Origin of the sequence: Rhodovarius sp. (genome assembly GCF_040399605.1) — a bacterium.
GTDB lineage: Bacteria > Pseudomonadota > Alphaproteobacteria > Acetobacterales > Acetobacteraceae > Rhodovarius > Rhodovarius crocodyli_A.
Window position 1 is genome coordinate 1 of the sequence record NZ_JBBARU010000011.1, and the last position, 54742, is coordinate 54742.

General features: G+C 66.8%; 56 protein-coding genes (1 of these 56 cut by a window edge). 37 read left to right on the plus strand and 19 right to left on the minus strand.

All coding sequences use genetic code 11. From position 1 onward, the window contains the following. The first annotated feature begins 260 nt into the window (after positions 1-260). The 11 genes from uppS to gloA all read left to right on the plus strand — a co-directional run bounded on the left by uppS (position 261) and on the right by gloA (position 11063). Positions 261-1010: a polyprenyl diphosphate synthase gene (gene uppS / locus ABWP84_RS05365; RefSeq protein WP_353210972.1), complete on the plus strand. Its 750-nt coding sequence runs from the start codon at positions 261-263 to the stop codon at positions 1008-1010. A gap of 41 nt (positions 1011-1051) precedes the next feature. Further along, positions 1052-1840, plus strand: coding sequence for a phosphatidate cytidylyltransferase (locus ABWP84_RS05370; RefSeq protein ID WP_353210973.1), 789 nt, complete (start codon positions 1052-1054; stop codon positions 1838-1840). Beyond that, the gene (dxr, locus tag ABWP84_RS05375; protein ID WP_353210974.1) at positions 1831-3003 is read left to right on the plus strand and encodes a 1-deoxy-D-xylulose-5-phosphate reductoisomerase; all 1173 of its coding nucleotides are present in this window, start codon (positions 1831-1833) and stop codon (positions 3001-3003) included. The genes ABWP84_RS05370 and dxr overlap by 10 nt, the downstream gene beginning before the upstream one ends. Positions 3004-3012: 9 nt before the next feature. Next, positions 3013-4128 carry an RIP metalloprotease RseP gene (rseP, locus tag ABWP84_RS05380; protein ID WP_353210975.1) on the plus strand — a complete coding sequence of 372 codons (1116 nt, stop codon included), beginning with the start codon at positions 3013-3015 and terminating at the stop codon, positions 4126-4128. A 116-nt stretch (positions 4129-4244) separates the two neighbouring features. Continuing rightward, a complete protein-coding gene (bamA, locus tag ABWP84_RS05385; protein WP_353210976.1) occupies positions 4245-6599 on the plus strand; it encodes an outer membrane protein assembly factor BamA in 2355 nt (784 codons plus the stop codon). 18 nt (positions 6600-6617) lie between these two features. Continuing rightward, positions 6618-7502: an OmpH family outer membrane protein gene (locus ABWP84_RS05390; protein WP_353210977.1), complete on the plus strand. Its 885-nt coding sequence runs from the start codon at positions 6618-6620 to the stop codon at positions 7500-7502. Between the two features lie 6 nt (positions 7503-7508). Then, entirely contained in the window at positions 7509-8552 is a 1044-nt protein-coding gene (gene lpxD, locus ABWP84_RS05395; RefSeq protein WP_353210978.1) for a UDP-3-O-(3-hydroxymyristoyl)glucosamine N-acyltransferase, read from the plus strand. Between the two features lie 10 nt (positions 8553-8562). Beyond that, positions 8563-9009, plus strand: coding sequence for a 3-hydroxyacyl-ACP dehydratase FabZ (gene fabZ / locus ABWP84_RS05400; RefSeq protein WP_353210979.1), 447 nt, complete (start codon positions 8563-8565; stop codon positions 9007-9009). Continuing rightward, entirely contained in the window at positions 9006-9821 is an 816-nt protein-coding gene (lpxA, locus tag ABWP84_RS05405) for an acyl-ACP--UDP-N-acetylglucosamine O-acyltransferase (protein ID WP_353210980.1), read from the plus strand. The genes fabZ and lpxA overlap by 4 nt, the downstream gene beginning before the upstream one ends. Continuing rightward, a complete protein-coding gene (locus tag ABWP84_RS05410) occupies positions 9802-10668 on the plus strand; it encodes a UDP-2,3-diacylglucosamine diphosphatase LpxI domain-containing protein (protein WP_353210981.1) in 867 nt (288 codons plus the stop codon). The genes lpxA and ABWP84_RS05410 overlap by 20 nt, the downstream gene beginning before the upstream one ends. After that, on the plus strand, positions 10665-11063 hold the full coding sequence (gloA, locus tag ABWP84_RS05415) for a lactoylglutathione lyase (protein ID WP_353210982.1): 399 nt from the start codon (positions 10665-10667) through the stop codon (positions 11061-11063). The genes ABWP84_RS05410 and gloA overlap by 4 nt, the downstream gene beginning before the upstream one ends. Here the strand turns inward: gloA and ABWP84_RS05420 are convergent, their stop codons facing one another. From ABWP84_RS05420 to ABWP84_RS05435, 4 genes are all read right to left on the minus strand, one after another. Next, positions 11064-12035: a tripartite tricarboxylate transporter substrate binding protein gene (locus ABWP84_RS05420; RefSeq protein ID WP_353210983.1), complete on the minus strand. Its 972-nt coding sequence runs from the start codon at positions 12033-12035 to the stop codon at positions 11064-11066. It lies immediately after the preceding gene. A 195-nt stretch (positions 12036-12230) separates the two neighbouring features. After that, the gene (locus ABWP84_RS05425; RefSeq protein ID WP_353210984.1) at positions 12231-12725 is read right to left on the minus strand and encodes a nicotinamide-nucleotide amidohydrolase family protein; all 495 of its coding nucleotides are present in this window, start codon (positions 12723-12725) and stop codon (positions 12231-12233) included. 9 nt (positions 12726-12734) lie between these two features. Next, positions 12735-13163, minus strand: a complete 429-nt coding sequence (locus tag ABWP84_RS05430; RefSeq protein ID WP_353210985.1) for a phosphatidylglycerophosphatase A — start codon at positions 13161-13163, stop codon at positions 12735-12737. After that, positions 13160-15097 carry a lytic transglycosylase domain-containing protein gene (locus tag ABWP84_RS05435; RefSeq protein ID WP_353210986.1) on the minus strand — a complete coding sequence of 646 codons (1938 nt, stop codon included), beginning with the start codon at positions 15095-15097 and terminating at the stop codon, positions 13160-13162. Before ABWP84_RS05435 ends, ABWP84_RS05430 begins: the two co-directional genes overlap by 4 nt. An 84-nt stretch (positions 15098-15181) precedes the next feature. Between ABWP84_RS05435 and dapA the strand changes: the two genes are divergently transcribed. The 5 genes from dapA (at position 15182) to folK (ending at position 18454) form a co-directional block, all read left to right on the plus strand. After that, positions 15182-16060 carry a 4-hydroxy-tetrahydrodipicolinate synthase gene (dapA, locus tag ABWP84_RS05440; protein WP_353210987.1) on the plus strand — a complete coding sequence of 293 codons (879 nt, stop codon included), beginning with the start codon at positions 15182-15184 and terminating at the stop codon, positions 16058-16060. Further along, a complete protein-coding gene (smpB, locus tag ABWP84_RS05445) occupies positions 16057-16554 on the plus strand; it encodes an SsrA-binding protein SmpB (RefSeq protein WP_353210988.1) in 498 nt (165 codons plus the stop codon). Before dapA ends, smpB begins: the two co-directional genes overlap by 4 nt. 197 nt (positions 16555-16751) lie before the next feature. Next, positions 16752-17432 carry a sulfite oxidase-like oxidoreductase gene (locus tag ABWP84_RS05450; RefSeq protein WP_353210989.1) on the plus strand — a complete coding sequence of 227 codons (681 nt, stop codon included), beginning with the start codon at positions 16752-16754 and terminating at the stop codon, positions 17430-17432. Next, entirely contained in the window at positions 17425-17967 is a 543-nt protein-coding gene (locus ABWP84_RS05455) for a glutathione peroxidase (protein ID WP_353210990.1), read from the plus strand. The genes ABWP84_RS05450 and ABWP84_RS05455 overlap by 8 nt, the downstream gene beginning before the upstream one ends. After that, positions 17936-18454: a 2-amino-4-hydroxy-6-hydroxymethyldihydropteridine diphosphokinase gene (gene folK, locus ABWP84_RS05460; RefSeq protein WP_353210991.1), complete on the plus strand. Its 519-nt coding sequence runs from the start codon at positions 17936-17938 to the stop codon at positions 18452-18454. Before ABWP84_RS05455 ends, folK begins: the two co-directional genes overlap by 32 nt. A 15-nt stretch (positions 18455-18469) precedes the next feature. On the opposite strand, the gene ABWP84_RS05465 is transcribed toward folK, so the two are convergent. Then, positions 18470-19705: a class I SAM-dependent methyltransferase gene (locus ABWP84_RS05465; protein WP_353210992.1), complete on the minus strand. Its 1236-nt coding sequence runs from the start codon at positions 19703-19705 to the stop codon at positions 18470-18472. 147 nt (positions 19706-19852) lie between these two features. Here ABWP84_RS05465 and rpoZ point away from each other — a divergent pair, with 147 nt between their 5' ends. Further along, positions 19853-20230 (plus strand): DNA-directed RNA polymerase subunit omega, encoded by a 378-nt coding sequence (gene rpoZ, locus ABWP84_RS05470; protein WP_353210993.1) that lies wholly within the window; start codon positions 19853-19855, stop codon positions 20228-20230. 9 nt (positions 20231-20239) lie between these two features. Further along, entirely contained in the window at positions 20240-22507 is a 2268-nt protein-coding gene (locus tag ABWP84_RS05475; RefSeq protein WP_353210994.1) for a bifunctional (p)ppGpp synthetase/guanosine-3',5'-bis(diphosphate) 3'-pyrophosphohydrolase, read from the plus strand. Positions 22508-22698: 191 nt separating this feature from the next. Here the strand turns inward: ABWP84_RS05475 and ABWP84_RS05480 are convergent, their stop codons facing one another. Both ABWP84_RS05480 and ABWP84_RS05485 read right to left on the minus strand, forming a co-directional pair. Further along, the gene (locus ABWP84_RS05480) at positions 22699-23025 is read right to left on the minus strand and encodes a hypothetical protein (RefSeq protein ID WP_353210995.1); all 327 of its coding nucleotides are present in this window, start codon (positions 23023-23025) and stop codon (positions 22699-22701) included. Then, positions 23025-24320, minus strand: a complete 1296-nt coding sequence (locus tag ABWP84_RS05485; RefSeq protein WP_353210996.1) for a sulfite oxidase — start codon at positions 24318-24320, stop codon at positions 23025-23027. The genes ABWP84_RS05480 and ABWP84_RS05485 overlap by 1 nt, the downstream gene beginning before the upstream one ends. Positions 24321-24440: 120 nt before the next feature. Between ABWP84_RS05485 and ABWP84_RS05490 the strand changes: the two genes are divergently transcribed. Further along, positions 24441-25841: a malonyl-CoA decarboxylase gene (locus ABWP84_RS05490; RefSeq protein WP_353210997.1), complete on the plus strand. Its 1401-nt coding sequence runs from the start codon at positions 24441-24443 to the stop codon at positions 25839-25841. A 23-nt stretch (positions 25842-25864) separates the two neighbouring features. Here ABWP84_RS05490 and modC read toward each other — a convergent pair whose 3' ends face one another. From modC to ABWP84_RS05520, 6 genes are all read right to left on the minus strand, one after another. Beyond that, positions 25865-26968, minus strand: a complete 1104-nt coding sequence (gene modC / locus ABWP84_RS05495; RefSeq protein WP_353210998.1) for a molybdenum ABC transporter ATP-binding protein — start codon at positions 26966-26968, stop codon at positions 25865-25867. Continuing rightward, positions 26968-27660: a molybdate ABC transporter permease subunit gene (gene modB, locus ABWP84_RS05500; RefSeq protein ID WP_353210999.1), complete on the minus strand. Its 693-nt coding sequence runs from the start codon at positions 27658-27660 to the stop codon at positions 26968-26970. Before modB ends, modC begins: the two co-directional genes overlap by 1 nt. Then, the gene (gene modA, locus ABWP84_RS05505) at positions 27657-28430 is read right to left on the minus strand and encodes a molybdate ABC transporter substrate-binding protein (RefSeq protein ID WP_353211000.1); all 774 of its coding nucleotides are present in this window, start codon (positions 28428-28430) and stop codon (positions 27657-27659) included. The genes modB and modA overlap by 4 nt, the downstream gene beginning before the upstream one ends. Positions 28431-28604: 174 nt before the next feature. Next, the gene (locus ABWP84_RS05510; RefSeq protein WP_353211001.1) at positions 28605-29159 is read right to left on the minus strand and encodes a cytochrome b; all 555 of its coding nucleotides are present in this window, start codon (positions 29157-29159) and stop codon (positions 28605-28607) included. A 9-nt stretch (positions 29160-29168) separates the two neighbouring features. Further along, positions 29169-29861 carry a CBS domain-containing protein gene (locus ABWP84_RS05515; RefSeq protein WP_353211002.1) on the minus strand — a complete coding sequence of 231 codons (693 nt, stop codon included), beginning with the start codon at positions 29859-29861 and terminating at the stop codon, positions 29169-29171. 131 nt (positions 29862-29992) lie between these two features. Continuing rightward, positions 29993-31393 carry an MmgE/PrpD family protein gene (locus ABWP84_RS05520; protein ID WP_353211003.1) on the minus strand — a complete coding sequence of 467 codons (1401 nt, stop codon included), beginning with the start codon at positions 31391-31393 and terminating at the stop codon, positions 29993-29995. Between the two features lie 117 nt (positions 31394-31510). Between ABWP84_RS05520 and ABWP84_RS05525 the strand changes: the two genes are divergently transcribed. From ABWP84_RS05525 to mazG, 9 genes are all read left to right on the plus strand, one after another. Beyond that, complete coding sequence (locus tag ABWP84_RS05525; protein ID WP_353211004.1) at positions 31511-32497, plus strand: lytic murein transglycosylase; 987 nt, start codon at positions 31511-31513, stop codon at positions 32495-32497. Further along, a complete protein-coding gene (locus ABWP84_RS05530) occupies positions 32494-33384 on the plus strand; it encodes an SPOR domain-containing protein (RefSeq protein ID WP_353211005.1) in 891 nt (296 codons plus the stop codon). The genes ABWP84_RS05525 and ABWP84_RS05530 overlap by 4 nt, the downstream gene beginning before the upstream one ends. Before the next feature lie 454 nt (positions 33385-33838). Next, positions 33839-35065 (plus strand): D-alanyl-D-alanine carboxypeptidase family protein, encoded by a 1227-nt coding sequence (locus tag ABWP84_RS05535; RefSeq protein ID WP_353211006.1) that lies wholly within the window; start codon positions 33839-33841, stop codon positions 35063-35065. Between the two features lie 3 nt (positions 35066-35068). Next, the gene (gene tmk, locus ABWP84_RS05540; protein ID WP_353211007.1) at positions 35069-35662 is read left to right on the plus strand and encodes a dTMP kinase; all 594 of its coding nucleotides are present in this window, start codon (positions 35069-35071) and stop codon (positions 35660-35662) included. Next, positions 35659-36642, plus strand: coding sequence for a DNA polymerase III subunit delta' (locus tag ABWP84_RS05545; RefSeq protein ID WP_353211008.1), 984 nt, complete (start codon positions 35659-35661; stop codon positions 36640-36642). The genes tmk and ABWP84_RS05545 overlap by 4 nt, the downstream gene beginning before the upstream one ends. Before the next feature lie 49 nt (positions 36643-36691). After that, entirely contained in the window at positions 36692-38197 is a 1506-nt protein-coding gene (gene metG, locus ABWP84_RS05550; protein WP_353211009.1) for a methionine--tRNA ligase, read from the plus strand. Next, positions 38194-38967, plus strand: coding sequence for a TatD family hydrolase (locus ABWP84_RS05555; RefSeq protein ID WP_353211010.1), 774 nt, complete (start codon positions 38194-38196; stop codon positions 38965-38967). Before metG ends, ABWP84_RS05555 begins: the two co-directional genes overlap by 4 nt. Continuing rightward, the gene (locus tag ABWP84_RS05560) at positions 38964-39755 is read left to right on the plus strand and encodes an MBL fold metallo-hydrolase (RefSeq protein WP_353211011.1); all 792 of its coding nucleotides are present in this window, start codon (positions 38964-38966) and stop codon (positions 39753-39755) included. The genes ABWP84_RS05555 and ABWP84_RS05560 overlap by 4 nt, the downstream gene beginning before the upstream one ends. 237 nt (positions 39756-39992) lie before the next feature. Continuing rightward, positions 39993-40781: a nucleoside triphosphate pyrophosphohydrolase gene (mazG, locus tag ABWP84_RS05565; RefSeq protein WP_353211012.1), complete on the plus strand. Its 789-nt coding sequence runs from the start codon at positions 39993-39995 to the stop codon at positions 40779-40781. Between the two features lie 101 nt (positions 40782-40882). On the opposite strand, the gene ABWP84_RS05570 is transcribed toward mazG, so the two are convergent. Both ABWP84_RS05570 and ABWP84_RS05575 read right to left on the minus strand, forming a co-directional pair. Continuing rightward, positions 40883-41302: a hypothetical protein gene (locus tag ABWP84_RS05570; RefSeq protein WP_353211013.1), complete on the minus strand. Its 420-nt coding sequence runs from the start codon at positions 41300-41302 to the stop codon at positions 40883-40885. A gap of 56 nt (positions 41303-41358) precedes the next feature. Beyond that, a complete protein-coding gene (locus tag ABWP84_RS05575; RefSeq protein ID WP_353211014.1) occupies positions 41359-42150 on the minus strand; it encodes an enoyl-CoA hydratase-related protein in 792 nt (263 codons plus the stop codon). A 60-nt stretch (positions 42151-42210) separates the two neighbouring features. Between ABWP84_RS05575 and ABWP84_RS05580 the strand changes: the two genes are divergently transcribed. Continuing rightward, the gene (locus ABWP84_RS05580; RefSeq protein ID WP_353211015.1) at positions 42211-42963 is read left to right on the plus strand and encodes an arginyltransferase; all 753 of its coding nucleotides are present in this window, start codon (positions 42211-42213) and stop codon (positions 42961-42963) included. Positions 42964-42988: 25 nt separating this feature from the next. On the opposite strand, the gene ABWP84_RS05585 is transcribed toward ABWP84_RS05580, so the two are convergent. Genes ABWP84_RS05585 through ABWP84_RS05595 form a run of 3 tightly spaced genes read right to left on the minus strand, consistent with a single transcriptional unit; the run spans position 42989 to position 45908 of the window. Next, a complete protein-coding gene (locus ABWP84_RS05585; RefSeq protein ID WP_353211016.1) occupies positions 42989-44515 on the minus strand; it encodes a cryptochrome/photolyase family protein in 1527 nt (508 codons plus the stop codon). After that, a complete protein-coding gene (locus tag ABWP84_RS05590; protein WP_353211017.1) occupies positions 44512-45189 on the minus strand; it encodes a DUF6134 family protein in 678 nt (225 codons plus the stop codon). Before ABWP84_RS05590 ends, ABWP84_RS05585 begins: the two co-directional genes overlap by 4 nt. Next, positions 45189-45908, minus strand: a complete 720-nt coding sequence (locus tag ABWP84_RS05595; RefSeq protein ID WP_353211018.1) for an SDR family oxidoreductase — start codon at positions 45906-45908, stop codon at positions 45189-45191. The genes ABWP84_RS05590 and ABWP84_RS05595 overlap by 1 nt, the downstream gene beginning before the upstream one ends. Positions 45909-45994: 86 nt before the next feature. On the opposite strand from ABWP84_RS05595, the gene ABWP84_RS05600 reads away from it, so the two are divergent. The 7 genes from ABWP84_RS05600 (at position 45995) to ABWP84_RS05630 (ending at position 53007) form a co-directional block, all read left to right on the plus strand. Continuing rightward, complete coding sequence (locus ABWP84_RS05600; RefSeq protein ID WP_353211019.1) at positions 45995-46549, plus strand: histidine phosphatase family protein; 555 nt, start codon at positions 45995-45997, stop codon at positions 46547-46549. A gap of 19 nt (positions 46550-46568) precedes the next feature. Further along, positions 46569-47795, plus strand: coding sequence for a CHAD domain-containing protein (locus ABWP84_RS05605; protein WP_353211020.1), 1227 nt, complete (start codon positions 46569-46571; stop codon positions 47793-47795). Positions 47796-47936: 141 nt separating this feature from the next. Continuing rightward, positions 47937-48416: a thermonuclease family protein gene (locus ABWP84_RS05610; RefSeq protein WP_353211021.1), complete on the plus strand. Its 480-nt coding sequence runs from the start codon at positions 47937-47939 to the stop codon at positions 48414-48416. A 239-nt stretch (positions 48417-48655) separates the two neighbouring features. Then, positions 48656-49966 carry a citrate synthase gene (gene gltA, locus ABWP84_RS05615; protein ID WP_353211022.1) on the plus strand — a complete coding sequence of 437 codons (1311 nt, stop codon included), beginning with the start codon at positions 48656-48658 and terminating at the stop codon, positions 49964-49966. Between the two features lie 269 nt (positions 49967-50235). After that, positions 50236-50922 (plus strand): hypothetical protein, encoded by a 687-nt coding sequence (locus ABWP84_RS05620; RefSeq protein WP_353211023.1) that lies wholly within the window; start codon positions 50236-50238, stop codon positions 50920-50922. Positions 50923-50980: 58 nt separating this feature from the next. Further along, positions 50981-52084: a glycosyltransferase family 4 protein gene (locus ABWP84_RS05625; protein ID WP_353211024.1), complete on the plus strand. Its 1104-nt coding sequence runs from the start codon at positions 50981-50983 to the stop codon at positions 52082-52084. Continuing rightward, positions 52081-53007, plus strand: a complete 927-nt coding sequence (locus ABWP84_RS05630; RefSeq protein WP_353211025.1) for a glycosyltransferase family 9 protein — start codon at positions 52081-52083, stop codon at positions 53005-53007. Before ABWP84_RS05625 ends, ABWP84_RS05630 begins: the two co-directional genes overlap by 4 nt. Here the strand turns inward: ABWP84_RS05630 and ABWP84_RS05635 are convergent. Then, the gene (locus tag ABWP84_RS05635) at positions 52962-53792 is read right to left on the minus strand and encodes an NYN domain-containing protein (RefSeq protein ID WP_353211026.1); all 831 of its coding nucleotides are present in this window, start codon (positions 53790-53792) and stop codon (positions 52962-52964) included. The genes ABWP84_RS05630 and ABWP84_RS05635 overlap by 46 nt on opposite strands. Before the next feature lie 110 nt (positions 53793-53902). On the opposite strand from ABWP84_RS05635, the gene thrS reads away from it, so the two are divergent. Further along, positions 53903-54742, plus strand: the beginning of a protein-coding gene (gene thrS / locus ABWP84_RS05640) for a threonine--tRNA ligase (RefSeq protein WP_353211027.1). The gene runs 1116 nt beyond the window's last position; only the first 840 of its 1956 coding nucleotides appear in the window; the start codon lies at positions 53903-53905; the stop codon falls past the right edge of the window.

A 54742-nucleotide genomic window follows, 5' to 3' on the forward strand; every position in this document is an offset into this window, starting at 1 on the left:
ATATGTGAAGGAGATCGATGTGGCCTTCGCCGAGAAGGACAAGGATATCCGCACCGTCTGAACGGCTCATCTCCCGCTCTCCAAGCCCGCAGGCTTGGCAAGCGGGACAGTACCGGAATTTCGCCGCATTCGTCGGCAAGCTTGCGTCACATGGGCGGGCTTTGGTTTAGCGGGGCAAGAGGGGTTGCTATGGCGTTTGGTCTTGCCCGGGTCGAGCCCGGAGCCTCTGCTGCAATCCCATCCGGCGATGGGCGGCGCTGATGCCTGACACCACCCATGCCCTCGGCGGGGTTACGAACATCGCCCCGCCGCCACCGGTGCATGTCGCCATCATCATGGATGGCAATCGTCGCTGGGCGCAGGCGCGCGGTCAGCCCGTGGCCTTTGGCCATAAGGCGGGGGCGGATGCCGCACGCCGCGCCATCGAGGCGGCCGGCCATGCCGGGGTGCGCTGGCTCACCCTCTTCGCCTTCTCTTCAGAGAATTGGCAGCGCCCCTCGGATGAGGTGCAGGAATTGACCACGCTGCTGCGCTTCTACCTCAACCACGAGGTCAAATCCCTCGCGCGTGAGGGGGTGCGGCTGCGGGTAATCGGCGACAGGATGCGCTTTGGCGAGGATATGCGCCGGCTGATCGACCGGGCCGAGGAGGCAACGGCGCATAACACCGCCCTCAACCTCAATGTGGCGCTGAGCTATGGCGCGCGGGCGGAAATCATGGCCGCGGCCCGCGCACTCGCCGCCTCCGTCGCCCGGGGCGAAATAGCCCCCGAAGCGATCGACGAAGCCGCCTTCACCCGCAACCTCACCACTGCGGGCATGCCCGACCCTGATCTGATCATCCGCACCTCGGGCGAGCAGCGCCTGTCCAATTTCCTGCTCTGGCAGGCCGCCTTTGCCGAGTTCATTTTCCTCCCCGTGCTCTGGCCGGATTTTGATGCAGCGCAGTTCCAGGCCGCGCTGCACAGCTTCGCCAGCCGTGAACGTCGCTATGGGGCCCGTTTTCCTTGATGGCGGCGGTGGCGCCTGCTGGTACCGGGCCATGGCGAGATTTGCGCACCAGGCTGCTCTCGGTGCTGGTGCTAGGGCCGGTGGTTCTGGCCTGCCTCTGGTGGGGCGGGGCGTGGTTTGTGGGGCTCATGGCGGTGACCTTGGCGGGGCTTGCCTGGGAATGGGTGCGCCTTTGCGGTGGCTCGGCCTTGGGGCCGGCGGGTCTGGGCTTGCCGGTGGTCATTCTGCTGGCGGGGGGGCTGGCTGGGCTGGGCCTGCCCTGGCTGGGGGCGGTGGTGCTGCTGCCGGGGGCTTTTCTGCTCTGGCGCCTCGCCGGGGGATTGCCACGGGGATTTTTGGCGCTCGGCGTGGTCTATCTGGGGCTGTTCGGCGTGGCCTTCATCACGCTGCGGCAGGACCCTGAGGCGGGGCGGGCCAATGTGTTTTTCCTGATGCTGCTGGTCTGGGCCAGTGACAGCGCCGCCTATGTTGCCGGCCGCGCCCTGGGTGGGCCAAAGCTGTGGCCTGCCATCTCGCCCGGCAAGACCTGGTCGGGCGCGCTGGGCGGGCTTTTGGGCGCGATGGCGGTGGGGGCGGGGGCGGCGGTACTGGTAGCGCCGGTCGCCTCACCGCTCTGGGCGGCCCTGGTGGCGGGGGCGCTTGGGGTGGTATCGCAAGCCGGTGATCTGCTGGAAAGCGGCATCAAGCGCCGATTCGGGGTGAAGGATTCCTCTCACCTCATTCCTGGCCATGGTGGCCTGCTGGATAGGCTGGATGGATTTTTGGCTGCCGCCCCCCTGGCGCTGGCTTTGGGCATGATCTTGGGTTCAGGAGCATATTTGTGGCGTTAGGCAGGCGAATCACGGTCCTCGGCGCCACTGGCAGCATTGGCCGCAGCACGGCTGCGCTGCTGGAGGCGGCCCCGGAGGGCAGTTTTGTGGTGGAGGCCCTGGTGGCCGGGCGGGATGCCACGGCCCTGGCCGCCCAGGCCCGCCTATTGGGTGCGAAGCTCGCCGTGGTGGCCGATGAGGCCGCACTTCCCGCCCTGCGCGAGGCGCTGGCCGGCTCAGGCATTGAGGCCGCGGGTGGCGAGGCGGCGGTGCTGGAAGCCGCCTCCCGCCCGGTGGACTGGACAATGGCGGCGATTGTGGGGGCGGCTGGACTGGCCTCCACCCTCGCCGCGCTGCGCCATGGCGGCACGCTCGCTCTGGCCAATAAGGAAAGCCTGGTCTGCGCCGGGCCTATTGTGCTGGAGGCGGCGGCCGCGGGGGGCGCCACCCTGCTGCCGGTCGATTCTGAGCACAATGCCATTTTCCAGGCGCTGGTGGGCGCCGCCCCGGAGAGCATCGAGAAGATCATTCTCACCGCCTCGGGTGGGCCCTTCCGCAATGCCTCCCTGGCCGAGATGCGCGCCGCCACGCCCGAGCAGGCGGTGAAGCACCCGGTTTGGTCCATGGGCGCGAAAATCTCGGTCGATAGCGCCTCGATGTTCAATAAGGGGCTGGAACTGATCGAGGCGGCGCGGCTTTTCCCCGTCCGCCCCGAGCAATTGGATGTGCTGGTGCATCCGCAATCGGCGGTGCATGGGCTGGTGCAGTATCGTGATGGTTCGCTGCTGGCCCAACTCGGCAGCCCGGATATGCGCACCCCCATCGCCCATGCCCTGGCCTGGCCGGAGCGCATGCATGTGGATGTGCCCAGGCTCGACCTCGCCGCGCTGGCAAAGTTGGAATTTGCAGCACCCGACCCGGTGCGATTCCCCGCCCTGCGGCTGTGCCGGGAGGCGCTGATGGCCGGCGGGGCCGCGCCTTGCGTGCTCAATGCCGCCAATGAGGTGGCGGTGGCGCTCTTTCTCGCCCGCAAGCTGGGTTTTCTCGACATCGCCGTGGTGGTGGAGGAAACCCTGGCGGCGCTGGGCCATGAGAGCTTGCCCGACCTCGCGGCGGTGCTGGCGATGGATGCACGGGCACGCGAATGCGCCACGCGCATTGCGGCGGGCCGGGTGGCGGCCTAGGTAAGCGCCATGTTGGATTTCATCCCGGATTTTCCCCGAACGATTCTTGCCTTCCTGGTGGTGTTGGGCGTGCTCGTGTTCATTCACGAACTCGGCCATTACCTGGCCGCACGCTGGCGTGGAGTGCATGTCGATGCCTTCGCCATCGGCTTTGGCCGGGCCATCACGAGCTGGACAGATAGGCGCGGCACCGAATGGCGCCTCGCCTGGATACCGCTGGGCGGCTACGTCAAGCTGCATGGTCAGGCGGATCTCGGCGAGTTGTCGGCCGAGGACAAGGCAAAGCTGCGCCCTGGCCAAACCTTTCACGACAAGCCGGTGCGCGACCGCGCCATTGTCGTCGTCGCCGGGCCGGTGGCCAATTTTCTCCTCGCCATCCTGCTCTTTGCCGGGCTCTTCGCTTTCCACGGCCAGCCGGTGGGCCAGACGGCCATTGGTGCCGTGGCGCCGGGTTCGGCGGCCGAGCGCGCCGGGCTGCTGGCGGGCGATGAGATTATCAGCCTCGATGGCAACCGCGTGACCCGCTTTGACCAGCTGCAGCGCTACATCCAACCGCGCGCCGGCCAGGAGGTGGCGGTGGCCTTGACCCGTGAGGGCCGTGAGATGGTGCTGCGCGCCACCCCCGGCATTCGTCCGGGCAGTGAGGCAGCACCTTTGGGCGTGCTGGGCGTACAGGGCAGTGCCGTGCGCTTCGAGCCGATGGACCCGCTCAGCGCCTTGGCTGCCGGCGCCGCCCAGACCCTTGATGTCAGCAGCCAGACCATGGTGGGCATCTGGGAGATGCTCACCGGCCAGCGCAGCGCGCGGGATCTGGGCGGGCCGATCAAGATCGCCGAGGTGAGCGGCGAGGCGGCCTCGCTGGGCATCGTGCCCCTGGTCAATCTGATGGCCTTGCTATCGGTCTCGCTGGGGCTTTTGAACCTCTTTCCGGTGCCATTGCTCGATGGCGGGCATTTGCTGTTCTACGCCATCGAAGCGGTCCGCGGCCGCCCACTGCCAGCGCGCGCGCAGGAATATGGCTTCCGGGCCGGCTTTGCCCTGCTCATCGGCTTGTTTGTCTTTGCCACCTGGAATGATATTGCCCATGGCGCGATTGGTCGCTGGGTTGCGGGACTGGTGAGCTGAAGATGCAGCCTCTATGGTCCGCCACGGCCGGGGCCTCTGCCGCGCCGATTGATCTGCACACAGCCTTGCCTCATCGCGATGGAACTGCCCCAAGTCGGGACAAGCGGAATTTGAACATGACACTTCGCACCCTCCTGCTGGCCTCCGCCTGCCTCATCCCGCTTTTGCCGGTGGCCGCACAGGCGCAGCAGCGCCGGCCCCAGCCGAACCCCACCGCGCGTGAGGTTGCCGGCGTGGTCTCGGCCGTGGAAGTCCGCGGCAATCAGCGCATCGATGCCGATACGGTGCGCAGCTACATGCTGCTGCAGCCCGGCGATGCCTATGATAGCGACCGCTCGGACCGCAGCCTACGCAGCCTCTTCGCCACCGGCCTCTTCGGCGATGTCGCCATCGCCCGTGATGGCTCCCGCCTGGTGGTCAGCGTGGTTGAGAACCCCCTGGTCAACCGCGTGGCCTATGAAGGCAATCGCCGGCTGACCGACGACACCATCCGCCCCCAGGTGCAAATGCGCGCCCGCGGCGTCTTCACCAGCCAGCTCGCCCAGGCCGACCGGCAGCGCATTCTTGACCTTTACGCCCGCCGCGGCCGCTTCGCCGCCCGCGTGGAGCCCAAGATCATCCAACTCGATCAGAACCGGGTGGATGTGATCTATGAGATCACCGAGGGCGATGCCGCCCTGGTCAGCCGGATCAATTTCGTCGGCAATGCCAGCTATTCCGACGGCAAGCTGCGTGACGTGGTGGCAACCCGCGAGCAGGCCTTCTATCGCCCCTTCTCGAGTGCCGACACCTTCGACCCTGACCGCCTCAGCTTCGACCGTGAGTTGCTGCGCCGCTACTACCTGCGCAATGGCTTTGCCGATGTGGAGCCCGGTGCGGCCAGCGCCGAATTGACGCCCGACCGTTCGAGCTTCTTCATCACCTACAATATCAATGAGGGCCCGCGTTACCGCTTCGGCGAGATCAGCGTCACCTCGGCCTTCCCCACCCTCGACATCGCAGCACTGCGCAGCCGCCTCGAGATTCGCACCGGTGACTGGTATGATGGCGATGCAGTCGAGCGCATGGCGCAAAGCCTGGCCGATGCCGCCAATCTGCGCGGCTTTCCCTTCGTCGATGTGCAGCCGCAGGTCGAGCGCAACCGCGAGAACAACACCATCGCCATCACCTTCCAGGTGGCCGAGGCACCGCGGGTCTATGTTGAGCGCATCGATATCAACGGCAATGTCCGCACCCAGGATAGGGTGATCCGGCGCGAATTCCGCCTCGCCGAGGGCGATGCCTTCAACGCAGCGCAGTTGCGCCGCTCGCGCGACCGTATCCGCAATCTGGGCTATTTCAGCGATGTGCAGCTCACCTCCCAGCCGGGCTCGGCGCCTGACCGGGCGGTGGTCAACACCAATATCCAGGAGCGCGCCACCGGCGAGGTGAGCGTGGGTGGCGGTTATTCCACCGATGCAGGCTTCCTGGCCGATTTCGGCCTGCGGGAGCGCAACCTGTTGGGCACGGGCGTGGATGCGAGGCTGAACGGCACCGCGGCCCAGCGCCGCAGCCAGGTGGATTTTTCGGTCACCGACCCATCCTTCATGGACCGTAACCTCGCCGTCGGCGCCGATCTCTTCCTGGTGCAGCGCAACCTCACCAATATCGCCAGTTACCAGGAGCGGCGCTATGGCTTCGCCCTGCGCGCCGGCTATGAGTATAATGAGCGGCTGCGCCAAAGCGTCTCCTATACCCTGGTCAATCGTAACGTCTTCGATGTGCAGGCGGGGGCATCGCCCTATATCTTGGAGCAGGCCGGGGAGACCCTGCTCAGCCAGGTGTCGCAAACCCTGACCTATGACGCGCGCGACACAATCATTCAGCCCTCGCGCGGCTATTTCCTGCGCTGGGGCGCGGATCTCGCGGGTCTAGGCGGTGATGTCGCCTATTTGCGCAATCGCTTCGACGGCGCACTGTACCTGCCGCTTGAACGGCTGTTGGGCGACCCGGATTACGTGCTGACGTTGAGCAGCGGCTTTGGCCACCTCGCCCCCTTCAATAGCCGCTCGCCCTATAACACCAGCACCGGCGCGGGCGGCGAGCGTGATCGCATTGTTGACCGCTTCTTCCTGGGCGGTGAAAACCTGCGCGGCTTCGCCATCGCCGGCGTCGGCCCGCGTGACACCAGCACGAGCGACAGCTTGGGCGGCAGGATGCTCTGGACCGCTGGCGCCGAGATGCGCTACCCGCTGCCGGTGCCAAGCGAACTCGGCCTGCTCGGCCGCGCCTTTGTCGATGCAGGCGCGCTGACCCAGGGCCCGTCGGGGCCCAATATCAGCAATAGCGGCGCCGCGCGCGTGGGCGTGGGTGTGGGCATTTCCTGGCGCAGCCCCTTTGGTCTGATCAATATCGACCTCGCCAAGGCCGTGGCCAAGCAATCCTATGACGTCACACAGATTTTTCGCTTTGGCTTTGGTACGCGGTTCTGAATTCGGGATATGAAGACAATGACCAAGACGCATTTTCTCGGCCGCGTGAGCCTCGCTTTGGCCGTGGCCGCACCGATTTTGGCCGCGCCCATGGCTATGGCGCAGCAGGATCCAGGGTTTTTCGTCCCCGGTGGCCAGCGCCCCCAGGGACAGCAGACGCAGGGCCAGCAGCAGCAGCGCCCGCCGCAGGGCCAGCCTTCAACGCAGCGCCCGCCCCAGGGCCAGCCCCAGCCGGGCCAACGCCCCGCCGGCCGCACGGAGGCACCAGCACCGCTGCCCCCCGGCCAGCCGCCGCCGGCCGCGGTGATCGGCATCGTCGATATTCCCGAGGTGCAGCGCGTCTCCGCCGCCTTCAATCAGGTGCGCGAGGAAATCGAGCGCCGCCGCACCCGCCTGAATGACGAATTGCAGCGCGAGCAGAATGGCTGGCGCGATGCCCAGCAATCCCTGGCCGGCGAGCGCGCCGGGCTGCAGGCCGAGGTGCTGCGCCTGCGCGAGCGTGAATTGCAGGACCGCATCACCGATAGCCAGCGGATCTTCCGCAACCGCAGCCAGGCCATCGAACAGGCAGCCCAGGCCGCGCTGGTCGAGATCGAGCAGGCGCTGGGCAATGTCATCCGCCAGGTGGCCCAGTCGCGCAGCGTGAATATCATGCTCCCCCGCCCGCTGGTGATCATGAATGAGCCGGCCTTCGACCTGACGGAGGAGATCGCCCAGCAATTCAACCGCTCCCTGCCGCGGGTGGCCATCCAGGCCGAGAGCGATGGGCGCAACCCGCCAGCGCCCGCTGCCGCCGCTGGGGGCCGCCCCGCTGGTGCCCCCGCTGGTGCCCCCGCTGGCGCCCCCGCTGGCGCACCCGCTGGCGCACCCCCCGCCGTCACCCCCCGCACCCCCGCGCGCTGAGGCCAAATGGCGGCCCATCCCCGCTTCTTTCCCGGCCAGGGGCCGCAGCCTCTTGCGGCGCTTCTGGCGGCGGCCGAGGCCCAGGCCGAGGGTGATGCTGAGCGCCGCTTCAGCGGCGTCGCCGCCCTGGCGGAGGCTGGGCCGGATGAGATCGCCTATCTGGAGACCGCCAAGCACCGCGAAGCCCTCAGCGCCACCCGCGCAGGCGCTGTGGTGCTGCGTGAGGGCGAGGCGGCGCTGCTGCCGCCAGGCTGCCTTGGCATTATCAGCGCCATGCCGGCCCTGGCCTTTGCCCGGATCGCGGCGGTGTTTCACCCCAGCCCGCGCGGGATGGGCCAGCGCCATGCCGCCGCCGCCATCGACCCCTCGGCCCAGATCGACCCCAGCGCCGATATAGGCCCCTTCGCGGTGATCGGTGCCGCCGCCGAGATCGGGGCGGGCTGCATCATCCATGCTCATGCCGTGGTGGGCCCGGGCGTGGTGCTGGGCGAAAATTGTACGATCCATCCCCATGCCAGCATCTCCAATGCCATATGTGGCCGTGGCGTGGTGCTGCATGCCGGTGCCAGGGTGGGCAATGAGGGTTTCGGTTTTACCCCCACGCCCCAGGGCCGCTTCGTCACCATGCCGCAACTCGGCGCGGTGCTGCTGGGTGATGAGGTCGAGGTCGGCGCCAATGCCTGCATCGATCGCGGTGCGCTGGGCGATACCGTGGTGGGCCGGGCCACGCGCATCGATAATCTGGCCCAGCTGGGCCATAATGTGCGGCTGGGGCAGGGCTGTGTGGTGGTCGCCCAGGTCGGAATATCGGGCTCCGCCGTGCTGGGCGATTGGGTCCAGGTTGCGGGCCAGGTCGGCATTGCGGGGCATCTGCATATCGGCGACCGGGCACGCATCGGCGCACAATCGGGCGTGATTCGTGATGTCGAGCCGGGGGCTGATATGCTGGGTTCGCCGGCGCTCCCCGTGCGGGTCAAAATGCGTGAGATCGCCACCGTCCAACGCCTCGCCGCCGCCGGGCTCAAGACCATGTCAAAGAAGGATAATTGAGGGTCGCTTGATGACTGAAACCACCTTGGACATCGCCGCCATCATGCGGGCCATCCCGCATCGTTATCCCTTCCTGCTGGTCGACCGTGTGGTGGAGATGAACCACGATAATTATTGCGTCGGCATTAAAAATGTCACCATTAATGACCAGTTCTTCCAGGGCCATTTCCCGGCCGAGCCGGTGATGCCCGGCGTGCTGATCGTCGAGGCCATGGCCCAGACCTCGGCGGTGCTGGTGGTGGAGACGCTGGGGCCTGAGAGCCAGGGCAAGCTGGTTTACTTCATGTCTATCGACAGCGCGAAATTCCGCCGGCCGGTGGTGCCGGGGGACCAGCTGCGCATCAAGGTCACAAAGGTGCAGCGGCGCATGAGCGTATGGAAATTCATTGGTGAGGCGACCGTCGATGGCCGGGTCGTGGCAGAGGCGACCTTCGCCGCCATGATCCGCGACCGATGAACCAGATCCACCCCTCGGCCATCATAGCCCCCGGCGCGCGCATCGCAGCCGGTGTGACGATCGGGCCCTTCTGCACCGTGGGTGCCGATGTCGAACTGCGCGAGGGGGTCACCCTCATCAGCCATGTCGCCATTGAGGGCCACACCATCCTCCATGAGGGCGTGCAGGTCTCGCCCTATGCCTCGGTGGGCCTGCCGCCGCAGGACCTCAAATACAAGGGAGAACCCACACGATGCGAGATCGGCCCACGCAGCCTGCTGCGTGAGCATGTCACCGTCCATCGCGGCAGCCTCGGGCGCGGCCACACCATGGTCGGCGCTGATTGCATGCTCATGGCCTGCTCCCATGTCGGCCATGATTGTCAGGTGGGCGATCGGGTCATCATGGCCAATAACGTCATGCTCGGCGGCCATGTGCAGGTGGGTGATCAGGTCTTCATCGGCGGTGGTGCGGCCATCCATCAGATGGTGCGCATCGGCCGCCACGCGATGGTGGGCGGCATGTCGGGCGTGACCAATGACATCCCCCCCTTCGGCAATGTCTTCGGGCTGCCGGCGCGGCTGGTGGGCCTCAATGTCATCGGCCTACGCCGGCGCGGCTTCTCCAAGGAAAATCTGGCGGCGCTGCGCCTGGCCTTTCGGCTGCTGTTCCGCGATTCCGGCATCTTTGCCGAGAAGCTGGAATTGGCCCGCCAACGCTATGTCGATGATGTGCTGGTCCAGGAGGTGCTGGCCTTCATCGCCTCGCCCGAGCGCCGCCGCGAAATGTGCCGCCCGGGCCGCATGACGGCCGATGACGACGACGACGCCTGAGGCCACACCGCTCGGCATCATCGCCGCTGGCGGGGTAATGCCGCGCCGGCTGGCGGATGATGTGCTGGCCAGCGGCCGGCCGGTCTATGTGGTGGCAATCCGCGAATTCGCCGAAAGCCAGCTTTATGCCGGCTTGCCGCATCGGGTGGTGCGCCTGGGGGCGGCGGGCCAGGTGATCGCGGCTTTTCGGGCCGCTGGTGTGCGCGATCTGGTGATGCTCGGCCATGCGAGGCGCCCCTCATTGCTCTCACTCTTTCCCGATGCCTGGACGGCTTCCGCCATTGCCCGGGTGGGCCGTGGCTATTTCGCCGGCGGCGATGACACGCTGCTGCGCGGCGTCACCCGCGTCCTTGAGGATGAGGGTTTTGTCGTGCGCGGCGTGCATGAACTGCGCGCGGGGCTCACCCAGGCGCCGGGGCTGCTGGCCGGCCCCGCCCCGGATCCCGCCCAGGCCGCCGATATCCGCCGTGGCATTGCCGTGCTGCGCGCCATGGGGCCGGTGGATGTCGGCCAGGCCGTGGTGGTGCAGCAGGGGCTGGTCCTCGCGGTGGAGGCCATTGAGGGCACCGATGCCATGCTGGCCCGCGCGGGCAGCCTGCGGCGCGAGGGGCCGGGCGGTGTTCTGGTCAAGCTGGCCAAGCCGGGGCAGGATTTGCGCCTGGACATGCCCACCATCGGCCCCGTCACCGTTGAGAATGCCAAGGCTGCGGGGCTTAGCGGCATTGCCATTGATGCCGGCCGCAGCCTGGTGACCGAAAGCGAGGCCACCATCGCCCTCGCCGCCCGATACGGGCTATTCATCCTCAGCCTCGACCCTGAAGCCTTCAACAAGGACATTCCATCATGACCGCACCCGCCTTTCGCCTGCTGCACACCATGCTCCGCGTCACCGATCTGGAGCGCAGCGTGGATTTCTACACCCGCCTGCTGGGCATGAAGGAAACCCGCCGGCGCGATGTACCCGAGGGCAAATACACCATCGTCTTCGTGGGCTATGGCGATGAGGCGCAGGATTGCATGCTCGAACTCACCTATAATTACGGCGTGGACAGCTATGAAATCGGCACCGCCTTTGGCCACCTCGCCATTGGCGTGCCCGATCTCTACGGCACCTGCGATGCGCTGCGCGCGGCGGGGGCGAAGATCACCCGCGAGCCGGGGCCGTTGAAATTCGGCACCACGCTGATCGCCTTCGTGGAAGACCCCGATGGCTACAAGATCGAGTTGATCGAGAAGAAGTGATCAACCCTCGAGCCTGACCCCCGCCAGCCGCGCCACCTCACCCCATTTGGTGATTTCGGACCGGATGAAGGCTGCGAATTCTTCCGGCGTGGTGGGGTCCGGGATCGAGGCGAGGGCGGTGATGCGTTGCACCACCGCCGGCTCGCGCAGGATGGCCACAACATCGCGGTTGATCCGGGCGATGATGGCCGCGGGCGTGCCGCTGGGTGCGACGATACCGCTCCACCCCGCGGCGGCGAAGCCTGGCAGTACAGTCTCGGCCAAAGTGGGAATATCGGGCAGGGCGGCCATGCGATAGGCGGTGGTGATGCCCAGCGCCCGCACCCGGCCAGACTGGATATGCGGCATGGCACTGGCCGTGCTGTCGAACATCAATTGGACATTGCCGGCGATGAGGTCGGCGATGGCCGGGCCCGAGCCGCGATAGGGTACATGGCTCATGGTCAGGCCCGCCTGATGGGCGAACATCTCGCCCGTCATATGCTGCGCCGTGGCCGGGCCGGCCGAGGCGAAGGGCTGGCCGGGATTGGCCCGGATATGGGCGACCAATTCCGCCATGCTGCGCGGTGCAAAGCTGGGATGGGTGATGACCACCAGCGGCACCAGGAAAATATTGGTGATCGCCATGAAATCCCGCGCCGCATCATAGGGCAGCCGGGCCATGACACCGGGATTGACCCCCAGCGTGCCCGAGGTGCCAATACCCAGCGTATAGCCATCGGGCGTGGCACGCGCGGCCGCCTCCATGCCGATGGAGCCTGCACCACCGGCGCGGTTCTCCACCACCACACGCTGCGGCCAGCGCTGCGACAATTGGTCCGCCACCAGCCGGGCGAAGACATCCGCCGCCTGGCCGGGCGGGAAGGGCACGATCATCCGCACCGGCCGTGACGGATAGCCAGAGCCCTCCGCGGCGAGGCCCAGGGTGCTCAGGGCAGGCATGGCCAGCAGGGCGCGACGGGTCGCTTGCATATAGGTTTCCTCCGAGGGGCATTCTGCCGGCAAGTGGGCGGGATGGGAATGCTCGCCGAGGTAAATCGGCCGGGTGGAAAAAGCTGTGGTTTTTCAAAACCGCACTATTCGGACAAATTCGGTGTCAGGCCCGGCCTTGGCAGGTGAAGGTTAGCGCTGAGGGGCTATTGTGTCAAGGAATTATAGCCTAAATCCTTATCCCGCCACCATGGCTTGCCGCGCCAGCCCAAGCACCGCATCCACCGTGGCGGCCCGCACCTCAGCCCTGTCGCCCGCAAAAACCCGTGCGAGATGGATGGTCTGGCCACCGCGCCGGGCGGCCGCCATATGCACGAGGCCCACGGGCTTGCCCGGCGTGGCGCCACCTGGCCCGGCAATGCCGGTGCAGGAGAGGGCGATATCGGCGCCGCTGCGTGCCAGCGCGCCTTCGGCCATCAGCCGCGCCACCGGCTCGCTGACGGCGCCGACGGCGGCCAGCACGGCCTCGGGCACGCCCAATTGCGCCGTCTTCATCGCATTGGAATAGACCACAAAGCCACCCAGCACGGAGGAGGAACTGCCGGCAATGGCGGTCAGCGCCGCGGCGATCAGCCCGCCGGTGCAGCTCTCGGCGGTGGCGATGGTGAGGTTTTGCGCCCGCAGGGCTTCGAGCAGGGCGGCGCAATCATTTTGGGTATGGGGGTGCAGCATCGGGCGATCCTACAGCGAAACGCCCAGGGCTTGCAGCAGCAGAAGCACCATCCCGGCCATGGCGCCGGCCATGATGTCATCACCCATCACCCCGGCTGGAGTTTTCTGCCGATCCAGCATCCGCACCGGGCCGGGTTTCCAGATGTCGAAGAGGCGGAACAGGGCGAAGGCCAGCGCCACCCCCAGCCAACCAAAGCCGGGCAGGGCGGCCAGGGCCAGGGCCTGGCCGGCGCCCTCATCAATCACCACCCAGCCGGGGTCCTGACCGGCCTCGGGCAGGCGCTTCAACGCCCATAGCCCCAGCATCAGCAGCAAAAGCGCCAGCAATGCCGCCGCCGCCGGCCCCAGCAAGATCACCGGCAGCACCATGAGGCTGCCCCATGTGCCGGGAGCGGGGCGGAGAAACCCCACCCCGCCGAGGGATACCACCCATTTCATCGCAGCCATGCCGCCATGGGGTGCGGCGTGTTCACACCGGCCAGGGCGCGATAGACCGCGACATTCTCCATCACCCGCTGGACGTAGTTGCGTGTTTCGCCAAATGGGATTTGTTCCATCCAATCCAGCATGGCGGGGCGGCCCTGGCGCGGGTCGCCATAGGTTTGCAGCCATTCATCCACCCGGCCCGGCCCGGCATTATAGGCGGCGATGGCAAAGGGCCAGGTGCCGCCAAAGCGGCCAATCATCTGGTCGAGATAGGCCGAGCCGAGGCGCATATTATGCGCCGGATTGGCCTGCAGCCAGGGCAATTGATGCGGGATGTTCAGCCGCCGGGCAACCTGCTGGGCGGTGGCGGGCAGCAATTGCATCAGGCCACGGGCATTGGCCGAGGAAATGGCCTCGGTATCAAAATTGCTCTCCTGTCGGGTGATCGCCTTGGTGAGCGCCGGCTCAATCGCCAGCCTCTCGCTGGGGTAGGGGCTGGGCCAGCCATCGGGCACCAGCATGGCCCCCGAGGCGCCGGCCCGGCGCGCCACCCAGACCGGGTTTTCCGGCCGGCCGCTGCGGTTGGCGAGTTGGATGAGAAGGGTGCGTTCCCAGGGCTGGGTGGAGAGGTCCTCAATCCGCAGCAAGAAGATTCGCGCGCGCCGGCCTTCGCCCATTTCGGCCAGCAGGGGAATGATGCGCGCCACCTCGCGGTTCATGAAGGCGGCATTCTGGGCCGGGGTGGCGCTGGGCTGGTTGATGGCGCGAATGCGCTGGGCCAGCCGCTCCGGCCCCTCACCCAGCGCCAGCCCGCCGAGTTGGCCGTAAAACGCCACGGGATAGGAAGCGGCCATGCCCCAGGCTTCCCGGGCGGCTGGGGCCTGGCCGGCGGCGGCGAGCGCCATGCCACGCCAGTAATGGCTGCGGGCGAGGGTGATGGCGCTGCGGCTGCCCTCGGCCACGGCGGCAAAATGCCGCGCCGCGCCGCTGGGGTTGTTGAGAAAACGCAGGGCGATGAAGCCGGCAAGGAATTCGCCCTCCTGCCGGGGCTCGCCGGGGCCGGGCTGGCCGTGCTGGGCGGCGAGTTGATAGGCGCCGGCCGCATCCCCCAGGCGCAGCGAGCGGCGCGATTGCAATTGCCGCTCGGTCCAGATCGCCCTTCCCGCCTCGGCGGTGAGGTTGGTTTGCGCGGCGGCACCGGCGGCAAAGGCGGCCGCCGCCTCGCTGTCGCGCCCGGCCACGCGCAGCGCGCGGGCGCGCTCCAGCGTGGCACCGGCATCGCGCGCGGCCAGGGAGGCCCAGGCATTGGCATCGCCGCCGCTGGCATAGCTCAGGCGCAGTTGGGCGATCTGGGCGCGGGGGGCATCAAGATAGGGCAGGAGGCGGCCGGCGGCGGCAAAATCCCGGGCGAAGCTCAGGCGATTGAAGCGGGCCCAATGCTGGTCGGTGGTCAGCCGCGCGGCGTGGCGTTGCAGGAAGAGGCTTTCATCGGTGGCATCGGCCGGGGTCTCGGCCCAGCCACGGCGGGCGGCCTCGGTGGCCTCACGGTCGCGCCCGGCGCGGGCCAGGGCATCGGCATGGCGCATGGCGCCGCCCACCGTGCGGGCCGGGCGGGTGGTGAACCAGCGCAGCGCCAGCCCATCATCGGGGTTATTCTCCAGCACCGCCTCGGCATTGCGGGCGATGACGTCCATGGCAGGCCAATCGCCGCTGGTTTCGGCGAAGGCGAGGAATTCCTGCGCTGTGGAACTCGCCTGGCGCGATTGCAGGCGCAGCCACAGCACCATCTTGCGCAAGAGCGGATCGGCGCGCTCGGCGGCGACATCCGCCTCGGCCCAGCGATTCTGCGAGGCGGCGACAAGGGCGAGCCGGCCGGCCTCGCGCGGGGCCTGGGCGGCGGCGAGGTGGGGAAGGAGCAGGAGGAGGCAAAGCAGGCTTCGGCGCATGGTTCAGGGTGTAGCGCGCGCCGCCGCCTTGTTGCAGGGGGGCGCGCGCGTTACTTATGCTCGCTCGAAAGGGAGTTAAACGCGATGTTCCAGGGTTCAATGGTGGCGTTGATCACGCCGATGCAGGCCAATGGGACGCTCGATGAGAAAGCGTTTTGCGAGTTGGTGGAATGGCAGATCGCCGAGGGCACCGAGGGTTTGGTCCCGGTGGGCACCACGGGCGAGTCGCCCACACTGAGCCATGACGAGCATCGCCGGGTGGTGGAGCTTTGCGTGCAGGTGGCGCGCGGGCGGGTGCCGGTGATGGCCGGGGCCGGCAGCAATAGCACCGCCGAAGCCATTGGCTTTGCCGAACACGCCCTGAGCGTGGGCGCCGATGGGCTGCTGGTGGTGACGCCCTATTACAACAAGCCGACGCAGGAGGGGATGTTCCTGCATTTCTCCGCCATTGCCGATGCGGTGGCGCTGCCGCTTTTCATTTACAATATCCCCCCGCGCAGCGTGGTGGATATGACGCCGGAGACCATGGGGCGGCTGGCGAAGCACCCCAATATCAAGGGTGTGAAGGATGCGACGGCGAATTTGACCCGGCCCTTGCACCAGCGGCGCGAATGCGGGGCGGATTTCATTCAGCTTTCGGGCGAGGATCACACGGCGCTGGCCTTCATGGCAGCCGGCGGGCATGGCTGCATTTCGGTCACCGCCAATATTGCGCCGCGCGCCTGCGCCGAGATGCATCGGGCCTGGCGCGAGGGCCGTCTGGCCGATGCCATGGCGATTCAGGAGCGGCTGACCCCGGTGCATGATGCGATGTTCTGCGAGACCTCGCCCGCGCCGGTGAAATACGCCGCCTCGCTGCTTGGCAAGTCCAATGCCCTCTGCCGCCTGCCCATGGCGCCTTGCAGCGACAGCGCGCAGGCGCGGGTGCGGGCGGCGATGTCGGCGGCGGGGCTGTTGAATTGAGCCGCGACAAAAAGAAAAAATCGAGCCTGATCAGCCACGGCATTGCGGCGCAGAACCGCAAGGCGCGTTTCGACTATAAGGTGATGGAGGAGATCGAGGCCGGGATTCAATTGATCGGCCCCGAGGTGAAGTCGTTGCGCTCGGGCCGTGCGGCGCTGGCCGAGGCCTGGGCGGGTGAGCGCGATGGCGAGATGTGGCTGTTCAACTGCTATATTCCGGAATGGCAGGCCGGCAGCTTCATGGCCAAATTCGAGCCCAGGCGGCCGCGCAAATTGCTGCTGCACAAGAAGCAGGTGAGCACGCTGGCGGGCTCTATCGCGCGCGAGGGCATCACGCTGGTGCCGCTGGATATTCATTTCAATGATCGCGGGATGGCCAAGGTCACGCTGGGCCTGGCCGAGGGCAAGCAGGCGCATGATAAGCGCGCCTCCATTGCCGCGCGGGACTGGCAGCGGGATAAGGCGCGGATCATGCGCAACAAGGGCGGCGAATGAGGGCGCTGCTGGCCGGTTTTGCCTGCTGAAGGAAGCGGCGGCTGTGGCACCATCCTGCCGCTCGTGCTGATCGATCAAGGCTCGCCACCGCGCGCCGAGCGGCGCCCGGTGATACTCCCCCTTGCATCCGGCGCGGCGCATGGCACCTAGTGGGCGGGACGCCGCGGATCAGCAGGCCCCTGCCAATCAAGGCCAGCATGTCGGAGCAAGCCATGGATGACACCGCAGCAAACCCTATCGCCCCCGGAAGAGAGAAGCTGGTGGCGAAAAAGCAGGAATGGGCCCGCGAGGGCCGGCTGCTAACGGGTGAACATGCTGACCCTGCCACCCGCCTGCCGCCCGGGCAGCGGCTGGTGACCGATTTTCCGGTGCTGGATTTGGGCGTGCAGCCCGCCATTGGCCGTGACAAGTGGCGGTTGCGGGTGGATGGGCTGGTGGCGAACCGGCTGATCCTCGATTGGTCGGCGTTTCAGGCGCTGCCGCAGGCGGAATGGCTGAATGATATTCACTGCGTCACCGCTTGGTCGCGCTATGATAATCGCTGGTCGGGGGTGGGGGCGCTCACGCTGCTGAACCTGGTGCAGCCCATGGCCGAGGCCAGCCATGTGGTGTTCCATTCCTATGATGGCTACACCACCAACCTGCCGCTGGAGGCCTGGGCCCGGCCGGAGAATTTGGTGGCCACGCATTGGAATGGCGCGTCGCTCGACCGGGTGCATGGCGGCCCGGCGCGGATTGTGGTGCCGCATTTATATTTCTGGAAATCGGCGAAATGGATCACCCGCATCGAATTGCTGGCCGAGGATCGCCCCGGTTTTTGGGAGGTGCGCGGCTACCACAACAATGCCGACCCATGGACGGAGGAGCGTTATGGTTGAGCGCCGTCTTTTGCTGGCCGGCGCGGCCGCGCTGATGGCCGAGCCTGCCGCTGCCGCTGGCCTTGGCGATTTTTCCATCACCCGGCTGGAGGGGGGCACGCTGCCGCTGGCCGAGTTTGCCGGGCGGTTGGTGCTGGTGGTCAATACCGCCAGTTTCTGCGGCTATACCCACCAATATGCCGCTTTGCAGGCGCTGCATGACCGTTACGAGGCGCGGGGCCTGGTGGTGCTGGGTGTGCCCAGCAATGATTTCAATCAGGAAAGTGCGGATAATCAGCGCATTCGCGCATTTTGCGATGGGATGTTTGGCATCACCTTTCCCATGGCCGGGCTTTCGGTGGTGCGGGGCGGGCGGGCAGTGCCGCTGTATCAATGGCTGGCCGCCCAGGCGGGCGGGCCGCCGCGGTGGAATTTCCACAAATATCTGGTGGCCAGGGATGGGGTGCGGGTGAGCGCCTTCGCCACCCAGGTGGAGCCGCAGGCACCGCAATTGCTGCGCGCCATTGAGGCGGCCTTGGCGGTGCAGGCTGGCTGAACCCATCCTCATCGGCATTGGCGCCAATCTGCCCGGCCCTGATGGCGCAGCACCCTTGGCCACATGCCGGGCGGCGGCGGCGGCTTTGGATGGCCTGGCCGGCTTGCGGCTGATGGCGCTCTCGCGCTGGTGGGAGAGCGCGCCCATCCCGCCGCTGCCCGGCGCGCCGTGGTTCGTCAATGGTGTGGCCAGGCTGGCCGGGGAGGCCGAGCCCGAGGCCTTACTGGCGGCGCTGCATGCCATCGAGGCGCGTTTTGATCGCGCCCGGCCTTACCCCAATGCGCCGCGCACGCTGGATTTGGACCTGCTGGCGATGGGCGATTTGCGGCGGGATGGCGCGCTCATTCTGCCGCATCCGCGGCTGCATTTGCGCCATTTCGTGTTGCAGCCGCTGCTGGAGGTGGCGCCGGGCTGGCGGCATCCGGTGCTGGGAGACGCGGCGGGCCTGCTGGCGGTGCTGCCGGAACAGGCGTTGCGCCCGCTCTGACGCCCGGCCAACGGTTCAGCAGGGCGGGAAATCAAACCCCTCCAGCCGGCATTCCGCTGACCCGCCACCGCCGAACAGCCGTGTCGCCAAGCTGCGTTTGCGCAATTCCATCACCAGCCGCGCTCCGCCCTGGATGCCCGCGATGGTCACCACATTGGGGCCAGGCAGCAGCACATGCTCTTGCATGTGGTTGGCGCTGATCTGCAAGTTCAGCGGGCCGGGGCCTGGATTGTGCAAATGCATCACCAATGCCAGCTCCCGGGGCAGGGCGCCGAAGCGCATTGTGGCATCGGCGGTCAGGGTCAATCCGCCCGTCCCATCGGCGGTGATCCCTTCGCTCTCGGCCAGCGCCTGCAGCCATGCCATGCCGTGCAGCGCCCGCCACCGGCCGGCCAGCACCTGGCCCAAAGTGGGGTCGAGCACATTCTCGACAATGGGTTCGAGCCCGGCCAGGGCCAGGCAGCGGCGGATGAAATCCAAGCTGAAGCCGCTTTCGAACCAGCCATGCTTGCGCATGACATAGAGCGATTCCCCATCCAGCCGCAGGCCCCAATGCGGCCACCAATGGGCCTGCACCGGCTCGCCCGCCATCAGGATATGGCAGCCGGGATCCTTGTTGAGGGTGGTGGCGAAGCGGCGCAGCACCTCCCATGGCCGCAGCGCGTGATGCAGGCATTCATAGAACAGCACCTGGTCCACCGGATGGGCGGGGCCCCAGTGATCGAATTCGCCAATATGGGCGGTGATAGGCAGGCCAAGCCTGGCGGCACGGCGGTTCACCAGAGCGACGAATTGCGGGTTGATGTCCATGGCCACCACCTGCAAGCCCGCCTGGGCCATGAATTCCGATGACAGGCCCCAGCCGCAGCCCATATCGAGCAGTATGGAGCCGCGCCTGGGATCGGCCAGCCGCAGCACGCTCAGCAGACGTGTCAGGTGATCGGAGAATGGTTTGGGGAACCAGTGATCATAGGCGTTGGGCGCGGCGACATGGCGGTCTATATCGATGTCCACCTGTTCATTGGCGGCCTGGTCCAGGCCGCGACCGGAAATTTCACGATGCAGATCAAGCTGCTGCTGCAGCCATTGCGGCCCGAAGGGGTCCAGGCTGGTATCGGGGCTGGTGGCGGGTTGGTAGTGAGCGCGGTCAAGCATCGCGCGGGCAGCCGGATGGCCAGGACCGCCCAGGGCATCAATGCGCCTGACGAAGCAATCGAGGTTATCGGCCGTCAGTGAAATCATATCATTCATTCTTGGGATATTATTGCCGAATTGCAGCGATTGGCAAACTTATGGCGCAACTGCCAACTGCTTGCCTTTCTACCCCGCCATGGCTATCTGAAGGTTTACGCGTCCCCGGAGTTGAACGAGGCGCGATCTCTTTGCCCAGGAGCACATATGGCCCGCGTTACCGTCGAGGATTGCATCCTTCAGGTCCCCAACCGCTTCGACCTCGTGCTCTACGCTGCCCAGCGCGCCCGCAATATCAGCCGCGGCGAAACGCTGACCCTGGACCGCGACAATGACAAGAACCCGGTGGTGGCGCTGCGCGAAATCGCCGAGCAAACCGTGGGACTGCCCAATATCGAAGCTGATCTGGTGAAGAGCCTGTCCCGTGCGCCGGAGCCAGAGCCGGTCGAGGACGAGGTGATGGACCTCATCGCCACCGACGAGAATATCTTTGGCGTTATGGACGTCAACGAAGAGATGCCGGGCGGCGAAGAGCCGGTGGATATCGAAGCCGCGATCGGCGCCGAACTCTTCGGCGAGGAATAAGGCGGCGCCTTGGCGCCCAGGCAGCACCCCACCCGCAGCCCGGCCCCGCAAGCGCCGGAGGGGTTGAACGCGGGTTCTGCCATCCCTGGCCTTGATGCGGCGCTGGCCTTTGTGGCCAGCGCGGTGGAGGGGGACCCCCGGCTGGATGGCCAGGTACTGGCGGATGCCGCCCGGCTGGCCGCCACCGCCCATGCGGGGCAGGTTCGCCGCAATGGCGAGCCGTATATTATTCATCCCATTGCCGTGGCCGAGATTTTGGCCGGCTATCGGCTCGATACCGCCACCCTGGCCACCGCCCTGCTGCATGATGTGGTGGAGGATACCCCCACCTCGCTGCCCGACATCAGCCGCCGCTTTGGCGCTGAGGTGGCCAAGCTGGTCGATGGCGTCACCAAACTCAGCCGGATCGAGGTGCAGTCCGAGCGCACCAAACAGGCGGAAAACCTGCGCAAACTGCTCATGGCGGTCAGCGAGGATATTCGCGTCCTGCTCGTCAAGCTGGCCGACCGGCTGCACAATATGCGCACGCTGCACCATGTGCCCAAGCTGGAGAAACGGGCGCAGACGGCGCGCGAGACGCTCGATATCTATGCTCCCCTGGCCGAGCGCATCGGCATGGAACGGCTGAAGACCGAACTCGAGACCCTGGCCTTTCGGGAACTCAACCCCGAGGCCTGGCGGGGTATTCAGGCCCGGCTGACGTTTTTGCGCGGCCAAAGCGCCGATTTGATCAGCGAGATCGAGCACGACATTGTCGAGGTGCTGGGCCGCCACGGCGTCGCTGTCGAGGAGGTGCTGGGGCGAGAAAAATCACCCTATTCGATCTGGCGCAAGATGGAGGCGAAGAATGTCGCCTTTGAAGCCCTCTCCGATGTGATGGCGTTTCGCGTCATCCTGCCCCAGAAGGCGCAATGCTATATGGCGCTGGGGGCAGTGCATGACGCCTATCGCACCATTCCCGGCCGCTTCAAGGATTATATCTCCACCCCCAAGGCCAATGGCTATCAGAGCCTGCACACCGGGGTGACGGTGCCGGCCAAGCGCCATGCCAAAATTGAATTGCAAATCCGCACCCGCGCGATGCATGAAGTTGCCGAATACGGCGTGGCCGCGCATTGGGTCTATAAGCAGGGCGAAACGCAGGAGACGCGCCGCTACCCCTGGATGAAGGCGCTGCTCGAGATTATCGAGACCGCCTCCGAGCCGCAGGATGTGCTGGAGAACACCAAGCTCCAACTGCATAGCGAGAGTGTCTTTGTCTTCACGCCCAAGGGCGAATTGTTCGAATTGCCGCGCGGCGCCACGCCGATTGACTTCGCCTATATGGTGCATTCCCAGGTGGGCGATACCTGCGTGGGCGCCAAGGTGAATGGCAAGGTGATGCCGCTGCGCCAGCACCTCTCCAATGGCGACCAGGTGGAGGTCATCACCGCCCGCGGCGGCAAGCCCAACCCGGATTGGCTGAAATTCGTTGCCACCGGCCGGGCAAGGGCGCGGATTCGGCGTTTTGCCCAGGCGGCCGAGCGTGAGACCCACCGCCAGGAAGGCCGCGCGGCGGTGGCCAAGGCCTTTCGGCAGGATGGGCTGGATTTTTCCGAAAAACTGCTCGAGCCGGCGCTGAAGACGCTGAAACAGGCCAGCACCGAGGAGCTTTTCGTTGCGGTGGGCAGCGGCGCGCTGGGCCCGCGCGAGGTGCTCTTCGCCGCCGTGCCGGAACTGCGCGCGCCGGCCCGTGCGGTGGAGCCGATGATGCTCAGCCGCCCGCGCGGCAGGCTGGGCGGCGGGCCGCTGGTGACAGCACGCGCCGAAGGCCGCAGCGAGGCGGCTGCCGAAGGCCCCATGGCCATCACCGGCCTGCCGCCCGGTACACCGGTGCAGTATGCCGGCTGCTGCAACCCGGTGCCGGGCGATGCCATTCTGGGGATCATCAATACCGGCCGGGCCATCACCATCCATCGGCGGGATTGCCACACGCTGGAGAGTTTTTCCGCCACCCCCGAGCGCTTCTTCGAGGTGGGCTGGGAGGCCCAGCAGAGTGGCGCGCATACCGCCAAATTATCGCTCTGCGCAGCCAATGAGCCCAATGTGCTCTCAGGCATCACCAATGCCATCGCCAAGCAGGATGGTGCCATTGCCTCACTGCGGGTGACCCGGCGGCAGGATGAATGTGATGTGGCGCTGGAGGCGGAGGTGCGCGATTTGCGGCACTTGGCCAATATCATGGCCGGGCTGCGCGCCTGCCCCGGGGTGATACGGGTGGATCGGGCGCGGAGTTAGCCGGCTACTGACAAAACCCTGCTGGGGTGCTCGAGGGGCAAAGCCCCTCGATCTTTTCCCCGCTAGAGCCTGTTCCGTTCGCCTCGGCTCACTGCACAGGCTCTAGGCTTTTATTTGCCGAGCATCTTTATCCGTTCAAACGATTCCGTTTGAACGGATGATGCTCTAGCTATCCATTTTCCAGCCGCCTCTCAGTTGAGAAACGGATTGCGCCCGCGCGCCGGCGCCTGTGCCGGGCCGAAATGCCGCGCCAGGTAATTCACCACCAGGGTGCGATCAGCACCTTCGAGCGGGGTCATGCCGTGGCGCTCGGCCATCCAGTCCATCAGCCCATCCCATTGCGCGTGGGAGAGGCGAGAGCGGCGGATCAGGGCGCTGCTGTGGCAGGCGGTGCAGCCATAGAACACCTCATCGCGGCCTTCGCCATCGGGCAGCACGGTGGGTTCTTCGGCGGTGGCGGCCGGCTGGGCCATGGCCCAGCCGGCGCATAGGCTCAGCGCCAGAAGCAGGCGGCGCATCAACCCACCAGAATGGCTGCGCGGCTGATGGCATTGGCGCCATAGCCTTGCGGGTTCCAGTTTGCCGCGGCGTGCGGCTGCATCCGGCCCTGGCTGTCGGTGGCGCGGTACCAGATCTCGAAATAGCCATCCGAGGGCAGGGCGACGCGCCCGCTCCAGCGTTGCCAGGCATGGCGATTGGCGGGGGCGGCCACGGCCATCTCCTGCCAGGTGGCGCCAAAATCGAGGCTGACATGCACCGCGCGCACCGTCTCATCCCCGGCCCAGGCGGCGCCGCGCAGGTCAAGCGCGCGGGTGCCGGCGGCGATGCGCGCGCCATGGGCGTGGCTGCTCAGGATCGAGCGCACCGGCATCGACGCCATATCCATAAAGCCCGCGCCATTATTTTCCGCCCCCGGCACGATGGGGGTGCGGGGGAGGCGGTAGCTGGTGCCGCCCATGCCCGCGCCATCATGCGGCTTGTCGCGCAGCCAGATGCGGTTGAGCCATTTCTGGCTGAGGCTGCCGGGCCAGCCTGGGGTGATGAGGCGCAGCGGCGCGCCATGGATATGCGGGATGGCCTGGCCGTTCATCCGGAAGCAGAGCAGCGTGTCCTCGTCCATGGCTTTGGCGATGGGCATGCCGCGATTGATGGCCGCGCGGTCGGTCGCGCCAGACAGATGCGGGTCGGCGCCGAAATGCGCGGTGAAGACGGCCGAGGGCTTGAGGCCGGCGGCGGCGAGCACATCGCGCAGCCGCACGCCGGTCCATTCCGCGTTGGAAATGGCGCCATTGCCCCATTGATTGCCCCGGGTGGCGGGGGTGAATTGGCTGCGGCCATTGCCGCCGCATTCCATTTGCAATTGCCGGGTCACCACCTCAAAGCGGCGGGCCAATTCACCCACGGCGAGGTTGAGCGGGGTGTTGACCTCGCCATCCACCACCAGCCGCCAGGCCTGCGGGTCGGCCGCCACGGGCGGGATTTGGCCATTGTTGCGAATGAAGTGGTTGGCGGCCGAGGTGATGGGCTCATCGAGCAGGGTTTCCGGGGTTTCCGCCACCAGCGGGCGCTCGCCCAGAATCAGCAGAGGGCCTTTGCCATCCATGCGCAGGATGGCGCTCTCCTGCGCCAGGGCGGCGGGCAGCAGGCCCTGGGGCATGCGCGCGGCGAAGGGGATGGCGGCGCCGAGGGCAGCGCCCATGCTGGCCAGGGCCGCGCCGCGCAACGTGCCGCGGCGCCCCCAGGCGAGGGCATCGGCCCGCTCGGGGTCGGCCGCATAGAGCGCGGGGAGTGAGATTTCCTGGGCTTTTGACATGCGTGGCCTCCTTTTATGGGAGCAGCCTTAGCATGGCGGGGCGGCCTTGTTCAGACCATTCGCAACCAAGGCCGCACGAGAAGATTGTTTCTTTATATTTCCAGGGATAGGCTGCCAGGAATGCCAGACATCATTCCCAATGAAGGCCTTCTCGACCGTGCGCTGCGCCGGGTCTCCAGCCTCTGGCGGGACATGGCGGAGCGGGTCTCCGGCCCTGAAGAAACCTCCGACCTCGCCGAACAAATGCGGGTCTGCCTCGCTGCGCGCGGTGGCGAGGTTTCGGCCCGCGCCCGGGCGGCGAATTTGGCGCAGGCCTATGTCGCCGCCGATGCTGGAGGGCGGCGGGCGTTTCTGCGAACCCTGGCGAGCTTTGATTCCGACCCTGAGGCAGTGGCCCGCGCCGCCGATGCGCTGGGCGCGGCGCGTGACCCCGAAAGCGCCGCCGCCGCCAAGGTTCGCCTGCGCCGGGCGCTGGAGCCGCCACGGCTGCGGCTGCTGACCCAATTCACCACCATTCCCGACGGGATGAAGTTCCTGGTCGATCTGCGCGGCGAATTGCTGCAATTGGCCGATGGCGATGGCATGCTCGCCGCGCTGGAGGCCGATATGAAGGGCCTGCTGGCCAATTGGTTCGATGTCGGCTTTCTGGAACTGCGCCGGATCGATTGGTCGAGCCCCGCGGCCTTGCTGGAAAAACTGGTCGATTACGAGGCGGTGCACCGGATCAGAACCTGGCGGGACCTCAAGAACCGGCTGGATAGTGACCGCCGCTGCTACGCCTTCTTCCATCCGCGGATGCCCGAGGAGCCGCTGATCTTCGTCGAGGTCGCGCTGGTGCAGGGCCTCTCCGACAGCGTGCAGCGCCTGCTCGACCAGAAGGCCCCGGTGCTGGACCCCAAAGCGGCCGATACGGCGATCTTCTACTCGATCAATAATTGCCAGCGCGGCCTCGATGGCATTGCCTTCGGCAATTTCCTGATCAAGCGGGTGGTGGAGACGCTGAGTGGCGAATTGCGCGGCTTGAAGCATTTCGCCACCCTCTCGCCCATTCCCGGCTTTGCCCGCTGGCTGGCCGAGCGGGAACAGGCGGCCGAGGATGGCCTGCTGCAGGAGGGCGAGGCCATGGCGCTGCGAAAGGCCGCCGCGGTGCCGCCCGCCACCCACCCCACAGCGGCGCTGGCGCTGTTGATGGCGCGGCGGAACTGGCCGCGTGAGCCGCTGCTCAATGCCACGCTGGAGCCCATTTTGCTGCGGCTCTGCGCCCGTTATCTGCTGAGCGAGGGTGGCCGCAACCCCAAGCGCGCGCGCGACCCGGTGGGCCATTTCCACCTCTCCAATGGTGCGCGGGTGGAGCGGATCAATTGGCTGGCGGATACCTCGGCCAAGGGCATGGCGGAGAGTGCCGGGCTGATGGTGAATTACCTCTATGATCCCGGCAAAATCGAGGATCATCACGAGGCCTATGCCGGCGAGGGCAAGCGGGCGGCATCGGCCATGGTGCGCAAGCTGCTCAAGGCTTAAGCCGGGCAGGCCGGGCCGCGCGGTTATGGCGGCGGCGGCGGCGGCACGGCATGGTCGAAGGTGACGGCCTTGATCACCGCCCAGACCGCAAGGCCCGGCCGCAGCCCCAGCCTTGCGATGCTGTCCCGGGTGACGCGGGCGAGGATGATGCTGGGGCCGAGCGCCAATTGCAAAAAAACCTCGGGCGAGGATGTCGCATCACCCACCGACACCAATTGGGCAGCCAGAACATTCTGGGTGGAGATGCCCCGCGGTGGTTCTGTGGCCACCGCCACATCACGCGCGCGCAGCCGGATGCGGGCCTGGCTGCCAATGGGCTCGGCGCGCAGCGGCACGGCAAAGCGCCCGCCGGGGAAATCCAACTGGGTGAGGCCGCGCACCTGGTCATGGGCTGCGATGCGGCAGGTGAGCAGCGCGCCGGCATCGCGCCGGGCGGCCAGTGGCAGATCGGTGCGCGCGGCCAGCGCCTCGACCGGGCCTTGCGCCAGCACCCGCCCCTCGGCCAGCAGCACCATCTGGTCGGCCAGGGCATCCACCTCATCGAGCGCATGGGTGACGTAGAGGATGGGAATGGCGGCCGCATCGCGAAGCCGGGCGAGGAAGGGCAGCACCTCGGCGCGGCGGGCGGCGTCGAGCGCGGCAAGGGGCTCATCCATCAGCAGCAGCCGGGGGCGGGCGAGCAGGGCCCGGCCGAGGGCCACGCGCTGCCGCTCGCCGCCGGAAAGCCGGCCCGGGCGGCGGGCCAGCACATGCTCAAGGCCCAGCAGCGCCACCACCTCCTCAAAGCCCGGGCCTGTGGCCTGGGCCGGCGCGCGGCGCAGGCCATAGCGCAGATTGGCGGCGACGCTGAGATGGGGAAACAGCCGCGCATCCTGAAAGACCATGGCAAAGCGGCGCCGCTCCGGGGCGGTGAAGAGGCCCCGCGCCGTGTCGAGCAGCGCCTCGCCCGCCAGCGCCACCCGGCCGGATTCGGGGCGCAGCAGCCCTGCCACCGCCGCCAATATGCTGCTCTTGCCGCAGCCCGAAGGGCCGAACAGCGCCGTCACCCCGGCCGCGGGTGCGGTGAAGCTGGCATCAAGGGCAAAGCCCGCCCGACCATAGCGGTGGCGCAGCGCAACCTCGAGCATCAGCCGCGCCCGAGCAGCATATGCATCCGCCGGGCGATCCATTCGGCCAGCAGCAGGCCCAGCATGGCCAAGGTGAAGGAGATCAGCGCAAGGCGCCCTGCCACCGCCTCACCGCCCGGGGTTTGGGTGGCGGTGTAGATGGCCAGCGGCAGGGTCTGGGTCTCGCCTGGAATATTGGCGGCAAAGGTGATGACGGCGCCGAATTCGCCCAAACCCGCGGCAAAAGCCGTGACCGCACCGGCAAGGATGCCGGGCGACATGAGCGGCAGGGTCACGGTCAGAAACCGGTCGAGCGGGGAGGCGCCGAGGCTGGCCGCCGCCGCCTCCAGCCCGGGATCGACATTCTCCAGGCCCAGGCGCACCGCGCGCACGATCAGCGGAAAGGACATGACCGCCGTGGCCAGGGCTGCCCCCCCGGTGGTGAAGACCAGGCGGATGCCGAACCATTCATAGAGCGGCGCGCCAATGGGCCCGCGCAGGCCAAACAGCATGAGCAGCCCCCAGCCCACCACCACCGGCGGCACCACCAGCGGCACATGCACCAGCGTATCAAGCAGCATCCGGCCGGCAAAGCGGCCCCGCGCCAGCGCCCATGCCACAGCCACGGCCGGGATGAGCGACACCAGCACCGAGCGGGTGGCGACATCGAGGCTGAGGCGCACCGCCTGCCATTCCTCCCCCGAGAGTATCATGGGGCGGGAATGAAGCCGTGGCGGGCCCAATGCGGCATCGCCTCTGGCCCGGTGAGAAAATCCAGCAGGGCGCGGGCCTGGGGAAGCTGCTGGCCCTGCCGGGTCAGGGCAAAGGGGTAGGTGATGGGCGGATGGCTTTCGCGCGGGAAGCGGCCGATCACCCGCAGCCCGGGCATGGCCTGCGCATCGGTGGCATAGACAATCCCGGCCGGCGCCTCGCCGCGTTCGACCAGCAGCATGGCGGCGCGCACATTGTCGGCGCGGGCCAGGCGGGGGGCCAACGCGTCCCATTGGCCCATCCAGGTGAGGGCGGCGCGGGCATAGCGGCCGGCGGGGACATGGGCTGGGTCAGCCATGGCCAGCCGCCCGCCCGGGCCGAGCAGCGCTGCGAGGGCGGTGCCGGGGCTGAGGGTGATGGGCTGGAGGCTGCCGCGCCCGGCGATGAGCACAAGCGCATTGCCGATGGGGCTGCTCCGGCTGGCCTCGGCAAGGAGGCCACGCGCTTGCAGGTAATCCGCCCAGGCTTCATCGGCACTGATGAAGAGCGCGGCCGGGGCGCCCTGTTCGATCTGCCGCGCGAGGGAGGAGGAAGCCGCGAAGGCGAGGCGAGGCGGCTGATGGCCCCTTGCCGCCCATTGGGCGGCGAGGTCGCGCAAGGCCTCGGTGAGGCTGGCGGCGGCGAAGATGGTGGACGGCCCAGCCTGGGCGGCGGCCGGGCCGGCCAGGGCCCAAACCAGGGGCGAGGCGGCGGCGAGGAGGCGGCGGCGCATCTTCATTCTCCCGGCCACGCTGTATCCTTACCGATATAGCGGGGGCGGGGCGGATGGTCGAGCGGCGCGGCTTGAGAGCCTGTTCCGTTCATTAAGGCACACTGAAATGGCTCTAATGCTCTGTTTTTTAGTGTTTTAATCCACTCAAACGAGGCCGTTTGAACGGATGAAGCGCTAGCCGCGCGGGTAGCGAAACGGACCGCTGCGCGGCAGCATGCGCAGCAAGCCGCCATCCTGCAGCACGATGTTATGGAACACCGCCGCCGCCGCATGCAGGCCAACGAGTGCGAGCAGGGCATGCGCGCCGAATTCGTGCAGCCCCTCCATTTGCTCACCAAGGCCGCGATTGGCCGAAAAGGGGGAGGGCAGGGTGAAGAGGCCAAGCACCATCACCACGCGCCCCTTCAGCCACATCATGCCCAGGCCGAGCAGCGGCACCGCCAGCATGGCGGCGTAAAGCCCCCAATGGGCGAGCCTGGCCATGCGCTGGATCATCGGGTTGCCCTCCAGCCGTGGCAGGCCGGGAATGATCAGCCGCCACAATGCCAGCAGCAGCGTGAGCGCAAGGCCCAGCAGGCCGAGTGAGGCATGCAGCATGGTGACAAGGTTGCGCGGCGCGCCGCGGGGGAACTCCTCCATCACCAGCCCCAGCGCATAGCTGCTGAAGATGCCCAGCGCGATCAGCCAATGCAGCGCTTGGATGATGGCGGAATGGCGTTGTGCGATCATGCTTGGCGCCTAAAGCGTGGCGCGCAGCAGCAGCGGCATGGGCGCCATCGCGTCATGCACCGCACCAACCCCGGCGATGCCCTGTGCCAGCATGATCAGCCCCTGGCGGATCTTCTCTGAGCGCGCATAGCCATGCAGGGTGACCACGCCGGCAGTGACATCGGGATAGACCCAATATGTATCCACCCATGGCTGCTCGCGCATGGCGGCGAGGAGCGCTTGGCGGATCGTGCTGTCTTTCTGATGCGCCCCGGGCTGGGGCATAGCGCCGAGCACGGCGCGCAACAGATCGGCACGGCTGACTATGCCCACCAGCCTGCCATCGCGCAGCACCAGCACCCGGCGGATGGCATGGCTTTCCATCAGCCGGGCGATCTGCTCGGCGGAGGCCTCCTCGGTGACGCTGGCCAGTTCTGCCGTCATCACATCGCGCGCGCAGGCGCCATGCGCCTTGGCAAAGCGCTCGACCAGCGGCTTGGTGCCGCCGAAGAGTTGCAGGAACCAGCCAAAAGGGCCGGGGGGCTGGTCGGCAAGGCGGCGGATAAGGTCGCCCTCGGTCACAATACCAATGGGCTGCCCTTGGGCATCCACCACGGGCACGGCGGAAATGCCCCGCGCGGCCAGCAATTCGGCGAGGGCCGCCACCGGCATATCCGGCGGCACCACGACCAGGCTGGTGGACATCAGTGTCTTGGCAATCATCGAAGCCTCCCCTGCCGCGGCGGCGCTGCGGCCGAGGAGTAGCCTGCCTTGAACCGGCGCCCATTGTCCTTGCGCCAAATCAACCGAGGGTGGGGGCGGATCGCCGTGCAGCGGCGCGGCGGCTGGCGCTGTTACTCCCCGGCCATGCGCAGAGACGCCTGGGGCGTGCCCAGCCGGGTGAGCGTGGTCACATCATCGGCCAGATGCAGGTTCAGCGCCGCATCGGCCAGCTCCGCCGCGCGCGCCTCGCCCAGAATGGCATCGGCCAGACCATGGAATTTGGCCCGCAGCTCGGCCTCGGAGAGGAAGTTGCCGGGTTCGCCCTTGGGCACCGTCACCATCTTCACGAAGGTCTGGCCGCGTGCCTGAATGGTGAGCTTGCCAGCCATATTGGTGGGGAATTCGGCCTCGACCTCCGCGTCGAAATCGCAGCCAATCTTCGGCAGCAGGGCGCGGATCGTGGGGTCCTGCAACAAGGCATAGCTGTCCCAGCCAAAATACCCATAGGCCAGCGCATTGGCCACCACGAAGGGCCCACTGAACTGGCCATCCACCACATTTTGCGGGTTTTGCTTATAGGCCAGCGGTGCGCCCACCAGCTTCATGCCCTTATGCGGCAGGCCCATCAGCACGCTCTCGATTTCCTCGGGCTTGAGGCCATGCTCGGCGCGCAGGGCGAGGGCCGCATCCACCCCTGCATGGCCGTAGCGGCAGGAGGGGTAGGGCTTTACGGCGGTTTCCATCAATTCGAACACAATGCCCAGATCCTGCACCGCGCGGGCCGGGGTGGGGTTGGGCGCATAGGCCTGCAGGAAGCCGGCGCGGCCCTCGAATGCTTCAGAGGCACCGCGGAAACCCTCGCGCGCCAGCAGTGCGGCGGAGAGGCCGTTCATCGCCGCCCAACCCACCTGGAAGCGCTTGGTCCAGGCGCCATTATGCAGAAAGGCTAGGCTGCCGGCGCATTGGCTGAGCGCGATGCCAAAGGCATTTTCCACGCCATCGGCATCGAGGCCCATGACGCGCGCGGCGGCAGCGGCGGCACCAAAGGCGCCGCAGGTGGCGGTGGGGTGGAAGCCGCGATCATAGTGATCGCCGCCCGGCAGGGCCAAAGAGAGGCGATTGGTCACCTCATAGCCGGCCACGATGGCGGCCAGCACATCCTCGCCCCGGGCGCCGGTCATTTCGGCGGCGGCGATAGCGGCGGGGATGACCGGTGCGCCGGGATGCAGCGTAGCGGCAGCATGGGTGTCATCAAAATCGAGGCTGTGGGCGAAGGCGCCGTTCAGCAGGGCGGCGCCATTGGGCGTCCAGCGGCTTTGCTCGCCGAAGACGGCGTGGTTGCCGGCGGAGAGGCCCATCGCCTTGGCGGCGCGGATCAGCGAGGCGCTGCTTTCGGCATCGTGGCGGCCACGCAGCATATTGCCCAGCAGGTCGAGCAGCAGAAAGCGCGTGCGCTCCTGCACCGCCCCCGGCAGGGCGCCATATTGGATGGAGGCGGAGTATTCGGCAAAAATGCGGGTGACGGCGACCATGGCGTTATCCTCGGTGAATTTGGTCCAGCGTAACCCCAAGCTTCGCTTTTGGCCAATCCATGGCCCAAGCTTTGATTGCATCGCATTGGGCGCCATGGCAGGCAGAGAACTATGTTGATGCGCCGTTCCCTGGCCGCCCGAGTCGCGGCGCTGTCGGCCCTGCCGTCTGTGGGTTTTGCCCAGGCCTCGGGGAGTTTTGAAGCCTTTCTGGCCGGAATCCGGCGTGAGGCGCAGGGGGCTGGCGTTTCCACCGCCACGCTGAACCGCGCCTTTGCAGGTATCCGCCCAAATGAGCGGGTGCTGGAACTGGATCGCCGCCAGGCGGAATTCACCATCTCCTGGGAGGCCTATCGCGATGGCCGGCTCAGCGCCGCGCGGATTGATGCCGGCCGGCGCGCCTATGCCGAGAATCGTGGCTTGCTGGCCCAGGTGCAGGCGCGCACCCGCGTCTCGGCCCGGGTGGTCATGGGGATTTGGGGGCTGGAGACCAATTACGGCGGCTTCTGCGGCAATTTCAGCGTGGTTGAGGCCTTGGCGACGCTGGCCTGGGAGGGCCGCCGCGCGGCCTTCTTCCGGGCCGAATTGCTGGCCGCGCTGCGCATCCTTGATGCCGGCCATATTGCGCCAGAGCGCATGAAGGGCAGCCATGCCGGCGCGATGGGCCAGCCGCAATTCATGCCCAGCAGCTTCGAACGCCTGGCGATGGATTTCGATGGTGATGGCAGGCGCGACATCTGGGACAATCGGGCCGATGCGCTGGGCAGCATTGGCAATTACCTCGCCCGCAATGGCTGGCGCGAGGGCGAGGCCTGGGGCTTTGAGGTGGTGCTGCCCGCTGGTTTCGACCGCGCACTCGCCGAGCCCTCCCGCCCGCGGCCAGCGACGGAATGGCCGGGTCTCGACCAATGGGCGCGGATGGGCGTGCGTCGGGCCGATGGGGGGCCATTGGGTGCGGGGCAGGGCGGTATCATCCTGCCGGCCAATCAGGAGCGGGGTTTTCAAGCCTTCATGGCGCTGCCGAATTTCCACGCCATCCGCCGTTATAATCCGTCCAATTTCTATGCGCTGACCGTGGGGATGCTGGGCGATCGTGTGACGGCATGAGGCTTGCTCTTTGCCTGTTATTGGCGCTTGCCGGCTGCACGATAGGCCCGCCCATCCAGCCCGAGCCGCGCTATGAGGTCGGCCAGCCCTATCAGATGGGTGGCTTTTGGTCCTACCCGCGTGAGGCGTTTTCCCTGGTGGAAAGCGGCTTGGGGGTGGTGGTGGAGGCTGCAGGCCCCCGCCGCACCGGCAATGGCGAGGTATGGGAGGCTTCTGCCATGCTGGCCACCCATCGCAGCCTGCAATTGCCGGCCATTATCACCCTGACCAATTTGGAAAATGGCCGCGCACTGAGCCTGCGGGTCAATGATCGCGGGCCGGAGCAGGCCGGGCGCATGGTTGGTGTCTCCCGCCGCGCCGGCGAATTGCTGGGGGTGGCACCAGGGGCGGTTTTTCAGGCCCGGCTTGAGGTGCAGGCCGAACCCTCGCGCGCATTGGCTGAAGGGCTTTCGGGCGGGGCGGCCAGCAATAGCCCGACGCTGGTGATGAATGCTGCGCCGGTGGGCCGGGTGGAGCGTGAGAGCCTGGCACCGCCCGAAGGGGCCAGGGCGGGGGCGGTGCGCGCTACCCCCGGCCGCGCCGCTTTGGCCGAGGTCACGCAAGCCAATACTGTGAGCCTGCCGCCGCTGCTCCTGGCTGAGGAATTGCGCCAGGGGCTGGCCATGCCCGGGCGGCTGTTTCTCGATGCCGGCAGCTATTTCACCTATGCGCTGGCGCAGCGCCAGGCGGGGCGGATCGGGGCGCGGGCCGAGCCGGTGGGGCCACGCTCCCGCCAACAGGAATTTCGCGTCCGCGCGGGGCCTTTTGTGAGCGTGGCAGAGGCGGATGCGGCGCTGCAGCGCGCCCGCGCCGCAGGGTTCCCCGAATTGCGGATCGTGGTTGAATAGCCGGCGTTAGTAGGCGGCTGAAAAACCCTGGTGGCGGTGTAAAAAAGAGCGAAAGGGCTTTGCCCTTTCGCACTCACCCACCAGGGTCGACATGTATGTCGACGATTTTCCTGGACCTTTGATTAATTTTTTCTCTTAAAATTGAAGTATTTTTCTTCATATAAATTGAGTTGTATTTTTTATAATAAAATTAAACAATCATATTGAATATGTTATAATTAAAGCTGCAAATTAAACGAAGGTGCAGGAAACTAAGTTTCCTGCTGGGGTGCTCGAGGGGCAAAGCCCCTCGATCTTATTTAAGCTCGCTATTCGTTAATCCGATCAGATAAAATGTTTCGAGCGGATAAACAGAACCACCATACAAAAGCCAAGAGCCTGTGCAGTGAGCCGAGGCGAAGGGAACCGGCTCTAATCGGCTTGAGCGGCAACCGCCACGAGCGTAAGCCAAGCCATGGTCAAGCATCCCGAATCCCGCCGCGCCCTTCTTGCCGCTCCGGCATTGCTGCTGGCGCCCCCCGTGCAGGCCCAGCCGCAGCGCCCCAACCCAGGCGCCGCCCGCCCGGCCAATCGACCGCAGCCGCGCCCGCCGGGTTCGCCCGCCTCCAGCCCGCTGGGGCCCATCGATACCGCCGCGCGCCAGGCCATTATTACTGATTTTGAGACCGGTGCGGTGCTGTTGGAAAAGGCGGCGGATGAGCGCATGCCGCCCTCTTCGATGTCCAAGCTGATGACCATGTATATGGTGTTCGATCAGTTGAAGCAGGGCCGGCTGCGCCTCGATCAGACCTTCACCGTCAGCGAGGCCGCCTGGCGGATGGGCGGCAGCCGGATGTTTCTCGAACTCGGCTCCCAGGTGCCGGTGGAGGCGCTCTGCCGCGGGGTGATCATCCAATCCGGCAATGATGCCTGCATCGTGCTGGCCGAGGGTATTGCCGGCAGCGAGCGGCAATTCGCTGAGATGATGAACCAAAAGGCGCGCGAGATCGGCCTCACCAACTCCAATTTCCGCAACGCCACCGGCTGGCCTGACCCCGAGCACCGGATGACCTGCCGCGACCTGGCCCATCTCGCCGGGCGCGTCATTCGTGACTTCCCGGAATATTATCGGTTTTATGGCGAGCGCAATTTCCGCTGGAACAATGTCAGCCAGGAAAACCGCAACCCGCTGCTGGCCCGGATGAACGGCGCCGATGGCATGAAGACCGGCCATACTGAGGAGGCGGGCTATGGCCTCACCGGCACGGTGAAGCAGGGCGAGCGGCGGCTGATCATCGTTACCAATGGCCTGCCCAGCATGGCGTCGCGGGCGGAGGAGAATGTCCGCCTGCTGGAATGGGGTTTCGGCAATTTCGAGAATGTCGTGCTGTTCCGCGCCGCCGATGAGATCGAGCGTGTGCCGGTGCATCTGGGTGCATCGCCCTCCGTGCCGCTGGTGGGCGGGCGCGATGTGGTGGCCACCCTGCCGCGCAGCTGGCGCCAATCCATGCGGGCGAGGCTGCGCTATGATGCGCCGCTCGAAGCGCCGGTGAGCCGTGGGCAGGAATTGGGCCGGCTGGAGATTTCCGGCAGCGGCGTGCCGCCGATGGATCTGCCGCTCTATGCCGGCGCTGATGTCGAGCGTCTGGCCCTGTTGCAGCGCATTCCCGCGGTGATGGGGCGGCTGCTCGGGCGGGGTTGAGGCGTGTTTATCACCCTCGAAGGCGGCGAGGGGGCGGGTAAATCCACCCAGGCCCGGCGGATTGCCGCCCATTATGCCGCGCTGGGCCGGCCGGTCTTTCTGACTCGTGAGCCCGGCGGCACGGCCGGGGGCGAGGCGCTGCGGGGGCTGCTGCTCTCACGCGGCTGGGAGGGGGGGGCCGAGATGCTGCTGCATTTCGCCGCCCGGCGTGAGCATGTGACCCGTGCCATACGCCCCGCTTTGGCCGCGGGTGCCGTGGTGGTGTGTGACCGTTTTGCCGATAGCAGCTTGGCCTATCAGGTGGCCGGGCAGGGCGGTGCGCGGGCGATGTGGCAGGGCCTGGTGGAACTCACCCTTGATGGTGTCTGGCCTGACCGGACATTCCTGCTCGACCTGCCGCCCGAGGCGGGGCTGGCGCGCGCGGCCCTGCGCGGCGATACCAACCGCTATGAGACCCTCGGCCTGGACTTCCATGGCCGCATCCGCCAGGCGTTTTTGCACCAGGCGGCGGCAGAGCCTGCGCGTTTTCGGGTGATCGACGCCACCGCGCCGCTGGATGGGGTGACGGCGGCGATCTTCGCTGGATTGCCGGCGTGAGCACCCTCGCCCCGCGCGAAAACCCCGCCCTGATTGGCCATGAGGCGGCCGAGGCGGCGCTGGCGGCGGCCGCGCGTGCTGGGCGGCTGCATCATGCCTGGCTGCTCACCGGCCCGCCGGGCATTGGCAAGGCGACGCTGGCCTTTCGCTTCGCCCGCTGGCTCTTGGCGGGGATGGAGGACGGCCCAGGGCTGTTTGTGGCAGAATCCAACCCGGTGTTTCGCCGCGTGGCCTCGGGCGGCCATGCTGATCTCCTGGCGCTCTCACCCAATACCGGTGAGAAGGGCAAGCGGCAGATGATTCGGGTGGATGAGGTGCGGGGCCTGCGCGGCTTCATGAGCCTGACCCCGGCCGAGGGCGGGTTTCGCGTGGTTGTGCTCGATGAGCCCGAGACCATGGATGCGGCCGGGCAGAACGCCATCCTGAAAACCCTTGAGGAGCCGCCGGCGCGGGCGGTCCTGCTGCTGGCCTGCTCGGCGCCGGGGCGGCTTTTGCCCACCATCCGCAGCCGCGTCCGCCGCTTGGAGTTGCAGCCCCTGGCCGAGCCGGTGATGGCCGGGTGGCTGGCCGCCGCCATGCCCGATATGGCAGGGGCGGACCGGGCGATGCTGGCGCGCCTCTCGGGCGGCGCGCCCGGCCGCGCCCTGGCCCTGGCCGAAGGCGAGGGCCTGGCCATGGCCCGCCTGGCCGAGGAGGCGCTGGGCGGCGTTGCCGGCAGCCGCGCCCTGGCCCTGGCCGAGGCCGTGGCAGGGCGCGATGTGGGGCCCATGGTCACGTTTTTTGCCCTGCTGCGGGCGGCGTTGGCGGCGGGTGTTCGGCAGGCGGCGCTGGGCGGGGCGGCGCCCTCCTGGCTGGGCAGCCGGCCCATCGCCGAATGGGGTGAGATTTGGGGCCGGCTGGGCACCCATGCGGCCGCGGCGGAGAAACTCAGCCTGGACCGCAAGCAGGCGGTGCTGGTGGCGCTGGGCTGGCTGCGCTGAACGCCACCGCAGGGTAGCGCCGGCGCGCTTCACGCGGCATATCCCTTCCATGCCCCGCTATTTCACCACGCCCATCTATTACGTGAACGACAAACCCCATGTCGGCCATGCCTATACCACGCTCGCCGTGGATGTGCTGGCGCGCTGGCATCGCATGGCGGGGGAGGAGGTGTATTTCCTCACCGGCACGGATGAACACGGCCAGAAGGTGGAAAAAGCCGCGGCCGATGCCGCCATGGCGCCGCGAGCCTTTTGCGACCAGGTCTCCCAGGCGTTTCGCGACCTCACCGTGACCATGGGCGTCTCCAATGACGGCTTTATTCGCACCACCGAGCCCCGGCATTACGAGGCCTGCCAGGCGCTGTGGCGCAAGCTGGAGGCCAATGGCCATATTTATCTCGGCCATTACGAGGGCTGGTACGCGGTGCGCGACGAGGCCTTTTACGGCGAGGATGAATTGACCGAGCGCGATGGGGTGAAATATGCCCCGAGCGGCGCGCCGGTGGCCTGGGTGAAGGAACCTTCCTATTTCTTTCGTCTCTCAGCCTGGGGCGATAAGCTACTGAATTTTTATGAAACGCATCCGGATTTCATCCTGCCGGCCAGCCGCCGCAATGAGGTGATGAGTTTCGTCAAATCCGGCCTGCAGGATCTGAGCATTTCGCGCACCAGCTTTTCCTGGGGCGTGCCGGTGCCCGGCGATGCGGCGCATGTGATGTATGTTTGGCTCGATGCGCTCACAAATTACATCACGGCCCTTGGCTATCCCGCTGATATTCCAAAATTCTGGCCGGCTGGTGTGCATATGGTCGGCAAGGATATCCTGCGGTTTCACGCGATCTATTGGCCGGCCTTTCTGATGGCCGCCGATTTGGCCCCGCCGCGCCGGGTTTTCGCCCATGGCTGGTGGACGATCGAAGGCCAAAAAATGAGTAAATCCCTTGGCAACGCCATCGATCCTGTGAAATTGGTTGAGGAATTCGGCCTCGATGCGGTGCGGTTTTTCCTGCTGCGCGAGGTGCCCTTTGGCCAGGATGGCGATTTCTCCCGCCGCGCGCTGATCCAGCGGCTGAATTCGGAATTGGCCGATAGCCTGGGCAATCTAGCCAATCGCACCCTGAGCCTCATCCAGCGCAATTGTGAGGCGCGGCTACCCGAGCCCGGCGCGCCCGATGCGCTATGGGCCGAACACATCGCAAACCTGGCAACAACGGTCGGCAATCATCTGGAATTGCAGCAATTCCATGCGGCGTTGGAGGCGATTTTCGCCGCCATTCGTGCCGCCAATGTCCACATCACCGAACAAGCCCCCTGGGCGCTGAAAAAGACCGACCCGGCGCGCGGCGTCGCCGTGCTGCGGGGCCTGCATGACGCGCTGCGGGTGATCGCCACGCTGCTCACCCCCTTCATGCCCACCACCATGGCGGCGATGCTCGACCAACTCGGCGTGCCCGAGGATGCGCGAAACCTCGCCGCGCTGGCCACACCGCTGCCCGGTGGCCTCGCGCTGCCACCGCCGGCACCACTCTTCCGCAAGCTGGATTTGCCGGCATGATCATCGACAGCCATTGCCATCTCGACCATTTCTCCGCCGAGGATCAGGCTGAGATTGTCACCCGGGCCGAGCGCGCTGGCGTGGCCCGCATGGTCACCATCGGCACCCGCCTGCACCAGGCGCCGGTGCAAAAGGCCATTGCCGAGCGCTTCTCTCAGGTCTGGTGCACGGTGGGCGTTCATCCGCAGCAATCGGGTGAGAACGACATCCCCTCCGTTGCCGATATCGTCGCCACCGCCGACCATCCGCGGGTGATCGGCATTGGCGAGAGTGGGTTGGATTATTTCTACGACAAAGCCCCGCGCGATGTGCAGCAGGAGAGTTTCCGCCGCCATATCCGTGCCGCGCGTGAGGCCGGCCTGCCGCTATGCATCCATGCCCGCGACGCCGATGAGGATGTCGCCAGGATCTTGGCGGAAGAGCAAAGGGCAGGGGGCTCCTTTGCCTTTTTGCTGCATTGCTTTTCCTCGGGCCGCGGCCTGGCCGAGGCAGCCCTCGCCATGGGCGGCTACCTCTCCTTCTCCGGGATTGTTACCTTTCCCAAAAGCGAAGAGAACCGCGCCATCGCCCGGGATGTGCCGCTGGATCGGCTGCTGGTGGAGACTGACAGCCCCTTCCTCGCGCCCGTGCCCCTGCGCGGCAAGCGCTGTGAGCCGGCCTATACCGTGCACACGGCGAGGGTGCTGGCCGAGGTGAAGGGCGTGGCCGAGGCCGAGATGGCGCGCATCACCACCGAGAATTTCCATCGGCTTTACGCCAAAGCGGCATGAGGCTGCGGGTTCGCCTCCTGGGCACCGGCCCATCGCCCGGCGTGCCCAATATCGGCGGTGATGACGAGGCCGGCGATTGGGGCGCTTGTGACCCCGCCGAGCCACGCAACCGCCGCACCCGCACCGCCGCGCTGATCGAAGCCGCGGATGGCACGCGATTGCTGATCGACCCCGGCCCCGATATCCGCGCCCAGCTTCTGGCTGCCCGGGTGGCCCGGCTTGATGCCGTGCTGATCACCCACGCCCATGCCGATCATGTGATGGGCCTTGATGAATTGCGCGCGGTCAATCGCGCCACCGGCCAAGCGCTTGCGGTGCATGCGATGGCAGAGACCCTGGCCGATCTGACCCAGCGCTTTGGTTATGCCTTCCTGGCGCCCACCCGGGGGTTTTACCGCCCGGCCTTGCTGCCCTTGGTGGCCGAACCCGGCAGCCGGCTGCAGATCGGCCCGCTCAAGCTGGAGTTGATTGAACAGGACCATGCGGTGATGCGCACGCTGGGCCTGCGCATTGGCGGCTTTGCCTATTGCACCGATGTGGTGCGCCTGCCTGAGGCGAGCCTGGCCGCCTTGCAGGGGGTGGAGGCTTGGGTGGTGGGCTGCTTCCAGCATGAGCCGCATCACGTGCATGCGCATCTGGCCTTGGTGATGGAATGGTCGGCGCGGATTGGCGCGCGGCGCACTGTGCTCACGCATATGAGCAACAGGCTGGATTTCGCCAGCCTCAAGGCCGAATTGCCGCCGGGTTTTGAGCCCGGCTTTGATGGCATGGAACTCAGCCTGGGCTGAACCGGTTGGGCTGAACCGGCCAACCGCCAAATCCATCATTATCCCCAAGATCATGTCCAATATGGCGCCATGCCATGCCGGGCCAAAACTTGTCCCAAGTATCCCCCGGAGTTTTCCCCACCATATCCACAGGACAAAATTGTCCATAATATATCTTATGCGATAACTTGGCCTGTGGAAATCTCGGTTTTGTCGGGCACACCGCGCCTGCCAGCCCAGGCCATGCTATCAGCGGGCATGACACAGACGCCGATCGACCAATTGCTCACCATCATGGCCGCGCTGCGTGCCCCAGCCACAGGCTGCCCATGGGACCAGGTGCAGGATTTCGCCTCAATCGCGCCCTACACCATTGAAGAAGCCTATGAGGTCTCAGATGCCATCGCCGCCGGTCCAGAGCCGGCGCAATTGAAGGATGAGTTGGGCGATTTGCTCTTCCAGGTGGTCTATCACGCGCAAATGGCGCAGGAGCGCGGCTGGTTCGGCTTTCAGGATGTGGCCGAGGCGATTTCCCAGAAGATGATCCGCCGCCACCCGCATGTGTTTGGCGATGCCGCTGCGCGCGATGCCGGCGCGCAAACCGCCGCCTGGGAGGCGCAAAAGGCCCAAGAACGCGCCGCCCGGGCCGAAACCGGCACGCTGGCCGGGGTGCCCAGCGCCCTGCCCGCCCTCACACGCGCCGAAAAACTCACCAAACGCGCAGCGCGCGTGGGTTTCGATTGGCCCGATGCCGCGAGCGTGCTCGATAAGTTGGAGGAGGAAGCCGCCGAATTGCGCGCAGAGCTGGCCGCCGCTGAGCCCGCGCGCCTGGCCGATGAACTGGGTGATCTTCTCTTCGTGCTGGCCAATCTCGCCCGCAAACTTGGCCTGAACCCCGAGACCACGCTGCAGGCCGCCAACCGCAAATTCACCAGGCGGTTCGAATTCGTGGAGGCGGCGCTGGCCGCCCAGGGCCAGGCGCCGGCGGATGCGACATTGGCCGAGATGGAGGCCGCCTGGCGCGCCGCCAAGCTGTCGGGGCTGTGAAGCCTTTATCGGCCTGGACGACGCTGCGCGCTCGCCCGCTTCTGCCAGGCCGCGCGATATATTCCCATTTTTAAAAATGGGCTTTAATTCCAAGTGAGGCTTCAGCGTTTCGTGAGGCTTAAATTATAGCTGCAGCCCTGCCGGCTGGCCTCACCGCTCATGCGCCGGCCCTGAAAGGTGCCATTCGCCGCCATGGTGCCATCGGCAAAGCGCACCATGCCATCGGTGGTGATGGTGCCCTCCAGCGTATCGCCACGACGAAAAGTGAGTGCTGCGCGGCCGCCATTGACCGTCATCGCCGCCGGCAGGCTTCGCGTGCGGCATTCACGGCCCTGCCCTGCTGCCAATTCTGCCCGCCCGCTCCATCTCCCATCCAGCCCCGGCGGGGCTGCATTGATCGCCGAGGGGGCGGGGGTGGGCGCGATCAGCGGCGCCGGCACCGGGGCTGGCGGTGGCGGCTCGCTGGCGCAGGCCATCATCAGGGCGGGGAGAGCGAAGAGGCTGGTGCGAAGCAGGCGCATGGTGAGGTCCTTCCTGGATACCCCACAGCAACGCGCCCCCCGGGCAAAAGTTTGCCTCAGAGCGCCCAGGCCGGTTTGCGCTTCTCGCGGAAGGCGGCGATGCCCTCCATCGCCTCATCGCTCGCCGCGGTGCGGCCAAAGCTGCGCGCCCCCGCCTCGGCATAGCCTGCCGGCGCCACGGGGCCGAGGGCGGCGAGTAGCGCCTTGGTCTCCGCCAGCGCCTGCGGCCCGGCCTCGGCAATCAGGCCGATGCATTGCGCCACCATGGCGTCCAGCCCGGGCTTATCCGCCGCCATGCCGTGCAGCAGGCCGATCTGCCGCGCTTCCTCGGCATCCAGCACCCTACCCTCCAGCACCATGCGGGTGGCCTGCGGGCGGCCCATCCGGCGCACCAACCAGGGCAGAATCTGCGCCGGCACCAGTCCGCGGCGGACTTCAGGGGCGCAGAAGCGCGCATCGGCGGAAGCAAAGGCGATATCCGCCGCGCAGACAAAGCCCAGGCCACCGGCATGGGCGGCGCCCTCAATGGCGGCCACCACCACCTGGGGCAGGCGGCTGATGGCCTCGAAGCGGGCACCGATGCTGCGGTTGCGCGCCTGTTGCGCGGCCAGGCGCTGCTCGGGCGTATCGCCCGCCGCCACCTCGGTCAGATCCAGCCCGGCGCAGAAATGCCCGCCCGCCCCTGAGAGCAGCACGACGCGCACCGAGCGATCCTCGGCCAGCGCGGCGAGTGCGGCATCCAGCGCCTCGCCCATGCCCCCGCCTATGGCATTGCGCCTGGCCGGCCGATTGAGGGTGAGGCGGGCAAGCGGGCCCTCGCGGGTGAAAAGAACGGTTGGCTGATCCATAGGGCATCTCCATCGCGGCTTGATTTCCACCGCCGCTGCCGCGATGCTGCCACAGACATCATGACCATGCACCGCACCCGCCGGCCGCAATTCTTCTACACCACGGCGCCGCTGCCGTGCCCCTATCTGCCTGGGCGGATGGAACGGAAAATCGTCACGGAATTATCCGGCGCGAGTGCCGATTCATTGCATGACAGGCTCTCGCGCGCGGGGTTTCGGCGCAGCCACAATATCGCCTATTCGCCGGTCTGCCCCGCCTGCCAATCCTGCATCCCCATCCGCATTCTGGCCGATGCATTCCGCCCCGGGCGGACCCATCGCAAGCTGCTGAAGGCGCTGGCGGGGGTGAGTGCGCATCGCATGCCGGCGCGCGCCTCGGCCGAGCAATTTTCGCTGTTCCAGCGCTACCAGCAGCGCCGCCACCAGGATGGCGATATGGCGGCGATGGGCTTTTATGATTACCGCGCCATGGTGGAGGATACGCCGATCTCCACCGGCATCGTCGAATTCCGCAGCCCCGATGGCACGCTGCTGGGCGCCTGCCTGACGGATTGGCTCAATGACGGGCTTTCGGCCGTCTATAGTTTTTATGCGCCGGAGATGGCGGGGCTGGGCACGCTGGCCATTCTTTGGCTGGTGGAGGAGGCGCAGCGCAGCGGCCAGCCCTATGTCTATCTGGGCTATTGGGTGCCGCAATCGCGCAAAATGGCCTATAAGGCGGCGTTCCGCCCAGCTGAGGTGCTGCGCGGTGGGGTGTGGCAGCTTCTGGATACAACGGTGGTGCCGGAAATGGCGGAGCTGAGCGCCGAGTAGAGCCTGCCGCCTCCCGGCCCAGGCTTCACGCCAACCGCGCCAAAAACCCCGCAGCCTCCGCCCGCATCGCCGCCACCCGCGCCGGCTCCATCTTGCGTAGCGTGTTCAGCGGCATGGCCATGCGCGGATTGGTGGCAAAACTCTCGGCATGCCGCGCCATAAAATCCCAATAGAGAAAATTGAACGGGCAGGCCTTCGGCCCCGTCGCCGCCTTCACATCATGCTCGCAGCCCCGGCAATGATCGCCCATCCGGTTGATATAGGCCCCGCTCGCCGCATAGGGCTTGGAGGCCATGATGCCGCCATCGGCCCAAATCGCCATGCCATGGGTATTGGGCAATTCCACCCATTCAAACGCATCGGCATAGACGGCGAGGTACCAGCGATTGATCGCCTCCGGCGCCACCCCGGCGAGGAGGGCGAAATTCCCCGTCACCATCAGCCGCTGGATATGATGGGCATAGGCCAGCCGCTCGGTCTGGCCGATCGCCGCGCGCATGCAGGCCATGGAGGTGGGCGCACCCCAATACATCGCGGGCAATGGCCGGCTCGCGCCCAGCGCGTTCAACGCCGCATAGCCCGGCATTTTCAGCCAATAGAGGCCGCGCACATATTCCCGCCAGCCGAGGATTTGCCGAATAAACCCCTCCACCGCATTGAGCGGCGCGCGGCCCTCCCGCCAGGCTGCCTCGGCCGCTTCGCAGACCTGCGCCGGCAGCAGCAGCCCCAGATTGAGGCTGGTGGAAAGCAGGGCATGGAACAGCGTATCCTGCCCCTCGGCCATGGCATCCTGATAATCGCCAAAGAGCGGCAGGCGATGGGTGATGAAATCGGCCAGGGCCAAAGCCGCCTCGGCCGCCGTCACCGGCCAGTTGAAGCCCTCCAGCCGGCCGAAATTCCCCCCGAAGCGCTCCGCCACCAGGGCCATCACCTCGGTTGTGATGGCATCGGGGGTGAATTGCAGCGGTTTTGGCGGGTTGAGGCCCTTGGGCAGGCGCTGGCGGTTCTCGGCATCGAAATTCCATTGCCCGCCGGCGGGCTGGTCCGCCTCCATCAGCAGGGAGGTGGCGCGGCGCATCTCGCGGTAGAAGAATTCCATGCGCAATTGCTTCCGCCCGCTCGCCCATTGCCGGAACCAGGGCAGCGAACAGAAGAAGCGATCATCGGCGCGGATTTCCACCGGCAGGCCCAAAGCGGCCTCCCACCCCGCCATGGCCTGCGCCACGCGATATTCACCAGGCTCCGTCGCCACCACGCCGCTCGGCCGAAGCGCCGCCACAGCGCGCAGAACCTCGCCGGTCAGCGTGCCGGTATTGTCAGGGTCATCGAGCCGGATATGGCGCACGGCCACCCCCCGCGCTGCCAGTGCGGCCGAGAAATGCCGCATCGCCGAGAGCACCAGGGCAATTTTCTGCGGGTGATGCGGCACGTATTCGCATTCGCCCATCACCTCCATCAGCAGCACGGTGTCCTGCGCCGCATCAAGCCCATCAAGGGCCGAGAGGCTGCGGGACAATTGGTCGCCCAGCACCACCCGCAACATGCCGCTCATGAGGCTGTGTAGCTCACCGTAGAGCCATCATCGCCGATCACGCTATAGGCCACCCATTGGCCATGCATATCATAGGCCAAGGTGGCATCCACCTCGCCCTGGCAGCGCCATTGCACCCCGCCACCGGGCAGAGCCAGGCGGCTCCAGCGCAAATCCATCAGCCGGCCGGTGGTGGTGCCAAAAATCGGCACCGCACCGCCAAAGCGCTGCGGCTCCCACCAGGAGAGCGGCGCGGCATTGGCCGGCAGGTTCAGCGCGCCTTCCGGCCCGCGAATGGCGACCCTGCCGGGGGCGGCCTCGGCGCTGACCTCAACAATGCTGCCATTGCGGTTCTGCCGCGATTGCACCGCGACAAAGCCGCCCGCCCGCGTCACCTCGGTATAGCGATGCTCAAACCGATACACGACGACGCCCAGCAATTTTGGCATGATTGACACGTCGGAGATGGCAATAAGCTCGGCCCCGCGCTGGCTGAAAGTGACGCTGTGGCTGCCAATCTCGCTGCCATTGCGCATCACCCGCCAGCGATAATCTGCCCGCATGGGCGGCACCGCCTGGGGGATGGCCGGCACTTCACCGCGCCCGCTTCTGGGCTGCTGCGCCCGGGCGGTGCCCGGCAGAAGGGCCGTAAGCGTAGGGGCAAAGAGCTTGGGCAGCAGGCGTCTGGGGTGCATCAGCCACCCTTACCGCGCAGGCTCGACCTTCCGCCATCCACCGCCATGATCTGCCCGGTGATCCAGCCTGCATCGGGCCCGAGCAGGAATTCGGCCAGCGCCGCCACCTCATCCGCCTCGCCCAGGCGCGGGATGGGGTGGAGCTTGGCAATCGCCTCGGCCATGGCGGGATTTTTGGTCAGCGGTTCGGCAATGCGGGTGCGGGTGAGGCTGGGGGCGATGCAATTCACCCGCACCGCGGGTGCGAGCTCAGCCGCGAGCGCCACGCTCAGCCCCTCCACCGCCGCCTTGGCGGCGCCGATGGCGGCATGCATGGCAAAACCCGCCCGGGCGGCGACGCTGCTGAACAGCACGACCGAACCCTGCGCGCGTGCCAGCTCGGGTGCTGCCGCCTGCACCGCCATGGCGGCGGCCAGGGTGTTGAGGCGAAAAGCGTCGAGAAAATCCGCCTCGCTGGTGCGGGCGAAGGGTTTGAGGATGATCGAGCCGACGCAAAAGGCGAGGCCGCTCAATGGGCCCGCCAGGGCGGATTTGAGTGCCGCGCTATCGGTCACATCCACCACCTGGCTCTCGGCCCCGGGCAATTCGGCCGCCAGCGCCGCGAGCCTCGCGGGGTCACGCGCCAAAAGCAGCGGCGTGGCGCCGCGTGCGGCCACCCGCCTTGCCAGGGCGGCACCAATGCCCCCCGTCGCCCCCAGAATAGCCACCCTGCCCTGCATAAGAACTCCTTTTCGTCCGTCGGCGCATATCGGGCCGCTGCCGGCAATGACAAGCCAGCACCGTCCATGCCATGATACGCCCAGCAATGCGCCAACTCCTTCTCCTCCGCCATGCCAAATCCGCCTGGGATGACCCGGCCCTTGCCGATCATGCCCGGCCGCTGAATGGTCGCGGCCGCGCTGCGGCCCGGCTGATGGCGGCGGAAATGCAGCATCTGGGGCTCACGCCGGATCTGGTGCTGGTCAGCTCCGCCCGCCGCACCCTGCAAACCCTCGAGGCACTCAAACCGCTCGAAGGCAGCCCCATCATCACCATCAGCGATGCGCTCTACCTCGCACCCTGGGAGGGGCTGCTGGGGGCGCTGAACAAGGTGCCCGATACGGTGCGCTCGGTGCTGCTGATCGGGCACAACCCCGGCCTGCACGAATTGGCGCTGAATTTGCTGACCCCGGGCACCGGCCCCACCCCCATGCTCTTCCGGCTGCAGGAGGGCTACCCCACCGGCGCGCTCACCGAATTCACGATCGCCAAGCCCTGGCATGACCTGACCGATGGCGGCGGCCGCTTGATGGCCTTCATCGCACCGCGGGACCTGCCTGGGGGGGATATGCTGCGCGAGGCGGAAGAAGGCCCGGCCTGACCGGCGCTTGCATTACAGCATGGAAATAAGTGCAGTGGATATCGAGATACCCACCCCGCTGATCGACCGGCTCCTGCGCCATCCGGCGCTGCGGGGGCATGGGCCCTCGCGCGCCAAATGGCAGTTGCTGGAGAGCGACCATCTGGTGGGCCGGCAACGCCGCCTCAGCGCGCCCGAGGCGGCGCTGTCCATCACCCTGATCCAGGGCAGTCTGCAGGCCGGCCCGCTCGAACAGGGTTTCGCCCGGCTGATGATCGAGGGGCCGGGGGCGGCGGCGCTGGGCGGGGCCTTGGCCACGAGCCTGCCGCTGCTGCCCGCCACCACCAGCTTGGAGGATGCCGCCCTTGTGCTGGCGGGGGGGCGCAAGCCAGCCTCGCCGGGCCTGGCGGGGCAGGCATCAACGCCCCCTGCCCTCGCCCTCGCCCTGCGTGAGGGGCTGGCCGGGCTCATGCGCCACGCCCCGCAATGCCGTGCCGATGCCCCGCCGCTGGGGGTGCACCAGTCCCGCGTGGCGATCCGGCGGATGCGTTCGGTGCTGAAAATGTTCTACCCTGCGGTGATGGCGCATCTGCCCCCCGGTGCCTTGGGGGCCTTTGATGCCCGGCTCAAGGCCCTGGCCACGGCGCTGGGGCCGGCGCGTGACCTTGATGTTTTCCTGGGCGGCATGGCGCTGCGCCTGCAGGCCGCCCTGCCCGATGACAAACGCCTGCGGCCCTTGATCGCCGCCGCCCGCCGCGCCCGGCTCGATGCCTATAAGCCGCTGCCCGCCCTGCTCACCGGCACCGAGTTTCGCGCCACCATCTGGATGGGTTTCGGCCTGATCGAGGCGCTGGAGGCGGTGCCGCCGCAGGATGACCTTATGGGCTTCGCCGCCCATGTGCTGGCCCGGCGCCACCGCCGGCTGAAGCGTGCCGGGGCGATGATCGAGCTACTTCCGCCGGCAGAACTTCATGCGCTGCGCCTGGACGCCAAGCGCCTGCGCTACGCCGCCGAATTGCTGGTACCACTTTGGCCGGGCCATCACGCGCGGCGCTACCTCAAGCGCCTGATGGCGCTGCAAGAGGCGCTGGGCCTGGCCAATGACGCCGAGGTGGCGCGCGAATTGGTCCGTGGCCTGCGCATCACCGGCTGGACCCTGGGCGTGGCGGAGGGTTTTGCCCTGGCCGGCGCTGCCGGCAGCCGCGATATGGCGCTGGAGGCCTGGGCCGGCTGGCAGGCGGCCAAGCGCTTTTGGCAGGATGGTTGAAGCAGCGCCGTTAAGCCGCTGCGATATCACGTCACAGAAATATTTTGTAATAACCCACCTTGCCAGGAGGTTTTTGCCCGGTCTAGATTGCTCGGCATGCAAACCCGACGCATTTTCAAGCCCGCTCGTGACAAAAAGCGCATGGGCAGGGCCGTGGCGATCCTCGCCTCGCTCGGGATGATCGCTGTGCTGGCTGCGGTGTTGCGGCCGGCAGATCTTCTGGGTTCGGCACCGCAAGCGCAGGATTGGCGCGCGCTGCCGGCCGAGGTGCGGGTGGTGGATGGCGAGACGCTGCTGCTGGGGGAGAGGGTGCTGCGCCTTTACGGCGTGGCTGCGCCTGCGCGCCGGCAATTCTGTGCTGTGGGCGCTGATTGGGGCCGGATGGCGGCCAATGAACTGGCCTCCCTGGTGCGTGACCGCGCGGTGGAATGCCGCATCCAGGGCCAGGACCGCTTCGGCCGGGCGCTGGGCAGCTGCCGGGCCGGGGGGGTTGAGATCAATGCCTCTCTGGTGGCCGCCGGTTGGGCCACCGTCGATGAGCAAGCTCTGCCAAGCCTGATCCCGATCGAAGCGGCGGCGCGTGCAACGGCCCGCGGCATTTGGGCCCAGCCGCCCTGCTGAAGCGGCCGCCTTGCGGCGTTGAGAGCATCAACCGCTCAAACGGAATCGTTTGGGCGGATAAAGATGTTCGACAAACAAAAGCATAGAGCCTGGGCATGCGGCCGTCCTGCCTGGAACAGGCGCCAAGTTTTGCGTCTTTGCCCAGGCCAGCGCCATGGACATCGGCAAGGGCTGGATTAAGCTGCGACGCAACATGAACACGCCCCGGGCAACCGGGCCGACTGAGGATCGCAGCGACGATGACAATCCTGAGCAAGACCGGCACCGTGACGGTGACCCTGGATGGCAGCAACAAAAGTGCCTCCCTGCCGCTGCTGGAGGGCACGCTTGGTACGCCGGTCGCCGATATCCGCAAACTTTACAATGATCTGGGCATCTTCACCTTCGATCCCGGCTATGGCGAGACGGCGAGCTGCGACAGCAAGATCACCTATATCGATGGCGATGCCGGCGTGCTGCTCTATCGCGGCTACCCCATCGAGCAATTGGCCGAGCACAGCGACTTCGTCGAGGTTTGCTACCTGCTGATGTATGGCAATTTGCCGAACGCCGCCGAATTGGCCGAGTTCAAGAAGGGTGTGACCTATCACACCATGGTGCATGAGCAAATTCGCCAATTCTTCAGTGGCTTCCGCCGTGATGCCCACCCGATGGCGATCATGTGCGGCGTGGTCGGCGCGCTGGCCGCCTTCTATCATGACAATATCAACATGACCGATCCGCGCCAGCGCGAGATTGCCGCCTTCCGCCTGATCGCGAAGATGCCGACCATCGCCGCCATGGCCTATAAATATGCACTCGGCCAGCCCTTCGTGTATCCGCGCAACGACCTCAGCTACGCTGCCAATTTCCTGCACATGCTCAATTCCGTCCCGGCTGAGCCCTATGTGGTGAGCCCGGTGCTGGAAAAGGCGATGGACCGCATCCTGGTCCTGCATGCCGATCATGAGCAGAACGCCTCGACCTCGACGGTGCGCCTGGCCGGCTCCACCGGCGCCAATCCCTTTGCCTGCATCGCGGCCGGCATCGCGGCGCTGTGGGGCCCCGCGCATGGCGGCGCCAATGAGGCGGTGCTGAAGATGCTGGCCGATATCGGCACGCCGGACAAAATTCCGCAATTCATCGCCGAGGTGAAGGACAAGAACAGCCACACCAAGCTCATGGGCTTTGGCCACCGCGTTTATAAGAATTTCGACCCGCGCGCCAAAATCATGAAAGAAAGCTGCCACGAGGTGCTGGCCGAACTCGGCGTCAAAAACGAGCCGCTGCTCGATATGGCGATGGAGATGGAGCGGATTGCGCTGACGGATGATTATTTCGTCTCGCGCAAGCTCTACCCCAATGTGGATTTCTATTCGGGCATTATCCTGAAGGCGATGGGTATTCCCACCTCGATGTTCACGGTGATCTTTGCCGTGGCGCGCACCATTGGCTGGGTCAGCCAGTGGAAGGAACTGGTGGAGGACCCCAGCCAGCGCATCGGCCGCCCGCGGCAGATCTATACCGGTGCCCCGGCACGGGATTATCAGCCCATCTCCAATCGCGGCTGAAACCCTCTGATTTCGCGCGCAAGGTTGAATTTTCCTTGCGCGCGAATGGCTTGTGGCCGGCGGGTGAGGCGGCCCCAAAGGGTAAATTTCTTTAGTTTTGGGTAATAAATCACTTGAGCGCTTGGCGCGTGTCGTGTTCACTCCCGCATTGGTTGTGTTACGAAGGTGATATTCTCCTTATGGGCGATTTGCCGACTCCCCCCGGTCCTGCGTCGCTAGATGCCCGTGTTCGCCGGTCTTTGGCCAAATGGCCGCAGCGGCCTCCCGGAATGCCACGCAATATCAAGCAGCCAGGCACCTGGCTGCGCGCGCGGCCGGATAATTGGACCACCGGAACCCAGCCATTCCTCAAACTCCCCGGCAGCCGACACCTGCGCACCTTGCCCGATGGGCTATGGCTGCATTTCAGCCACGACCCGGGCGACCCTTATGCCGATATTCTCTGCATCGAGGCCTGCGCCTCGCTCACCAACCTGCTCGACAAGCGCAGCCGCTTCGCCCCCAGCACCGGCTGCATGCAGGTTTTTTGTCCGCATCCCTGGCTCTTGGGGCCGAGCCTGCCCGAAACCACGGTGCCGCGCTGGCGCCTGATCGCGCTCTTCTCCACCGAGCCGCTTGGCCCTGTCGTCCTGCCGGTGCGCGATATTCGGGTGGTCTATGGCCTGCGCGATGAGCATTATCAGGGCTTCTGCGAAAGCCAGATGCCCGCCGCGCATGAATTCTTTTGCCCGATGGAGGCGCTGATGCAGCCCGAGGGCGACAAGAACCCGGCCATGCGCGCGCTGATGGCCCGCACCTCGGCCGGTGCCAATTTCATGCAATTGCCTGAGATTCCGCCCGAGGAGCCGCCACCCACCGCGCCCCATGCCGCGGCAGAGCCGCGCCCAGGCAGGCCGCGGCGGCGCCATCCCAGCGCCTTCAACACCATGTACACCATCCCCAGGCGCTGCGGCTGAGGCGCCAAAGCCCACAGGGGCGCTTGATGCGCCGCGCGGCACAGGGCACACCGGCAGAATGTTTCCCACCATCCTCCAGGTTCTGCCGGCGCTGCATGCGGGTGGCGTGGAGCGCGGCACCTTGGAGATCGCCGCCGCCATCATCCAAGCTGGCGGCCGCGCCCTTGTGGCCAGCGCGGGCGGGCGCCTCGTGCCTGCGCTGCAGGCCTTGGGGGCGGAGCATTTCACCCTGCCCCTCACCAGCAAGGCGGCCATCTGGGGCAATGGCGGGCGGCTGGCGGCACTGGCCCGCGCCGAGGGGGTGGATATCATCCATGCCCGCTCACGCGCCCCAGCCTGGTCGGCCTGGCGCGCGGCGCGGCTGACCTGTCTGCCTTTGGTCACCACCTGGCATGGCACCTATAATGAGAATTTCCCCGGCAAGGCGCTGTATAATTCGGTGATGGCGCGCGGCGCGCGGGTCATTGCCATCAGCGATTTCATCCGCGCCCATATTCTCGCCCGCCATCCTCAGGTGCAGCCGCGGCTGCGCACCATCCATCGCGGTGTGGATCCGAGCCTGTTTGACCCCGATGCCATAGACCCCGCGCGGGTGGCCGCGCTGCGCGCCGCCTGGGGCCTCAGCCCCGGCCAGCCCACCCTGCTGCTGCCCGCCCGGCTCACCCGCTGGAAGGGCCAGGGGGTGCTGATCGCGGCGCTCGCCCGCCTGCCCAGCCCGCCCGTGGCGGTGCTGCTGGGCGATGGCAGGGCGGGCTATGCCGCCGAACTCACCCGCCTGGCCGCAGCCCAGGGCGTGCCCCTGGTGCTGGCCGGCCATACCGCCGATATGCCCGCAGCCCTGCTGGCCGCCGATATCATCATCCATGCCAGCACCGAGGCCGAGGCCTTTGGCCGCGTGGTGATCGAGGCGCAGGCCATGCGCCGCCCGGTCATCGCTGCCGATCTCGGCGGCCCGCGCGAGACCATGACCCATGGCCGCACCGGCTGGCTCACCCCCCCAGGCGACGCCACCGCCCTGACGCAAACCCTGGCCATGCTGCTGGCCATGTCCCCGCAGGCCCGAGACGCCATCGGCGCCGCCGCCCGCGCCGATGTGCTGGCGCGCTTCTCCACCGCCGCCATGCAGGCCGCCACCCTCGATGTCTATCGGGAATTGGCATGAGGCGGGTTTTGGTCATCAAGCTCGGCGCGCTGGGCGATTTCGTGCAGGGTTTTGGCCCCTTTGCCGCCATTCGGGCGCATCATCCCACCGCCCATATCACCCTGCTCACCACCCGCCCCTTTGCCGCCCTGGCCGAGGCCAGCCCATGGTTCGATGCGGTGTGGCATGATGGCAGGCCCTCCTGGCTGGACCTCGCCGCGCTGGCGCGCCTGGCCAGGCGGCTGCGCGCTGCGCGCTTCGAGCGGGTTTATGATTTGCAAACCTCGCCACGCTCCTCACGCTACCGGCTTTTCGTCGGCCGCGCGGCGGAATGGTCGGGCGTCATCGCCGCCGCCTCGCATCCCCATGCCAATTCGCAGCGCGATGCCATGCACACGGTCGAGCGCCAGCGGGACCAATTGATGATGGCCGGCATTGCGGATTTCCCTCCCCCCGCGCTGGATTGGCTGGATGGTGATCTCTCAAGCCTGGGCCCGCTGCCGCCGCGTTTCGCCCTGCTATTGCCCGGTGCCTCGCCGCATCGGCCCGGCAAACGCTGGCCGCTCGGCCATTTCGCCGCGCTGGGCCGCGCCCTGCCCTTTCCCGCCATCATCTGCGGCGGCCCGGCCGAGGCGCTGCTGGGCGCCGAGTTGGAGGCTGGCGGGCTGATCAACCTGGTCGGCCGCACCTCCCTGCCGCAACTGGCCGCCTTGGCGCGGCGGGCGGCCTTCACCTTGGGCAATGATAGCGGGCCCACCCATCTCGCCGCCGTGGCGGGCTGCCCCACCTGGGCGCTTTTCGGGGCCGAGAGCGAGCCGTTTCGCTGCGCCCCGCGCGGGCCGGCGGCGCATTGGCTGCGCCATATCCCGCTGGCGGAGCTGACGCCCGAGGCGGTGCTTCAGTCGCTCGGCGCCTCGGTCGCCGGCGGCAGCAGCCATTCCTGACGCACCACGAAGCCGCCCGCCGGGCCTTCCTGCCGCACGATCCCGTCCACCCGCGCCACCAGGGCATCAATGGAGCCGGTGCCGCCCCAATCGCTCTCACGCAGCGTCATGCCGGTGCGGGTGCGCACCTGTGCGCCCAGCGCGGCCAGCGGCACCGGGCCCTGCGCCTCGGCCATGATCTCCCCCATCGCCGCAATCACCTGTTCGCCGGCATCCTGGCCGAACAGCGCCTCATCAAGCGGGCTCGCCTCCCAGCCCAGACCACGGGCGAGGGCATCGAGCCCAACCACACTATCCGCCGCCGCGCGCACCACCCGGCCGACATCGGGATGCGCCACGAGCTTGGTGCGCCGATCCGCCGCGCGCAGGCGCAGCAGCAGCGGCACGAAATCCGAATCGGTGGACATGAGGATGAATTCATCGAAATGGGTGGAGGCTGCCAGCGCATCCATCACATCAAGCGCCATGCGCAGATCGGCGCCGTTTTTCATCCGCGTCAGTGGCGGGCAATCCACCACCTCGAAGCCCAAGGCCTGAAAGGCGCGGCGGAAGGCGCTGAAATAGGCCCGGTTGCCGTTTTCATCCAGCAGATAGCCGGCTGGGTTCATATAGCAGCGGCGCAGCAGCACCCGGCGCGGTAGGTCATGCGTCAGCCAATCGAACCAGGGCTCGGGGTCGGTGGCAAAGCGATGGGCGACGGAAGGACCAGCCCCGGTGGCCAGGCCAGAGACGACATTGTCGAAATCAAGGAAGACCGCCGAGCGGAGAGTATCGTGCTGCTGCATGGCTGCAAGCAATGGGCGCTGGTCCGTTCCGCGGCAAGGCCCGCTCAGGCACCCTTGACCCTGCCATGCCGCGCGGCGATGTTCCGCCCCTTTCCTTTTGAAGGTTCACCATGCCTGCCATTACCCTGCCCGACGGTTCCGTTCGCCAATTCCCCGGCACTGTCACGGGCACCGAGATCGCCGCCAGCATCGGCCCGGGCCTGCTCAAGGCTGCCATGCTGATGGTGGTGGATGGCGTGCAGAAGGATCTCTCGGAGAGCATCAGCGCCGATGCCAGCCTGCGCTTCATCACCCGCCGTGACCCCGAGGCGCTAGACATCATCCGCCATGACGCCGCCCATGTGCTGGCCGAGGCGGTGCAGGAGCTCTTCCCCGGCACCCAGGTCACCATCGGCCCGGCCATCGAGAATGGTTTTTACTATGATTTCGCCCGCAACGAGCCCTTCACGCCTGAGGATTTCCCGGCGATCGAGGCGAAGATGCGCGAGATCATCGCCCGCAATTCCGCCTTTGAGCGCGAGGTATGGCCGCGCGAGCAGGCCATCGCCTTCTTCAAAGAACGGGGCGAGAACTACAAGGCCGAGCTGATCTCCGACCTGCCGGTGGATGTTCCGATCTCGATCTATCGCCAGGGCGATTGGATCGACCTTTGCCGCGGCCCGCATGCGCCCACCACCGGCGCCGTCGGCACCGCCTTCAAGCTGCAGAAAGTGGCCGGCGCCTATTGGCGGGGCGACCACCGCAACGCCATGCTCAGTCGCATCTACGCCACCGCCTGGCGCGACCAGAAGGAGCTGGATGCGCATCTGCACATGCTCGAGGAGGCAGAAAAGCGCGACCACCGCCGCATCGCCAAGGAGATGCACCTCTTCCACATGCAGGAGGAGGCGCAAGGCTCGGTCTTCTGGCACGCGCCGGGCTGGAAGCTCTACCGCACGGTGGAGGATTAC

Bases quoted from the DNA above. Each gene is read 5' to 3' on its own strand.
- ABWP84_RS05520 (WP_353211003.1), bottom strand. From the start codon at position 31,393: ATGGTCGCCGTCACCCGCATTTTTGCCGAATACTCCGCCTCCATCCAA.
- ABWP84_RS05620 (WP_353211023.1), top strand. From the start codon at position 50,236: ATGCCACGCAATATCAAGCAGCCAGGCACCTGGCTGCGCGCGCGGCCG.
- ABWP84_RS05560 (WP_353211011.1), top strand. From the start codon at position 38,964: ATGAGGCTGCGGGTTCGCCTCCTGGGCACCGGCCCATCGCCCGGCGTG.
- ABWP84_RS05510 (WP_353211001.1), bottom strand. From the start codon at position 29,159: ATGATCGCACAACGCCATTCCGCCATCATCCAAGCGCTGCATTGGCTG.
- ABWP84_RS05525 (WP_353211004.1), top strand. From the start codon at position 31,511: ATGCGCCGTTCCCTGGCCGCCCGAGTCGCGGCGCTGTCGGCCCTGCCG.
- mazG (WP_353211012.1), top strand. From the start codon at position 39,993: ATGACACAGACGCCGATCGACCAATTGCTCACCATCATGGCCGCGCTG.
- ABWP84_RS05585 (WP_353211016.1), bottom strand. From the start codon at position 44,515: ATGAGCGGCATGTTGCGGGTGGTGCTGGGCGACCAATTGTCCCGCAGC.
- modA (WP_353211000.1), bottom strand. From the start codon at position 28,430: ATGCGCCGCCGCCTCCTCGCCGCCGCCTCGCCCCTGGTTTGGGCCCTG.
- ABWP84_RS05555 (WP_353211010.1), top strand. From the start codon at position 38,194: ATGATCATCGACAGCCATTGCCATCTCGACCATTTCTCCGCCGAGGAT.
- ABWP84_RS05485 (WP_353210996.1), bottom strand. From the start codon at position 24,320: ATGTCAAAAGCCCAGGAAATCTCACTCCCCGCGCTCTATGCGGCCGAC.
- ABWP84_RS05435 (WP_353210986.1), bottom strand. From the start codon at position 15,097: ATGCGCCGAAGCCTGCTTTGCCTCCTCCTGCTCCTTCCCCACCTCGCC.
- ABWP84_RS05625 (WP_353211024.1), top strand. From the start codon at position 50,981: ATGTTTCCCACCATCCTCCAGGTTCTGCCGGCGCTGCATGCGGGTGGC.
- dapA (WP_353210987.1), top strand. From the start codon at position 15,182: ATGTTCCAGGGTTCAATGGTGGCGTTGATCACGCCGATGCAGGCCAAT.
- ABWP84_RS05580 (WP_353211015.1), top strand. From the start codon at position 42,211: ATGACCATGCACCGCACCCGCCGGCCGCAATTCTTCTACACCACGGCG.
- ABWP84_RS05635 (WP_353211026.1), bottom strand. From the start codon at position 53,792: ATGCAGCAGCACGATACTCTCCGCTCGGCGGTCTTCCTTGATTTCGAC.
- ABWP84_RS05465 (WP_353210992.1), bottom strand. From the start codon at position 19,705: ATGAATGATATGATTTCACTGACGGCCGATAACCTCGATTGCTTCGTC.
- ABWP84_RS05610 (WP_353211021.1), top strand. From the start codon at position 47,937: ATGGGCAGGGCCGTGGCGATCCTCGCCTCGCTCGGGATGATCGCTGTG.
- ABWP84_RS05450 (WP_353210989.1), top strand. From the start codon at position 16,752: ATGTCGGAGCAAGCCATGGATGACACCGCAGCAAACCCTATCGCCCCC.
- modC (WP_353210998.1), bottom strand. From the start codon at position 26,968: ATGCTCGAGGTTGCGCTGCGCCACCGCTATGGTCGGGCGGGCTTTGCC.
- ABWP84_RS05595 (WP_353211018.1), bottom strand. From the start codon at position 45,908: ATGCAGGGCAGGGTGGCTATTCTGGGGGCGACGGGGGGCATTGGTGCC.
- gltA (WP_353211022.1), top strand. From the start codon at position 48,656: ATGACAATCCTGAGCAAGACCGGCACCGTGACGGTGACCCTGGATGGC.
- metG (WP_353211009.1), top strand. From the start codon at position 36,692: ATGCCCCGCTATTTCACCACGCCCATCTATTACGTGAACGACAAACCC.
- ABWP84_RS05630 (WP_353211025.1), top strand. From the start codon at position 52,081: ATGAGGCGGGTTTTGGTCATCAAGCTCGGCGCGCTGGGCGATTTCGTG.
- ABWP84_RS05490 (WP_353210997.1), top strand. From the start codon at position 24,441: ATGCCAGACATCATTCCCAATGAAGGCCTTCTCGACCGTGCGCTGCGC.
- uppS (WP_353210972.1), top strand. From the start codon at position 261: ATGCCTGACACCACCCATGCCCTCGGCGGGGTTACGAACATCGCCCCG.
- ABWP84_RS05480 (WP_353210995.1), bottom strand. From the start codon at position 23,025: ATGCGCCGCCTGCTTCTGGCGCTGAGCCTATGCGCCGGCTGGGCCATG.
- rseP (WP_353210975.1), top strand. From the start codon at position 3,013: ATGTTGGATTTCATCCCGGATTTTCCCCGAACGATTCTTGCCTTCCTG.
- modB (WP_353210999.1), bottom strand. From the start codon at position 27,660: ATGATACTCTCGGGGGAGGAATGGCAGGCGGTGCGCCTCAGCCTCGAT.
- ABWP84_RS05390 (WP_353210977.1), top strand. From the start codon at position 6,618: ATGACCAAGACGCATTTTCTCGGCCGCGTGAGCCTCGCTTTGGCCGTG.
- ABWP84_RS05425 (WP_353210984.1), bottom strand. From the start codon at position 12,725: ATGCTGCACCCCCATACCCAAAATGATTGCGCCGCCCTGCTCGAAGCC.
- ABWP84_RS05410 (WP_353210981.1), top strand. From the start codon at position 9,802: ATGACGACGACGACGCCTGAGGCCACACCGCTCGGCATCATCGCCGCT.
- ABWP84_RS05430 (WP_353210985.1), bottom strand. From the start codon at position 13,163: ATGAAATGGGTGGTATCCCTCGGCGGGGTGGGGTTTCTCCGCCCCGCT.
- lpxD (WP_353210978.1), top strand. From the start codon at position 7,509: ATGGCGGCCCATCCCCGCTTCTTTCCCGGCCAGGGGCCGCAGCCTCTT.
- ABWP84_RS05575 (WP_353211014.1), bottom strand. From the start codon at position 42,150: ATGGATCAGCCAACCGTTCTTTTCACCCGCGAGGGCCCGCTTGCCCGC.
- ABWP84_RS05515 (WP_353211002.1), bottom strand. From the start codon at position 29,861: ATGATTGCCAAGACACTGATGTCCACCAGCCTGGTCGTGGTGCCGCCG.
- gloA (WP_353210982.1), top strand. From the start codon at position 10,665: ATGACCGCACCCGCCTTTCGCCTGCTGCACACCATGCTCCGCGTCACC.
- ABWP84_RS05535 (WP_353211006.1), top strand. From the start codon at position 33,839: ATGGTCAAGCATCCCGAATCCCGCCGCGCCCTTCTTGCCGCTCCGGCA.
- rpoZ (WP_353210993.1), top strand. From the start codon at position 19,853: ATGGCCCGCGTTACCGTCGAGGATTGCATCCTTCAGGTCCCCAACCGC.
- fabZ (WP_353210979.1), top strand. From the start codon at position 8,563: ATGACTGAAACCACCTTGGACATCGCCGCCATCATGCGGGCCATCCCG.
- ABWP84_RS05530 (WP_353211005.1), top strand. From the start codon at position 32,494: ATGAGGCTTGCTCTTTGCCTGTTATTGGCGCTTGCCGGCTGCACGATA.
- ABWP84_RS05455 (WP_353210990.1), top strand. From the start codon at position 17,425: ATGGTTGAGCGCCGTCTTTTGCTGGCCGGCGCGGCCGCGCTGATGGCC.
- bamA (WP_353210976.1), top strand. From the start codon at position 4,245: ATGACACTTCGCACCCTCCTGCTGGCCTCCGCCTGCCTCATCCCGCTT.
- ABWP84_RS05570 (WP_353211013.1), bottom strand. From the start codon at position 41,302: ATGCGCCTGCTTCGCACCAGCCTCTTCGCTCTCCCCGCCCTGATGATG.
- lpxA (WP_353210980.1), top strand. From the start codon at position 9,006: ATGAACCAGATCCACCCCTCGGCCATCATAGCCCCCGGCGCGCGCATC.
- ABWP84_RS05420 (WP_353210983.1), bottom strand. From the start codon at position 12,035: ATGCAAGCGACCCGTCGCGCCCTGCTGGCCATGCCTGCCCTGAGCACC.
- ABWP84_RS05605 (WP_353211020.1), top strand. From the start codon at position 46,569: ATGGAAATAAGTGCAGTGGATATCGAGATACCCACCCCGCTGATCGAC.
- ABWP84_RS05590 (WP_353211017.1), bottom strand. From the start codon at position 45,189: ATGCACCCCAGACGCCTGCTGCCCAAGCTCTTTGCCCCTACGCTTACG.
- ABWP84_RS05600 (WP_353211019.1), top strand. From the start codon at position 45,995: ATGCGCCAACTCCTTCTCCTCCGCCATGCCAAATCCGCCTGGGATGAC.